This is a genomic window from Helicobacter pylori, assembly GCF_006439795.1.
GTDB classification, from domain to species: Bacteria; Campylobacterota; Campylobacteria; order Campylobacterales; family Helicobacteraceae; genus Helicobacter; species Helicobacter pylori_CR.
On record NZ_VEYL01000007.1, the window covers coordinates 1 to 57,671 of the forward strand.

Annotated in this window: 53 protein-coding genes and 7 tRNA genes (1 of these 60 running past the window's edge); 40 read left to right on the forward strand and 20 right to left on the reverse strand. The window is 39.7% G+C overall.

The window, feature by feature from the left end:
• Nucleotides 1–594: 594 nt before the first annotated feature.
• Nucleotides 595–825 carry an HP1242/YdcH family protein gene (locus FIM66_RS04090; RefSeq protein ID WP_000468320.1) on the reverse strand — a complete coding sequence of 77 codons (231 nt, stop codon included), beginning with the start codon at nucleotides 823–825 and terminating at the stop codon, nucleotides 595–597.
• A 119-nt stretch (nucleotides 826–944) separates the two neighbouring features.
• On the opposite strand from FIM66_RS04090, the gene alaS reads away from it, so the two are divergent.
• From alaS to FIM66_RS04110, 4 genes are all read left to right on the forward strand, one after another.
• Nucleotides 945–3,488: an alanine--tRNA ligase gene (gene alaS, locus FIM66_RS04095; protein ID WP_140600061.1), complete on the forward strand. Its 2,544-nt coding sequence runs from the start codon at nucleotides 945–947 to the stop codon at nucleotides 3,486–3,488.
• A gap of 1 nt (nucleotide 3,489) precedes the next feature.
• Nucleotides 3,490–4,053: a septum formation inhibitor Maf gene (gene maf / locus FIM66_RS04100; protein WP_140548108.1), complete on the forward strand. Its 564-nt coding sequence runs from the start codon at nucleotides 3,490–3,492 to the stop codon at nucleotides 4,051–4,053.
• Nucleotides 4,054–4,172: 119 nt separating this feature from the next.
• Entirely contained in the window at nucleotides 4,173–4,460 is a 288-nt protein-coding gene (locus FIM66_RS08140) for a hypothetical protein (protein ID WP_238699380.1), read from the forward strand.
• Nucleotides 4,461–4,792: 332 nt separating this feature from the next.
• Nucleotides 4,793–5,050, forward strand: coding sequence for a hypothetical protein (locus tag FIM66_RS04110; protein ID WP_140600063.1), 258 nt, complete (start codon nucleotides 4,793–4,795; stop codon nucleotides 5,048–5,050).
• Nucleotides 5,051–5,128: 78 nt separating this feature from the next.
• Here FIM66_RS04110 and FIM66_RS04115 read toward each other — a convergent pair whose 3' ends face one another.
• The 5 genes from FIM66_RS04115 to FIM66_RS04135 all read right to left on the reverse strand — a co-directional run bounded on the left by FIM66_RS04115 (nucleotide 5,129) and on the right by FIM66_RS04135 (nucleotide 10,204).
• Nucleotides 5,129–6,133: a formamidase gene (locus tag FIM66_RS04115; protein ID WP_000534759.1), complete on the reverse strand. Its 1,005-nt coding sequence runs from the start codon at nucleotides 6,131–6,133 to the stop codon at nucleotides 5,129–5,131.
• A gap of 166 nt (nucleotides 6,134–6,299) precedes the next feature.
• A complete protein-coding gene (carA, locus tag FIM66_RS04120; protein WP_140600064.1) occupies nucleotides 6,300–7,427 on the reverse strand; it encodes a glutamine-hydrolyzing carbamoyl-phosphate synthase small subunit in 1,128 nt (375 codons plus the stop codon).
• Nucleotides 7,427–7,978, reverse strand: coding sequence for a DUF507 family protein (locus FIM66_RS04125; protein ID WP_140600066.1), 552 nt, complete (start codon nucleotides 7,976–7,978; stop codon nucleotides 7,427–7,429). Before FIM66_RS04125 ends, carA begins: the two co-directional genes overlap by 1 nt.
• 78 nt (nucleotides 7,979–8,056) lie before the next feature.
• The gene (locus FIM66_RS04130) at nucleotides 8,057–9,304 is read right to left on the reverse strand and encodes a glycosyltransferase family 39 protein (RefSeq protein WP_140492128.1); all 1,248 of its coding nucleotides are present in this window, start codon (nucleotides 9,302–9,304) and stop codon (nucleotides 8,057–8,059) included.
• Between the two features lie 3 nt (nucleotides 9,305–9,307).
• Nucleotides 9,308–10,204 (reverse strand): DMT family transporter, encoded by an 897-nt coding sequence (locus FIM66_RS04135; RefSeq protein WP_140478781.1) that lies wholly within the window; start codon nucleotides 10,202–10,204, stop codon nucleotides 9,308–9,310.
• 370 nt (nucleotides 10,205–10,574) lie between these two features.
• On the opposite strand from FIM66_RS04135, the gene FIM66_RS04140 reads away from it, so the two are divergent.
• A complete protein-coding gene (locus FIM66_RS04140; protein WP_033742661.1) occupies nucleotides 10,575–11,036 on the forward strand; it encodes an HP1233 family protein in 462 nt (153 codons plus the stop codon).
• 94 nt (nucleotides 11,037–11,130) lie between these two features.
• Here FIM66_RS04140 and folP read toward each other — a convergent pair whose 3' ends face one another.
• From folP to FIM66_RS04170, 6 genes are all read right to left on the reverse strand, one after another.
• Nucleotides 11,131–12,273, reverse strand: a complete 1,143-nt coding sequence (gene folP, locus FIM66_RS04145) for a dihydropteroate synthase (RefSeq protein WP_140600068.1) — start codon at nucleotides 12,271–12,273, stop codon at nucleotides 11,131–11,133.
• The gene (locus tag FIM66_RS04150; protein WP_120894093.1) at nucleotides 12,270–12,926 is read right to left on the reverse strand and encodes a DNA polymerase III subunit delta'; all 657 of its coding nucleotides are present in this window, start codon (nucleotides 12,924–12,926) and stop codon (nucleotides 12,270–12,272) included. Before FIM66_RS04150 ends, folP begins: the two co-directional genes overlap by 4 nt.
• Nucleotides 12,923–13,465 (reverse strand): DNA replication regulator HobA, encoded by a 543-nt coding sequence (hobA, locus tag FIM66_RS04155; RefSeq protein ID WP_000788294.1) that lies wholly within the window; start codon nucleotides 13,463–13,465, stop codon nucleotides 12,923–12,925. Before hobA ends, FIM66_RS04150 begins: the two co-directional genes overlap by 4 nt.
• Nucleotides 13,462–14,679 carry an aspartate kinase gene (locus FIM66_RS04160; RefSeq protein ID WP_100964576.1) on the reverse strand — a complete coding sequence of 406 codons (1,218 nt, stop codon included), beginning with the start codon at nucleotides 14,677–14,679 and terminating at the stop codon, nucleotides 13,462–13,464. The genes hobA and FIM66_RS04160 overlap by 4 nt, the downstream gene beginning before the upstream one ends.
• Before the next feature lies 1 nt (nucleotide 14,680).
• A complete protein-coding gene (locus FIM66_RS04165; RefSeq protein WP_000902636.1) occupies nucleotides 14,681–15,148 on the reverse strand; it encodes an RNA pyrophosphohydrolase in 468 nt (155 codons plus the stop codon).
• 160 nt (nucleotides 15,149–15,308) lie between these two features.
• A complete protein-coding gene (locus tag FIM66_RS04170) occupies nucleotides 15,309–15,599 on the reverse strand; it encodes a c-type cytochrome (RefSeq protein WP_140600069.1) in 291 nt (96 codons plus the stop codon).
• Nucleotides 15,600–15,693: 94 nt separating this feature from the next.
• Between FIM66_RS04170 and hemW the strand changes: the two genes are divergently transcribed.
• On the forward strand, nucleotides 15,694–16,731 hold the full coding sequence (hemW, locus tag FIM66_RS04175) for a radical SAM family heme chaperone HemW (protein ID WP_194149252.1): 1,038 nt from the start codon (nucleotides 15,694–15,696) through the stop codon (nucleotides 16,729–16,731).
• A gap of 50 nt (nucleotides 16,732–16,781) precedes the next feature.
• Here hemW and crcB read toward each other — a convergent pair whose 3' ends face one another.
• The 3 genes from crcB to FIM66_RS04190 are packed head-to-tail and all read right to left on the reverse strand — an operon-like array spanning nucleotide 16,782 to nucleotide 18,245.
• Entirely contained in the window at nucleotides 16,782–17,174 is a 393-nt protein-coding gene (crcB, locus tag FIM66_RS04180) for a fluoride efflux transporter CrcB (RefSeq protein WP_140490627.1), read from the reverse strand.
• A gap of 46 nt (nucleotides 17,175–17,220) precedes the next feature.
• Nucleotides 17,221–17,901: a uroporphyrinogen-III synthase gene (locus tag FIM66_RS04185; protein WP_140490629.1), complete on the reverse strand. Its 681-nt coding sequence runs from the start codon at nucleotides 17,899–17,901 to the stop codon at nucleotides 17,221–17,223.
• A 2-nt stretch (nucleotides 17,902–17,903) separates the two neighbouring features.
• Nucleotides 17,904–18,245, reverse strand: coding sequence for a rhodanese-like domain-containing protein (locus tag FIM66_RS04190; RefSeq protein ID WP_140478771.1), 342 nt, complete (start codon nucleotides 18,243–18,245; stop codon nucleotides 17,904–17,906).
• A gap of 71 nt (nucleotides 18,246–18,316) precedes the next feature.
• On the opposite strand from FIM66_RS04190, the gene FIM66_RS04195 reads away from it, so the two are divergent.
• From FIM66_RS04195 to FIM66_RS04235, 8 genes are all read left to right on the forward strand, one after another.
• A complete protein-coding gene (locus tag FIM66_RS04195) occupies nucleotides 18,317–21,157 on the forward strand; it encodes an FAD-binding and (Fe-S)-binding domain-containing protein (protein ID WP_194149251.1) in 2,841 nt (946 codons plus the stop codon).
• 40 nt (nucleotides 21,158–21,197) lie between these two features.
• Nucleotides 21,198–21,902: a di-trans,poly-cis-decaprenylcistransferase gene (locus tag FIM66_RS04200; RefSeq protein ID WP_140490633.1), complete on the forward strand. Its 705-nt coding sequence runs from the start codon at nucleotides 21,198–21,200 to the stop codon at nucleotides 21,900–21,902.
• Nucleotides 21,896–22,582, forward strand: coding sequence for an ABC transporter ATP-binding protein (locus FIM66_RS04205; RefSeq protein WP_000959595.1), 687 nt, complete (start codon nucleotides 21,896–21,898; stop codon nucleotides 22,580–22,582). Before FIM66_RS04200 ends, FIM66_RS04205 begins: the two co-directional genes overlap by 7 nt.
• A 312-nt stretch (nucleotides 22,583–22,894) precedes the next feature.
• Nucleotides 22,895–24,169 (forward strand): phosphoribosylamine--glycine ligase, encoded by a 1,275-nt coding sequence (gene purD / locus FIM66_RS04215; RefSeq protein ID WP_140600075.1) that lies wholly within the window; start codon nucleotides 22,895–22,897, stop codon nucleotides 24,167–24,169.
• 48 nt (nucleotides 24,170–24,217) lie between these two features.
• Nucleotides 24,218–24,697, forward strand: coding sequence for an RDD family protein (locus tag FIM66_RS04220; RefSeq protein ID WP_140600077.1), 480 nt, complete (start codon nucleotides 24,218–24,220; stop codon nucleotides 24,695–24,697).
• Between the two features lie 2 nt (nucleotides 24,698–24,699).
• Nucleotides 24,700–26,961, forward strand: a complete 2,262-nt coding sequence (locus FIM66_RS04225) for an LPS-assembly protein LptD (RefSeq protein WP_000641078.1) — start codon at nucleotides 24,700–24,702, stop codon at nucleotides 26,959–26,961.
• 13 nt (nucleotides 26,962–26,974) lie between these two features.
• Complete coding sequence (locus FIM66_RS04230; protein ID WP_194146527.1) at nucleotides 26,975–27,679, forward strand: phosphoribosyltransferase; 705 nt, start codon at nucleotides 26,975–26,977, stop codon at nucleotides 27,677–27,679.
• Nucleotides 27,680–27,681: 2 nt separating this feature from the next.
• Nucleotides 27,682–29,748, forward strand: coding sequence for a polyribonucleotide nucleotidyltransferase (locus tag FIM66_RS04235; RefSeq protein WP_140600079.1), 2,067 nt, complete (start codon nucleotides 27,682–27,684; stop codon nucleotides 29,746–29,748).
• A gap of 79 nt (nucleotides 29,749–29,827) precedes the next feature.
• Here FIM66_RS04235 and FIM66_RS04240 read toward each other — a convergent pair whose 3' ends face one another.
• Complete coding sequence (locus FIM66_RS04240) at nucleotides 29,828–30,910, reverse strand: hypothetical protein (RefSeq protein WP_120927788.1); 1,083 nt, start codon at nucleotides 30,908–30,910, stop codon at nucleotides 29,828–29,830.
• A 261-nt stretch (nucleotides 30,911–31,171) separates the two neighbouring features.
• On the opposite strand from FIM66_RS04240, the gene FIM66_RS04245 reads away from it, so the two are divergent.
• The 5 genes from FIM66_RS04245 to FIM66_RS04265 all read left to right on the forward strand — a co-directional run bounded on the left by FIM66_RS04245 (nucleotide 31,172) and on the right by FIM66_RS04265 (nucleotide 33,099).
• Entirely contained in the window at nucleotides 31,172–31,489 is a 318-nt protein-coding gene (locus FIM66_RS04245) for a F0F1 ATP synthase subunit C (protein ID WP_000669961.1), read from the forward strand.
• A gap of 69 nt (nucleotides 31,490–31,558) precedes the next feature.
• Nucleotides 31,559–31,645: transfer RNA gene (locus FIM66_RS04250), tRNA-Leu, on the forward strand.
• A 52-nt stretch (nucleotides 31,646–31,697) separates the two neighbouring features.
• Nucleotides 31,698–31,784, forward strand: a tRNA-Leu gene (locus FIM66_RS04255).
• A 303-nt stretch (nucleotides 31,785–32,087) separates the two neighbouring features.
• A complete protein-coding gene (gene cysE / locus FIM66_RS04260; RefSeq protein WP_000886360.1) occupies nucleotides 32,088–32,603 on the forward strand; it encodes a serine O-acetyltransferase in 516 nt (171 codons plus the stop codon).
• A gap of 316 nt (nucleotides 32,604–32,919) precedes the next feature.
• Nucleotides 32,920–33,099 carry an IceA2 protein gene (locus FIM66_RS04265; RefSeq protein ID WP_121294477.1) on the forward strand — a complete coding sequence of 60 codons (180 nt, stop codon included), beginning with the start codon at nucleotides 32,920–32,922 and terminating at the stop codon, nucleotides 33,097–33,099.
• A 39-nt stretch (nucleotides 33,100–33,138) separates the two neighbouring features.
• Here FIM66_RS04265 and FIM66_RS08025 read toward each other — a convergent pair whose 3' ends face one another.
• Nucleotides 33,139–33,279: a hypothetical protein gene (locus FIM66_RS08025; RefSeq protein WP_162972850.1), complete on the reverse strand. Its 141-nt coding sequence runs from the start codon at nucleotides 33,277–33,279 to the stop codon at nucleotides 33,139–33,141.
• A gap of 145 nt (nucleotides 33,280–33,424) precedes the next feature.
• Between FIM66_RS08025 and FIM66_RS04270 the strand changes: the two genes are divergently transcribed.
• Nucleotides 33,425–34,414 (forward strand): DNA adenine methylase, encoded by a 990-nt coding sequence (locus FIM66_RS04270; RefSeq protein WP_140463520.1) that lies wholly within the window; start codon nucleotides 33,425–33,427, stop codon nucleotides 34,412–34,414.
• A gap of 201 nt (nucleotides 34,415–34,615) precedes the next feature.
• A complete protein-coding gene (locus tag FIM66_RS04275) occupies nucleotides 34,616–35,284 on the forward strand; it encodes an HAD family hydrolase (protein WP_140478755.1) in 669 nt (222 codons plus the stop codon).
• 8 nt (nucleotides 35,285–35,292) lie between these two features.
• Here FIM66_RS04275 and FIM66_RS04280 read toward each other — a convergent pair whose 3' ends face one another.
• Entirely contained in the window at nucleotides 35,293–37,029 is a 1,737-nt protein-coding gene (locus FIM66_RS04280) for an ABC transporter ATP-binding protein/permease (protein ID WP_140478753.1), read from the reverse strand.
• Between the two features lie 191 nt (nucleotides 37,030–37,220).
• Between FIM66_RS04280 and FIM66_RS04285 the strand changes: the two genes are divergently transcribed.
• The 17 genes from FIM66_RS04285 (at nucleotide 37,221) to fusA (ending at nucleotide 54,298) form a co-directional block, all read left to right on the forward strand.
• Nucleotides 37,221–37,296, forward strand: a tRNA-Thr gene (locus FIM66_RS04285).
• A 27-nt stretch (nucleotides 37,297–37,323) separates the two neighbouring features.
• Nucleotides 37,324–37,408: transfer RNA gene (locus FIM66_RS04290), tRNA-Tyr, on the forward strand.
• 15 nt (nucleotides 37,409–37,423) lie between these two features.
• Nucleotides 37,424–37,500 (forward strand) — tRNA-Gly (locus FIM66_RS04295).
• A gap of 30 nt (nucleotides 37,501–37,530) precedes the next feature.
• Nucleotides 37,531–37,605: transfer RNA gene (locus FIM66_RS04300), tRNA-Thr, on the forward strand.
• Nucleotides 37,606–37,732: 127 nt separating this feature from the next.
• Complete coding sequence (gene tuf / locus FIM66_RS04305; protein WP_001040584.1) at nucleotides 37,733–38,932, forward strand: elongation factor Tu; 1,200 nt, start codon at nucleotides 37,733–37,735, stop codon at nucleotides 38,930–38,932.
• Nucleotides 38,933–38,965: 33 nt separating this feature from the next.
• The gene (gene rpmG / locus FIM66_RS04310) at nucleotides 38,966–39,124 is read left to right on the forward strand and encodes a 50S ribosomal protein L33 (protein ID WP_000865159.1); all 159 of its coding nucleotides are present in this window, start codon (nucleotides 38,966–38,968) and stop codon (nucleotides 39,122–39,124) included.
• Nucleotides 39,125–39,163: 39 nt separating this feature from the next.
• Nucleotides 39,164–39,239, forward strand: a tRNA-Trp gene (locus tag FIM66_RS04315).
• Between the two features lie 141 nt (nucleotides 39,240–39,380).
• Nucleotides 39,381–39,560, forward strand: coding sequence for a preprotein translocase subunit SecE (gene secE / locus FIM66_RS04320; RefSeq protein ID WP_000362125.1), 180 nt, complete (start codon nucleotides 39,381–39,383; stop codon nucleotides 39,558–39,560).
• Between the two features lie 29 nt (nucleotides 39,561–39,589).
• Nucleotides 39,590–40,117, forward strand: coding sequence for a transcription termination/antitermination protein NusG (nusG, locus tag FIM66_RS04325; RefSeq protein WP_001846772.1), 528 nt, complete (start codon nucleotides 39,590–39,592; stop codon nucleotides 40,115–40,117).
• Nucleotides 40,118–40,133: 16 nt separating this feature from the next.
• Nucleotides 40,134–40,559 carry a 50S ribosomal protein L11 gene (rplK, locus tag FIM66_RS04330; RefSeq protein WP_001085997.1) on the forward strand — a complete coding sequence of 142 codons (426 nt, stop codon included), beginning with the start codon at nucleotides 40,134–40,136 and terminating at the stop codon, nucleotides 40,557–40,559.
• A 44-nt stretch (nucleotides 40,560–40,603) separates the two neighbouring features.
• Entirely contained in the window at nucleotides 40,604–41,308 is a 705-nt protein-coding gene (rplA, locus tag FIM66_RS04335; RefSeq protein WP_108583988.1) for a 50S ribosomal protein L1, read from the forward strand.
• Nucleotides 41,309–41,418: 110 nt separating this feature from the next.
• On the forward strand, nucleotides 41,419–41,913 hold the full coding sequence (gene rplJ, locus FIM66_RS04340; RefSeq protein ID WP_140478751.1) for a 50S ribosomal protein L10: 495 nt from the start codon (nucleotides 41,419–41,421) through the stop codon (nucleotides 41,911–41,913).
• Between the two features lie 44 nt (nucleotides 41,914–41,957).
• Entirely contained in the window at nucleotides 41,958–42,335 is a 378-nt protein-coding gene (gene rplL / locus FIM66_RS04345) for a 50S ribosomal protein L7/L12 (protein ID WP_001018228.1), read from the forward strand.
• Between the two features lie 222 nt (nucleotides 42,336–42,557).
• A complete protein-coding gene (locus tag FIM66_RS04355; protein ID WP_140600080.1) occupies nucleotides 42,558–51,230 on the forward strand; it encodes a DNA-directed RNA polymerase subunit beta/beta' in 8,673 nt (2,890 codons plus the stop codon).
• 87 nt (nucleotides 51,231–51,317) lie between these two features.
• The gene (gene rpsL, locus FIM66_RS04360; RefSeq protein ID WP_001142321.1) at nucleotides 51,318–51,725 is read left to right on the forward strand and encodes a 30S ribosomal protein S12; all 408 of its coding nucleotides are present in this window, start codon (nucleotides 51,318–51,320) and stop codon (nucleotides 51,723–51,725) included.
• Nucleotides 51,726–51,740: 15 nt separating this feature from the next.
• Nucleotides 51,741–52,208: a 30S ribosomal protein S7 gene (gene rpsG / locus FIM66_RS04365; protein ID WP_001254364.1), complete on the forward strand. Its 468-nt coding sequence runs from the start codon at nucleotides 51,741–51,743 to the stop codon at nucleotides 52,206–52,208.
• A gap of 11 nt (nucleotides 52,209–52,219) precedes the next feature.
• Complete coding sequence (fusA, locus tag FIM66_RS04370; protein ID WP_140600082.1) at nucleotides 52,220–54,298, forward strand: elongation factor G; 2,079 nt, start codon at nucleotides 52,220–52,222, stop codon at nucleotides 54,296–54,298.
• Between the two features lie 526 nt (nucleotides 54,299–54,824).
• Here the strand turns inward: fusA and FIM66_RS04375 are convergent.
• The gene (locus FIM66_RS04375) at nucleotides 54,825–55,814 is read right to left on the reverse strand and encodes an aldo/keto reductase (protein WP_140548084.1); all 990 of its coding nucleotides are present in this window, start codon (nucleotides 55,812–55,814) and stop codon (nucleotides 54,825–54,827) included.
• Nucleotides 55,815–56,029: 215 nt separating this feature from the next.
• Between FIM66_RS04375 and FIM66_RS04385 the strand changes: the two genes are divergently transcribed.
• Complete coding sequence (locus FIM66_RS04385; protein WP_000744170.1) at nucleotides 56,030–56,248, forward strand: hypothetical protein; 219 nt, start codon at nucleotides 56,030–56,032, stop codon at nucleotides 56,246–56,248.
• Nucleotides 56,249–56,438: 190 nt separating this feature from the next.
• On the opposite strand, the gene waaF is transcribed toward FIM66_RS04385, so the two are convergent.
• On the reverse strand, nucleotides 56,439–57,488 hold the full coding sequence (gene waaF, locus FIM66_RS04390; RefSeq protein ID WP_140600085.1) for a lipopolysaccharide heptosyltransferase II: 1,050 nt from the start codon (nucleotides 57,486–57,488) through the stop codon (nucleotides 56,439–56,441).
• Between the two features lie 61 nt (nucleotides 57,489–57,549).
• Between waaF and hisS the strand changes: the two genes are divergently transcribed.
• On the forward strand, nucleotides 57,550–57,671 hold the beginning of the coding sequence (gene hisS, locus FIM66_RS04395) for a histidine--tRNA ligase (RefSeq protein WP_140548083.1). It continues 1,207 nt past the right edge of the window; the window shows 122 of its 1,329 coding nt (coding positions 1–122); it begins with the start codon at nucleotides 57,550–57,552; the stop codon falls past the right edge of the window.

Sequence of the window (57,671 nt, forward strand, 5' to 3'; positions counted from 1 at the left end):
ACTCCCTTTTTTAACCCTCTTTTTTTAGGGGGGTTTCTTTTTTGAACCCTTTGTTTTTTAATGGGTTTCTTTTTAAAGGGATTTCTTTTTTAAAACTTTCTTTTTTAAACCCTTTTTTTGGGGGGGGTTTGATTTTTTTGCCAATCCCCACTGCTTTCGCTTTTTAATCTTTAAGTTTTATTTTTGGGGGGGTTTGATGAAAAATCCTTTTTAGCGTTTTTTATATTAGTTAGTGGGAAACTTGGCGTTAATTCAAGCGGTAATCTCTTAAAAAAGCGCTTCTTTAGGGGGATTTAGTTGGAGATTAAAAGGGAGAGAATGGTTTCAAATACTTCCTATCTCTTTAAGAGAATAAAATAAAACTTTAAGAAAATGAGTTTTACGATAAAATGAGAGCTAGAACGATAAAACAAAGCTTTAAAACCCCATTTTCAAAAATGTAAAGAATATTAAAATTAATAAAGTTTATGGTGGGAATAAAGCTGAAAGCAACCTACCGCTTTAATCAAAATCAAAGCGTCAAGTCTAACCAAGCGTTAAAGCGAAAACGCTTTTAAAAGCGTTTTAGCGTGTTTTCACCAAGATGGCTAAACCTTAAACATGATCGGATTTTTGCTTTTCTCTATACTCTATGATCATGCCGTGGATTTCATCTTTTAATTTTAATTTTTGTTTTTTCATGTGGCTGATTTCAGCGTCGCTAGCGTTTTGTTGTTCAGCGGTTTTGATGTCATCATCAAGTTGGTTGTGTTTCTCAAAAATCTTATCAAAATGCGGGTTATTCGCTTTTAACACGCTGATTTCGTCTCTAAATTCATGGAACATGGTTTTCTCCTTTAATTTTGGATGTTTAAAGTATAATAAACTATCTTTTTAAAAAAACAACTTAAAAGAGCTATAAAATAGCCTTAAAATGCGCGATAAAACGACAAAAAGGAATACCCATGGACATTCGCAACGAATTTTTACAATTTTTTCAAAATAAGGGGCATGCCGTTTATCCTAGCATGCCTTTAGTGCCTAATGACGCTACCTTGCTTTTTACCAATGCCGGCATGGTGCAATTTAAAGATATTTTTACCGGGATGGTGCCGCGCCCTAGCATTCCTAGAGCGACAAGCTCGCAATTGTGCATGCGTGCAGGCGGCAAGCATAACGATTTAGAAAATGTCGGTTACACCGCAAGACACCACACGCTTTTTGAAATGCTAGGGAATTTCTCTTTTGGGGATTATTTCAAAGAAGAAGCGATTTTGTTTGCGTGGGAATTTGTAACCAAAAATTTAGGGTTTAAGCCTAAAGATTTATACATCAGCGTGCATGAAAAAGACGATGAAGCCGTTAAGCTATGGGAAAAGTTTGTGCCTGTTGATAGGATTAAAAAAATGGGCGATAAAGATAATTTCTGGCAAATGGGCGATAGCGGGCCTTGCGGGCCTTGCAGTGAAATCTATATTGATCAAGGCGAAAAACACTTCAAGGGGAGCGAGGATTATTTTGGGGGCGAGGGCGATAGGTTTTTAGAAATTTGGAATCTGGTGTTCATGCAATACGAACGCTCTAATGATGGCGTTTTATCCCCCTTGCCAAAGCCTAGTATTGATACGGGCATGGGATTAGAAAGGGTGCAAGCGCTATTAGAACATAAGCTCAATAATTTTGATTCTTCATTATTTGCGCCCTTAATGGAAGAAATCAGCGAGCTTACAAGCCTAGATTATGCGAGCGAGTTCCAACCAAGCTTTAGGGTAGTAGCCGATCACGCCAGGGCGGTAGCGTTCTTGCTCGCTCAAGGGGTGCATTTCAATAAGGAGGGCCGTGGCTATGTTTTAAGGCGCATTTTAAGGCGGGCCTTAAGGCATGGGTATTTAATGGGCTTGAAAGAAGCGTTTTTATACAAAGTCGTGGGCGTGGTATGCGAGCAATTTGCTAACACGCATGCGTATTTGAAAGAATCTAAAGAAATGGTAATGAAAGAATGTTTTGAAGAAGAAGAGCACTTTTTAGAGACTTTGGAATCGGGCATGGAATTGTTTAATTTGTCTTTAAAACATTTGAATGAAAATAAAATCTTTGATGGCAAGATCGCTTTCAAGCTTTATGACACTTTTGGTTTCCCTTTGGATTTAACAAACGACATGCTAAGAAGTCATGGGGCGTGCGTGGATATGCAAGGCTTTGAAAATTGCATGCAAGAGCAAGTGAAACGCTCTAAAGCTTCATGGAAAGGCAAACAAAATAACGCTGATTTTAGCGCTATTTTAAACTCTTATGCGCCAAATGTTTTTGTGGGGTATGAAACGACAGAATGTTTGGCTAAAGCCTTAGGGTTTTTTGATAGCGATTTTAAAGAAATAACAGACGCAAAGCCTAACCAAGAAGTCTGGGTCTTGTTAGAAAAAACCCCTTTTTATGCGGAAGGTGGGGGGGCTATAGGCGATAGGGGTGCGCTTTTAAAAGATAATGAAAAAGCGGCTTTGGTGCTAGATACAAAAAACTTTTTTGGGCTTAATTTTTCGCTCCTTGAAATCAAAAAAGCGCTAAAAAAAGGCGAACAAGTGATCGCGCAAGTGAGCGATGAGCGCTTAGAAATCGCTAAACACCATAGCGCGACGCATTTATTGCAAAGCGCTTTAAGAGAAGTTTTAGGCTCGCATGTGAGTCAAGCGGGGAGTTTAGTGGAATCCAAGCGATTGCGCTTTGATTTCTCGCATGCTAAAGCGCTCAATGATGAAGAGCTAGAAAAAGTAGAAGATTTAGTCAACGCTCAAATTTTCAAGCACCTAAATAGCCAGGTGGAGCATATGCCTTTAAATCAGGCCAAAGATAAGGGAGCGTTAGCGTTATTTAGTGAAAAATACGCTGAAAATGTGCGGGTGGTGAGCTTTAAAGAAGCGTCCATTGAATTGTGTGGGGGCATTCATGTGGAAAATACCGGGCTTATTGGGGGGTTTAGGATTGTAAAAGAAAGCGGGGTGAGTAGTGGGGTCAGACGCATTGAAGCGGTGTGCGGGAAAGCCTTTTACCAACTGGCTAAAGAAGAAAATAAAGAGCTTAAAAACGCTAAGATTATATTAAAAAATAACGATGTCATAGCCGGCATTAACAAGCTTAAAGAGAGCGTGAAAAACAGCCAAAAAGCCCCCGTTTCTATGGATTTGCCGATTGAAAAAATCCATGGCGTGAGTTTGGTGGTGGGCGTAGTGGAACAAGGCGACATTAAAGAAATGATTGACCGATTGAAAAGTAAGCATGAAAAATTGCTCGCTATGGTGTTTAAAAAAGAAAACGAGCGCATCACTCTCGCATGCGGGGTGAAAAACGCGCCCATAAAAGCGAATGTGTGGGCTAATGAAGTGGCGCAAATTTTAGGGGGCAAAGGGGGCGGAAGAGATGATTTTGCGAGCGCTGGAGGCAAGGATATTGAAAATTTGCAAGCGGCGCTCAATTTAGCGAAAAATACCGCTCTTAAAGCTTTAGAGGGATAGCATGGAGCTTATTTTAGGCTCTCAATCCAGTGCTAGGGCGAATCTTTTAAAAGAGCATGGGATTAAGTTTGAACAAAAAGCGCTCTATTTTGATGAAGAAAGCCTAAAAACCACAGACCCTAGGGAGTTTGTCTATTTGGCGTGCAAGGGGAAATTGGAAAAAGCTAAAGAATTACTTGCGAATAATTGCGTTATTGTGGTGGCTGATAGCGTGGTGAGCGTGGGTAATCGCATGCAACGAAAAGCTCAAAACAAGCGAGAAGCCCTTGAATTTTTAAAACTCCAAAATGGCAATGAAATAGAGGTTTTAACCTGCTCTGCATTGATTTCTCCTAAACTAGAATGGTTGGATCTATCGGTTTTTAGAGCGCGTTTAAAGGCGTTTGATCCTAGCGAGATAGAAAAATATTTAGAGAGCGGATTGTGGCAAGAAAGCGCGGGCTGCGTGCGGTTAGAAGACTTTCATAAGCCCTATATTAAAAGCTCAAGCAAGAATTTAAGCGTGGGGTTGGGGCTGAATGTGGAAGGCTTGTTAGGGGCACTAAAATTGGGGGCTAAACTTTAAATATTATAAACGCTATCCTTTTATTTTAAAACACTTAATAATATGATTTTCTAGCCAATCACCCTTGACAAACAAAAAAACGATACACTCCAACATTTGATGTTTAAAGGGTTTGTCGCATGGCGCATTTTATTTTTTCTGTTGCGGTGGTGCTTTTATGGTTGGTTGCGTGGGGCATATATCTCTTTTCTAGGAAGAGCTTAAAAAGAGAGATGGAAGAGATAGAAAATTCTGATCCCAATCAAAACAATCCTCTCATTACTGCTGCTATGGGTATTGGAGGAGCGGCTATTAGTATTTTTTCCCAGATACCAAACCAATCGTTGATGGCGTCAAGCCGTTGGCTGAGAAAGGTTTGCAAGAGGCGTTTAGAAAAGACAAGCTCACAGAGGGGCAAAAATTTTTAATCTCTGGCTTCAGATTCTTGTCGTTATTTTTCATTGTTGTTGCAGCCATGATAGGTTTGTGTCTCATTTGGAGTTTCAATGGGTGGTCTTTTTGGAAAGTAACAGGTTCGTTTCTTTTTTATGTGGTTGTTTGTTCCGCCTCAATATTTCCAAGTATACCTATTAACGGTATATTAGATGACCGATAATTGGTTCATGATAAAAAGCAATGTTTCTAGGCTTATCCCTAAAAGATAAACATTAAAAACACTCTATCTAACTGATAACTCCCCTTGACAAACAAAAAAACGATATACTCTAGCATTTGATGTTTAAGGAGTTGTCATGGGGTCTTGGTTTCGTATTCTTTTATCAATCTTGATGGTGGTTTTGGGATTAGTGCTTGTTGCCATGCTCTTAAATTGGCATGTTTAGCGGGAATGATCTATTGTGGCTATGGCATTATTACAGATTTTAACGCTCTATCAGCCGCAATGTGGTGGTGGTCTTTATCAAAAATAACATGGTTTTGCATAGGCTATGCGCTTTCTTGGTCGCTCGCGCTTATTATGGGTTTTCTTACATGCTCTGTGATAGAATACTATTCGTAAAAATTGATTGAAAAAATTAAAATAGGGGAGAAACCAAAACCTTTAAAAACAGGTTCTAGCAAAATACAAGGTTAGGGGTTATTTCCCAAAACGCCCACCGGTGGTAGGATAGCCATAAATAGAGCCGTCTTTGATTTTCATGTGATCTTCCCAAGGCAATTTGTATTTACCGGCCGCTAAGTCTTTGATGTAGGTTAAACCTGCGTCATGTTCTCCGCCCGGTTTAGCCACATACCCTCTATGGCCTAGGTTGTAAATGTTGTTTTCTAAGCCCCAGCTTAAGCGAGCGTTGTCTGCCATTTTAGGATAGATCTCTCCGGTTACAATCTCCCAAGGGTTGCGATGCCCTTGAACAAGAGTCGTGCCGTCAAAGTTACAGATTTGCCCCTCACCAAAGTAGTAAAAGACATTATCATAGCCGGCTAAATTCACGCTCACGGTATACATCAAATTGTGCCATGCGTTGGAGCGGTTGGTCAAAATCCATTGATCATTGACTTGAGTGCTATAGCCTGAAATGCGGATATACACATTGCACCCTTTATAGGCCGCTTCTCTGGCGAGCTCTGGAATCATGCCGTCATGGCAAATGCACACGGCTAATTTTGATCCGCCCGGACCCTCGCACACAGGCATTCCTAAATCCCCAGGATACCATGGTTCAATGGGATTCCATGGGAATAGCTTGCGGTATTTTAAAATGATTTTACCTTGCGGATCAATGATGATGGCGGTGTTGTAGGGGTTTTTGTTAGAATCAGGATTGCGTTCCATGATTGAAAAAACACCATAAACTTTCGCCTCTTTACACGCTTGAGCGTAAGCTTCCGTCTCTTTACCCGGGACATCTAGTAAAAACTCTTCGCTAAGCCACTTAGCGGTATTCAAACCTTGCGTGCTATACTCAGGGAAAATGATAAGCTCCACTCCTGGATACCCCGCTTTAGTCGCATGCAAGGTTCTAATAATGCTTTCAATGTTGTGATCAATATCCTTACGGCTGTTGACAATTGGCACAGGAAACTGAATGGCTGCCACTAAAAACCCTTCAATAGGTTTGCCCATACTACCGATACTTCCCATAATAACTCCTTCTAAAAGTTTTGTCGCAATAACAATAGTAATTATTGCGAGAGAATATTATTGCAAGAGAACTAATTTAGAGTAAATGCGAGATTTTTTGATAAAAAGATTTAAATCTATTTTTAAAGCACTTTTCAACCTCTATGGGTGCTGTTTTTAAAAACCTCTAAAAATCCTTTAACAATTCCACAAATTCTTTAAAAATATAGTGGCTCTCTTTGGGGCCGGGGCTGCTTTCTGGGTGGTGTTGGACAGAAATAATGGGAGCGTTTTTATAGTGCACGCCCTCAATGGTGTTGTCAAAAAGGTTGCGGTGCGTGATGATAGCGATTTCTTCAATTTCTTCAGGGACGCAATAGTTGTGGTTTTGCGCGGTGATTTCAACGGCGTTTGTTTTTAGGTTTTTAACGGGGTGGTTGCTCCCATGATGGCCAAATTTGAGTTTGTAAGTAGGGTAGCCTTGTGCGATAGAGAGCAATTGATGCCCTAAGCAAATGCCAAACATGGGGATTTTAGCGTTAATGAGTTGCTTGATTTCTCCAATTTCTTGTTGCAAGCTTAAAGGATCGCCTGGCCCGTTAGAGAGGAAAATCCCGCTGATTTCTTTTTTTTCATAGGCTTTAATCAGCTCGTTAGCTTTAGTGTGGTGCGGGTAAATAAGGGCTTTTAACCCCATATTTTGAAGCTCGTTTAAAATATTGCCTTTAGCCCCAAAGTCCAGCACTGCGATAATTTTATGAGAGGTTTTTTCATCAAAAGGCTTGTAATCTAGGGTTTTGAAATCAAAAGTAGCGCGCTGGTGCGTGGTGATTTTTGGCGTAGAAACGCTAGACACTAGGGGGGATTGGGAAATTCTAGGGGCGTTTTTTAAAATTTCTTCAAGCTTGTTTTTGTCATGCTCTATCGTGGAAGCGACCATCATCAAGCACCCATGATGGCGTAAGGTTTTGATCAAACTCCTGGTATCAACGCCACAAATCCCTAAAACGCCACGCTCTTTCAAATAAGCGCTCAAGCTAAAATCCGCCCTTGAATTAGAAAAAAATTCGTTGTAATGGCGCGCTAAAATCCCTGCGCATGAGAAAGAGGACTCATCATCTTTAGAATTAGCGCCCACAACCCCAATTTCAGGCATGCTAAAAACCACGAATTGCCCCTTATAGCTAGGGTCGCTAATGACTTCTTGATAGCCGCTCATAGAAGTGTTAAAAACAAGCTCGCCTGCTTGCGTGCCGCTAGCCCCAAAACTTTGCGCTTGCAAAAAAAGCCCGTTTTCTAAATAGAGAGAGACCATTATAAAAAGCCTTTACGCCTTAATTCTTCTTCATAGAGCCTTTCAAACACAAGCTCGTATTCATCGCTCCCAACGGGTAATTTGCGTTTGTAATGTTTGATTTTTTCATGCACTTCATTTTCAATGCTTTCATACGCTTTAGAATAGGTGTCAATGGATTTGTAAATCAAATTCCTTATCAAATTCTCTGATACGCTAAACATGATCAAATCCTCATCTAAGATTTTATTCAAAATCTGGTGCGACAAATCGTTGCACCTTTCTTCCCAAAACAAATGAAAACCCTCTTTTTGAGCGATCTGTCTTTTAATCATCCAAAAAAGCTGCCTTTCATCCATCCGCATGAATTCTATCTCATCGGTGTTTTCTTCTAAAAGCTCTCTGGCTTGCTCATCTATGGCGTTTTCTTTTTTAACGCTTTTTTCCAAAATCCTCTCTATCAATTCACACAATAATTCTCTAGGGGCTTTTAATTCTAATAGTTTTGAGTGGATAAAGTCATTGGCAATCTTATGGCTTATATGGTTTATATGGGTTAGTTTGAGTCTCATGATTTTTCTCGCATATTTTATTTATTTTTGGAGTGTATTTTATCATTCTTTAGATAAAACGCTTTTTAAAGAATTAATTTAATGGCGCACCAAACTATAGGATTGTAGAATTTTATCAGCGTAGATGATTGTAATATCAGGGCGTTTTTTAGAAATTTTAGCGTTAATCAGTCTTAACCTCCCCCCTTCTTTAATGCCATAAAATTGAAGCCTTAAAGCGAGTTGTTTATCGTTAGTGCGGATTTGATGGACACCCCTTAATTGCAAGGCTGTAGCGACTTCTTTGGCTAAGAAATGCCGGTTTAATAATTTTTCATTAGCGCCAGAAATTTTACTCCCCCATAAAAAAAGCGTTTCAGTGAGCATTAAAAGATACAAACTGAAAACGCGCAAATAATATTGCCCCCTAAATTCCTTCAAACGCACCCTAAGGCTATTTAAAACGCTTTTAACAAACAAAGGTAAACCAATTAACGCTAAGGGGGCGAAAGTTCTTAAATCTATCTCTTGGCGCATGCTCAAAAGCAAAGGGAAAAGCCAGCCGCTCGCGCTCATAAAGGCTAGTAGTGATGGCTTTTTATCCAAAAGGGCTTTATAGAGCGTATAAGGGTAGTAGAGGAACAATAAGGGCGAATATAAAAGCATGAGTTCTAAGCATGTGTCTATAAAATACCCGCTAGGCAAGCCCTTATTGAAACTCCCGCTAAAAAGAGCGGTATTCACAATTAAAACCACCAAAGCAAAGATCGCGCTCTTAAAATAGCGTTTTCTTAAAGCGTAGGCAAAAACCCCTAGCAAAAGCGGGATGAACGCGCCGTCTAAAAACGCGCAAGCGCTAAGGGTTAAATAAGGGATTTTTTGGGTTTTGATATACAAATAGCTAACCAAAAGCCCAAGGCTTAACACCAGCACGCTTTTAGCCAATAAAATCGCAAAGAGATTCACCCCAGGCAATAAAGCGTAAGTCAATACCACATAAAGGGCGTCTTTAGGCTTTTTTAAAATCTTTCGCCCTATCAAATAAAATAAAAACATGTTAATGATGTGAGCGATCAAAAAAGGCAATCTTAAAGCCAAATCGTTTTGGCCTAAAATAGCAACACTTTTTTGAGCGATTTGAACAAACCATGCGCTGCTATAAAAAAAATCCTTCGCTTCATTGTAGCTGATAGAAATTTCTTCACTCATCAACAGCCCCAAAGCCAGGACTAAAAAAACCATGATAATAAAGACTAAATCGCTTAAATCAAAGCTTCTTGTTTTTTTCTCTGGATAAATAAAGTAGCGGAAATATAACAGAGCACTTTGTAAGGGGCTTAGCTGCATGGCTTAAATTTTTTTTAATTCTTTTAAAAGAGCGGGCAAGGCAATGAGTAAGCCTGAACATAAAATCAAAGCCACCCCCAAAGAGCTTTTAAGATCCAAAAATTTATCGCCCAAATACAGCCCAAACAACAGCCCCCAAACAATGCGGGTGTATTCAACAGGGGCAATGATCCCAGCAGGAGCGTTCATGTAAGCATAAGTTAAGAAATACTGCCCTAAAGTCCCGCTAATCCCTATTAAAGAAATCCACAAAATGTCTTCTTTTCTAGGGATATGAATGCCTGTGGATAAAAAAGGAATATCAATGAACATGCCCGCTAATCCAAGAAGGCTCATGCCAAAGGCGAACGCTAAAATCACGGCTTGCTTGTCATAATATTCTCTCAAATCCCTTAAAGTGATATACGCCAAAGACACAAAGATCCCGCTCAATAAGCCCATAAGAATTTCAACCGGCCCCACATTTTCCACGCTAGGATCGGAGATCAGCACCACCCCCACTAGCCCAATGCATGCAGAAATTAACGCGCTTCTTTTGAGTTTTTCTTTCAAAAGAAAAGGGGAAAGAAGCACCGTATAAATAGGTGCGCATTGCGAAAAAGCCGTCGCTGTAGCGAGCGAAATTTTTTCAATATTATAAAAAAACGCTAGCATGGCTAAGCCCCCCACAACGACCCTAAAAGCGAGTTTTTTAAAACCGCCTTGTTTGTAACTCTTTAAGCGGTAGGGTTTGAAAGGATAAATAAGCAAGAGTAAAAGCGTCATGGTAATGGAGCGGTAAAACACATTCTCCATAGGGGAAAAATAATCCGCTGTGATTTTAACAAACGCACTCATGATCCCAAAGCATAAATTCGCCAAGAGTATCATTGAAACGCCAAATAAAATGGTATTACGCATGCTTTTTGCTCATTAGATTAAAGATTTTTAGGGTAGTTTAACCTAAAATCTCTAATTAAGACTTAAAGTTTTTAAGCTCTAAAAGCATAAAAGTTGCATTGATTGGTAAAATCATGCTATAACAATGTTCTAGGAGTTTTACCTTTTGTTTTGTCTAGAATCATTCTAGAAGCTTCAGCATTTCAAACTCCTTATAGAAATATGAAAACATAAAAACACGAATCCTTTTTGAAAATAAACTCCTAGACCCTTTTTAAAGGGTTTGAACGCCACCATTAGAAAACTCTTTTAAGCTTTTTAAATTTTTTAGTCTCATTAGGGAATGGATTTTGCTTAATATCAGCGTAAAATCCAATTTTAGGAAATTCGCATGGCTGTTTCTTCTATCAATCAGTTTGATTCTAACCTCTATGGGCTTTTAAACGCTAAAAGCGCTCCTAAAGAAGACCTAGCTCCTATTGAAAGCGCAGAAAAAGTAGAACGAGAAAAAAAGGACGCTCCAACAGAAAACCTCCCCTTTAACCCTGACAAGCGAGAGACTTACGGCTTTTTGGTTTTAGAATTGATGAGCGATAGAGAATATGAGGCTTTTTTAAGGGCTACGGCCGGAATGGATGAGAGCCAAAAACGCCTTGCCGCTCAGTCGCTCTATAGTTTGACGGATTTTTATAATGGGAAATTCTCTAAAGAAGTGGAAAACGCCCCCAAGCAACCGGTGAATGGCTTGCACAAAAAAGCCCTACAAACCTTTAACGCCACCAACCACAACGATTTTTTGCAACGCTATCAAAACGCTTACAACAACCCTTCAACCATGGATGTGATCCTTTAAAGATTAGGGTTAATCAAGGATTGATCATCAAAAACGCTTTTTAGCGTTTTGATGATAACCAACGCCCAATGGGATCAAAGCTAAAAATTTCGGTTTAATCCGTTTCTTCCAAACTCTTAAACACCTTGATGAGATCGATATGCTCATCAATGTCATGCGCTCTTAAAACGCTCGCTCCGTTTTGCAACGCCATTAAATGCAAACTCAAAGTGCCGGCGAGCCGGTCTTGAACTTCACGCCCGGTGATAAGCCCGATCGTGTTTTTACGACTCGCTCCTACCAATAAGGGTTTTTTGAATTTGAGAAAATGGCTTAAATGCTTGATTAAGGCTAAATTATGCTCTTTTAATTTAGCGAATCCAAACCCTATATCTAAAATAATATCTTGAAGCGCGTATTTTTCTAAAACCTCTAGTTTTTCCTTAAAGAAGCGATCCATTTCATCAAATAAATTGTGGTAAAAAACATTTTCTTGCATGTCTTTGGGGGTTTTTTGAGTATGCATTAAAATGCAAGTGGGCTTGTAATCTCTTGCGACTTCTAGCATTTCAATGCTATTAAAACCGCTCACATCATTAAGGATGGAAAAACAATGCTCCAAAGCCATTTGGGCGGTTGTGGCATGGTAGGTGTCTATGCTGAATTGGGCGCATTGGTAGAGTTTTTGGGATTTAATCTCTAGTAAAATTTCTTTTAAGCGATCCTGCTCTGTTTTTGGATCAATGATTTCACTCTCTGGTCTTGAACTGGCCGCGCCTATATCAATGAGCGTGATACCCTTTTCTAGCCATTGATAGATTTCTTCAAGCGCTTTTTTGCTACTAAACCGGCTCTTTTCATAGAAACTATCCGGCGTGAGATTCAAGATTGCCATGATCTGTGGGGTGTTAGGCTTAGGGGCTTTGAGGTGGCTTTTTAATTCTTGTGCTAAATGTTTAAGCCCAAAGGGTTGGGAGTGGCACTTAACAATCAGGCGTTCTAATTGGTTAGCGCTCGCAATCAGCACCCCATCATAAAAAGGCTCTTTGGCTAAAATACAATCTCTTGGCGTGGCAAAATCGCCCCCAACGCTTATGGCCTCTTGCTTTAAAATGAGCGCAGCGCTTAAGGGCAGGTGTTGGATTTCAAAAACAAAGCTAACGCCTTTTTGGCGCATATGGTTTTGCGCGATCTTTTCTGGACCTATTTTTTGTAGAGTGCTTTTGAGCGTATCAGGGTTAAGGCGTTTTACAATCATGGCGTTTTCTTTTTGGATAAAAGGCTTAAAAGCAGGGGTAAAAGATTGTAGCTGAGCTTGTAATAAGAGCTGTTAGCCTTGATCGCTAAGTCAAAGGCTTGCAATTCTTGCTCGTTTAAACAGATTTGGTGTCTGTGAATACTCTCTAATAAGCTTTCAATCCTTTCCCTCTGATTTTCTCTGGAATCAAAGTTTTCTTTGTCTAAATTTTTTAAAAACGCATAGATGTCTTTCAAATCCAACCTGGATAAATCCAAATCTAAAGGTTTTAGGGGGATTTTTTGGCGTTTGTCTTCTTTGATTAGGCGGGATTTAATGGTGGCTAACACATGGTTTGGGCTTTTAGCGAACATGATAAAACAAACATTATTCGGGGGTTCTTCTAAGATTTTTAAAAGCGCGTTTTGGGCTTCTATACCATAACTAGGAGCGGCGATTAAAAAAGCGTTCAATTCGCTGTGTTTTAAGTGAGCCTTTGAAATGACTTCTTTGGCATGCTCAATTTTAAAATCCTTGTTAAAAGTTTTGATCACCTTTTTGTCTTTTTCAATAATCTCCGTGTAGAATTTAATGTGGTGTTCAAAAAGGCTTGCGGTCTCTTCTAGGCTCTCTTCAAGATTGTCCGTATAAATAAGGCGGTTGGAGTTTTTCACAAAGTAACCTTATTGTATAGCACGCTAAAAAGCGCGTTTTCAAAGAGTTTGAAGAGCTGCAATAATTTATAATCTAGCAAACTATCATGCTCTTTTAAAAGCAAGCAATCTTCTTTAAGCTCTTCAAAAAGCCATAAAAAACTAGGGATTTTACTCAATAATAAGGTTTTCAAGCCTTCATTTTCAATTTTCCCAACATGCCAAAACATAGGGTTTTGATAAGTCATCTCTATGGTGGCTAGAGAGAGATTCGCATCGTTTTTAGGATAGAAAGAAGAAGCGTTAAAATCAATGACTGACAATAAGGGGCGCTCTTTTAAATCTTTAGGGTTTAAGTTAGAAAGAATGTAGTTTAAAAACCAGTGCCTAGAAGAATCCGTGCTCACCAACAGCGATCCGCCATTAAGCACATGCGAGATGGTTTGCGCGATGAGTTTGGCATAGCTTGATCGCTCTAATTCCAGCCACCCGCTTTGCTGAGCGATAAATTCCCCCTGATCGCGTACAAATTCCTTGATCCAGTCGTAGAAATTTTTCATTGATCCAATTGATACACCGCATGCAAAGTTCTAACCGCTAATTCAGCGTATTTAATGTCAATCAAAACCGAAATTTTAATCTCGCTTGTGGAAATCATCATGATATTAATGTTGTCTTTGGCTAGGGCTTTAAAAGCGATGCTCGCTACCCCAGAATGCGACTTCATGCCCACGCCCACTATGGAAACTTTAGCGATATTTTCATCATAATCAATGGAATCCATTTGCGCTAAAAAAGGCTTTAAGGCTTGCTTGGTTTCTTCTATCTGGGTTTTAACGATCGTAAAATCCAAATCGGTTTTGCCGTCTCTGCCGATCGTTTGGACTATCATATCCACATTAATGCGGTACTCCGCTAAAGCGCCAAAGATTTCAGCGGCAATGCCTGGCCGATCTTCCACGCCCTCCATGCTCACACGAGCCTGATTTTTATCCAATGCGATCCCACTCACTATAGGGGTTTCCATGCGTTCTCCTTTAAAGTCTTTTTCAGCCACAATGAGCGTGCCTTCGCTATGGTTAAACGAATTGCGAGTCACTAACTTCACACTGAGTTTTTTAGCTAATTCTACTGAGCGGTTTAATAAAACTTTAGCCCCCATAGAAGCCAATTCAAGCATTTCATCATAGCTGATTTGCGTGATTTTTTGAGCCTTTTCTTCAATGCGCGGATCAGTGGTATAAACGCCATCCACATCCGTATAGATTTCACACAGATCCGCTTTTAAAGCCCCGGCCAAAGCGACCGCGCTCAAATCGCTCCCCCCACGCCCTAAAGTCGTTGTTTCGCCTTGAATATCAGCGCCTTGAAACCCAGCGATCACCACAATGTAGTTTTTTTCTAAAAGCTCTGTGATGCGTTTAGTGTCAATGGATTGGATCACGGCGTTTTGAAAATGCGAACTGGTTAAAATGCCCGCTTCTTTCCCGCTCAAGGAAATGGCTCTATGCCCATACCTTTCTAACGCCATGCTCAAAGCCGCGCTTGAAATCCATTCCCCCACGCTTACAATCCTGTCCATTTCCCGCTTGTTAGGGTTATGGCTAAAATTCTTGCCAAATTCTAAAAGCCTGTCGGTTTCGCCGCTCATCGCAGAAACCACCACCACGACTTGATGCCCTAATTTAACGCTTTCTAAAACCCTTTGGGCGACATTGTGGATCCTTTCTATGCTGCCCATGCTCGTGCCGCCGTATTTTTGAACGATTAACACCCTATAAATACCCCTCTCTTTTGAAATAAGCAATGACTTGGCGGTACACCTGACGCTTAAAGGGGACGATTTTTTTAAGCAAATCCTTAAGATGGATGAATTGATAGGCTCTAAATTCTGGCGTGTGTTTGTTCAAATCAATGTTGTTAGCATGCTTTAGGCGCACTAAAAAATAGCGTTGCTTTTGCCCGTCAAACGCATAGAATTTATGCTCCATATTGCTTGGGAAATCATAGGCGATCCATCTGGGGTATTGCGCTAAAATCTCTATTTCATTCGTGCCAATTTCTTCTAATAATTCCCTATAAAGCGCTTCTAAAGGGGTTTCGCCCTCATCAATGCCCCCTTGGGGGAACTGCCACGCCCCTTCAATATCTATGCGCTCAGCGATAAAAATTTCGCATGTATTAGGGTAGTCTGGCGACACAATGATAGCCGCAACGTTAGGACGATATTTTTTATGTAGCATAGGTCTTTATTTTAGCTCTTTCTTGTTTGATTAAGATGGTATTATAGTGTATGCTGGCTTTAAGTAGGGTTAAGAATGCCATTAAAATCAAAAATTAAGAAAAAAGGGCTTGAAACCCATTTTGATAGCACCCAAACAGTGCTATTAAAACTGAGAGAGTTTATTTGAGAGTGGGGATGTATTTGGCTAAAGCTTTGATGTCTTCATCGCTCAATTTTTTAGCCTGTGCGGTCATGATAGGATTCTTATTAACACCATTTTTAAAATCCATAAGATCTTTTTCAATTTCCGCTTCACTCATCATGTTGACGATTTTGCTTTTGCCTAAAGCTTTCTTTTCAAACTTGACCCCATGGCAAGTGGCACAACTTTTTGCAAGAGCTTTAACATCTGTTGCCATTAAAGCGTTTGCGAACGCTAAAACGCCTAAAGCCATAATAACCTTTTTCATCGTTTGTCTCCTCTACTTATCAAAATGATCTTAAAATGATACAATTACAAGTTTAAGTTTTGCTTAAAATGAAGTGAAAATGAGAGAAATAAATATGATTTTATACATTCATATCCCTTTTTGTGAAAATAAATGCGGTTATTGCGCTTTCAATTCCTATGAAAATAAGCATGGGCTAAAAGAAGAATACACTCAAGCGTTATGCCTGGATTTAAAGCATGCGTTAAGTCAAACTGATGAACCAATTGAAAGCGTTTTTATTGGCGGCGGCACGCCTAACACTTTAAGCGTGAAGTCTTTTGAAAGGATTTTTGAAAGCATCCATCACAATGCGCGCTTGAGCTTGGATTGTGAGATCACCACTGAAGCTAACCCTGAATTGATTTCTAAAGCTTGGTGTCAAGGCTTAAAAGATTTAGGGATCAACCGCTTGAGTTTGGGGGTGCAAAGTTTTAGGGAAGATAAATTATTGTTTTTAGAGCGCCAACATTCCAAAAATATCGCTCCTGTGATAGAAACCATTTTAAAAAGCGGGATTGAAAATATCAGCATTGATTTGATTTATAACACCCCATTAGACAATGAAAACTCTTTAAAAGAAGAACTAAAACTCGCCAAAGAACTCCCTATCAACCACTTGAGCGCTTATGCTTTGAGTATTGAAAAAAACACGAATTTAGAAAAAAACGCCAAAAAACCCTCATGCGCTAATTTTGACAATGTAATCAAAGAGGTTTTAGAGAGCTTTTCTTTCAAGCAATACGAAGTGTCTAATTACGCTAGAGATTATCAAGTCAAACACAACTTAGCTTACTGGGGGGCTAAAGATTATTTAGGGTGTGGGGCTGGGGCTGTAGGCTGTGTGGCGAATGAGCGCTTTTATGCGAAAAAACTCATAGAAAATTACATCAAAGACCCCCTAAAACGCCAAGTTGAGACGCTTAATAAACAAGACAAACGCTTAGAAAAGCTGTTTTTAGGCTTGAGGTGCATGCTTGGGGTTGAGCTTAGCTTGCTAGATGAAAATAAAGTAAAGTTTTTGGTTGAAGAGAATAAGGCTTTCATTAAAAATAACCGATTGATAGCGAGCGATTTTTTCATGGCTGATGAAATGGCTTTGTGGCTGTTGTGATTGTAGGCTCTGCTTTAATCAAGCGTTAATGAAACGCCAGAAAGCGTTTTTTAATTAACGCCTATAAAATTTTTAGCCAAAAACCACCCGATAGCCACCCCAATAAGCCCTAAAAGGTTAGTGCCTAAGACATAAGAAATGGCTTCAAGGTATTGGGATTTTTGCAAGAGTTTTAAAGTGTCTAGCCCATAAGAAGAAAAGGTCGTAAAACCCCCTAAAACCCCGGTAACAAAGAAAATCCCAAAATCATCGCCAAAAACTTTTTTGACAGCCAAATGCCCCATAAAGCCGATGACAAAACACCCTATGATATTCACGCTAAAAGTCCCTAAAGGAAAACTTTCAAACATTAAAAATTTACTGGGCATCATTTTGCCCACAAAATACCTTAGCGAACTCCCTATAGCCCCCCCTAAAGCGGCCCATAAAAAGACAAAATTCATGCATCATCCTTTAAAAAATAACTGAGAACATTATAATGAGATGTTTTTAACATTCCTTAACCCTCAAACTTAAAGCCAGTTCTAAACACGCTTCTAAGGAGGGCTTTTTAGCGCTATAGCTTTGAATGCCTTGCTCTTGCAAATAAAGAGCGGTCGTGTTGCCAATGCTTATAGCGGTGTAATTTTCTAAAAATTCAAAATAGTGCAAAAAGGCTTTTGCATGGCTTATAGCGGTAAAAATAAGAACGCTTTTTTCTTTGGGTTTTAGGGCGTTTTGTTCGCTTAAAGTCAAATGTTTGAGCTTGTTTTCATAAACAACGGCTTGTTGGAAATCAATGCCATGCTCTAAAAGAATGGTGTCTAAAGAAGAAGCAATTTCTTTTGCCCTGAGATACAAAACGCTTTTTTTTTCCAATAAAGGAATGATTTCTTGAACGAACTCTTTGCCATGGGCTTTTTCCCCTATAAAGGCGACTTTAAAATGGTGATCTTGTAAAGTTTTTGCGGTGGGTTCGCTCAAAGCGTAAGCAGGAATGTTTTGTAAAATTTGGAGTTTGGGGCTGTTTTTTAGAGTTTCTAGCAAGGAAAACACCGCATTTTTAGAAGTGAAAATGAGAGCGTTAAAAGGGGTTGGATCTAATTCTAAGGGATAGTAGCAAAATTCATTTAAAATGAGAGTCTTATAAGGGGCGATTCTTTGAGAATGCACCCATACAATCTCCCTCATGCCTAGTTTTTTTTACCGCTAGTGTCATCATAGACCATTCTAAAGCCGTATTTTTCAAAATCATAGACATTGCCCTCTAAATAATAGGGCGTATAGCCTAATTCATGCATGCTTTTAGCCGCGTCTAAAGCCCTGCGACCAGCCCTGCAATGGAGCAACACTTTTTGATCTTTGTGTTGGGATAAAAAATCAGCGAGCTTTTCTTGGTCATTGACGCTAATGAGCGTAGCGTTAGGCAAATGCAATTCCTCATATTCGTCCAATTCGCGCACATCTACCACGATAAAATCATTGAAATTCACTTCTTCTAAACTGATTGCATAATCTTCAAAATCTTCAAGCATGTTTATCCTTAGTTTTTAAAGTAAGGTTATGTTACAATGATTTGATAAATAGGAATGTTTAAGGAGTGTGTGTGGAAGAAAATTATCATGCTTTTTTTACAGAAGCGAGCGGGTTTTTAAACGAGCGGATCTTTAAGGATTATTTACGCCGTTTGGCTTATGGCATTGATGCGTCATGTTATCGTTATATCCCTAAAATAGTCGTTTGGGTGAAGGATGAAGAAGAAGTTCAAAAGCTTTGTGTTTTAGCCAAAAAGCATGGCGTTTCATTGACTTTTAGAGCGGCTGGGAGTTCCTTATCAGGGCAGGCGAGCTGTGATGGGGTGCTAGTGGTGGTGGCGCATTTTTTCAAAGACGCTCACATTTTAGACAACACTCAAAGCATTCAGCTTTCATGCGGAGTCATAGGAAGCCATGCGAACGCTTTATTAAAACCTTACCATAAAAAAATAGGCCCGGATCCCGCTACGATAAACACCGCTATGATAGGGGGGATTGTCGCTAATAACGCTAGCGGGATGTGTTGTGGGGTGGAGCAAAACAGCTACAAAACCCTAAAATCCTTAAGAGTCATTTTAGCTGATGGCACTCTTTTAGACACAGCCAATCAAGAGAGCGTTGAGAGTTTCAAAAACGCGCATAAAGATTTGATTGAAGGGGTTTTGAATTTAAGAAAAGAGATCTTAAAAGATGAAGAATTGCATGCTTTAATTAAGAAAAAATACGAGATCAAAAACACCACCGGCTATAGCTTAAACGCTCTCATTGATTTTGAAGATCCGATTGAAATCATCAGCCATTTATTCATAGGCTCTGAGGGGACTTTAGGCTTTATTTCAAGCGTGGGATTAGAATGCGTGAAAGACTACGCTTATAAAACTTGCGCGTTATTGTTTTATGAAAATTTAGAGCAATGCGCCAAAGCCGCTCAAATTTTAGCCGCCTTAAAAGCCAAACAACCTGAAATGATTTCTTCAGCAGAGCTTATGGATTATGCGTCCTTAAAAAGCGTGAAAAATTTAGAGGGCATGCCTAGCGTGATTTTAGAAGTCAAAGAGCCTAACGCATGCTTACTCATTCAAAGCGAAAGCGATGATCCTTTAATTTTAGAAAACAACATGCAAACGATTTTAAACGCCTTGAACGCGATACCGGTCGTTTTAGATTCTCAAATCAGCAGCGATCCTAACATTTATCAATCGTGGTGGAAGATTAGAAAAGGCATTTTCCCTATCGCAGCGTCAAAAAGAAAAAGCCAAAGCTCTGTGATCATTGAAGACGTGTGCTTCAGCAAAGAGGATTTTGTAGAGGGGGCAAAAGCGATTGAAGGGCTTTTAAAAAAACATGGCTTTAAGGATAATGGCATTATTTTTGGGCATGCGTTAAGCGGGAATTTGCACTTTGTCGTTACGCCGATTTTAGAAAATGAAACCGAAAGAAAGGCGTTTGAAAATTTGGTTTCTGAGATGTTTTTAATGGTGAGCAAAAGCTCTGGCTCTATTAAAGCCGAACATGGCACAGGCAGGATGGTAGCCCCTTTTGTGGAAATGGAGTGGGGAGAAAAAGCCTATAAAATCCACAAACAAATCAAAGAATTGTTTGATCCTAAAGGCATTTTAAACCCTGATGTGATCATCACAAACGATAAAGAAATCCACACTAAAAATTTAAAGAGCATTTACCCTATTGAAGAGCATCTGGACATGTGCATGGAATGCGGATTCTGTGAAAGGATTTGCCCTAGCAAAGATTTATCTTTAACGCCACGACAACGAATCGTTATCCACAGAGAGATAGAATACTTAAAAGAAAGAGTAAGTCATGGTCATAATGAAGATCAAGTTTTATTAGATGAGCTTTTAAAAGAGTCTGAATATTTAGTGCACGCCACTTGCGCGGTGTGCCATATGTGTTCTATGCTATGCCCTTTAGAAATTGATACCGGAAGAATCGCCCTAAATTATTATCAAAAAAACCCTAAAGGCGAAAAGATCGCTTCAAAGATCCTTAATCACATGCAAGCAACCACAAGTGCGGCTCGTTTTTCTTTAAAAAGCGCTCGCTTGGTTCAAAATCTCATAGGTTCTCACAATTTAGTGAGCCTGACCAAAGGGATTAAAAAATTCATCAAGCCCTTCCCTAAAGCTTTTGATTACATGCCCAAAAACAACGCCTATCCTTTAGAGAATAAAACGCTTAAGAGCGAAGAAAAAGTCATTTATTTCAGCACTTGCATCAACCGCTCGTTTGCTCCATCAACCAAAATGGCGGATAAAAGAAGCATTCAAGAAGTGTTTGAATCCTTATGCCAAAAAGCCAAAGTTTCGGTAATGTATCCTAATGGATTGGATGCGCTTTGTTGCGGGAAAGCCTTTATCAATTACACCGACTTAACCAAGCAGAACAACGAAAAAAACCATGCGATTTTTTTACAATTAAGCGATGAGGGAAAAATACCGATCGTCTTAGACCATAGCGCATGTTCGACGCATTTTTTCAAGCAAATGAAAGCTTATAAGGATTTGAAAGTCTATGATTTGAGCGTCTATATTGAAGAAATTCTAAGCCCTAAATTAAGATTCAACCCCATTAACGAAGACATAGGGTTATACACGATGTGCACTTTAAAGTTAGAAAATAAAGAAGAGTTGTTGTTTAATTTAGCTAAAAAATGCACTTTAGGCGAGATTGTTATCCATAAAGAGACGGGTTGTTGTGGCTTTGCGGGGAATAAGGGCTTTTTTACCCCTGAATTGAACGAGAGCGCTTTAAACGGCTTTCAAGCGTTTTACCAATCCTATGATCTTAAAAGGGGCTTTTCCACTTCTAGCACTTGCGAGATCGGTTTGAGTGAAAAAACCCGATTTTCTTGGCAGCACATCGCTTATTTAGTGGATGCTTGCACGCTTTAAATGGTGTATAATTCAAGAATTTCTTTAAAGGGTAAAGGCATTGGATAACACTCTCAAACATCTTGCCATTATTATGGATGGTAATGGCAGGTGGGCTAAATTAAAGAATAAAGCTAGGGCTTATGGGCATAAAAAGGGCGTAAAAACCCTTAAAGACATTACGATCTGGTGCGCTAATCATAAGCTAGAATGCTTGACTTTATACGCTTTTTCTACAGAAAATTGGAAACGCCCTAAAAGTGAAGTGGATTTTTTAATGAAAATGCTTAAAAAATACCTTAAAGATGAGCGATCCACTTATTTGGATAATAACATACGCTTTAAAGCGATAGGGGATTTAGAGGGCTTTTCTAAAGAATTGAGAGACACGATCTTACAGCTTGAAAACGATACCAGGCATTTTAAGGATTTTACGCAAGTTTTAGCCCTTAATTACGGATCTAAAAACGAGCTTTCAAGAGCCTTTAAAAGCTTGCTAGAAAGCCCGCCTAGCAATATAAGCCTTTTAGAAAGCTTAGAAGATGAAATTTCTAATCGCTTAGACACGCACGATTTGCCGGAAGTGGATTTATTGTTACGAACAGGAGGGGAAATGCGCTTGTCTAATTTTTTATTGTGGCAGTCCAGCTATGCGGAATTGTTCTTCACGCCGATTTTATGGCCTGATTTCACCCCTAAAGATTTAGAAAATATCATTAGCGATTTTTACAAAAGAGTGCGCAAATTCGGGGAATTAAAATGCTAGTAGAAATAGAGAATTTGACTAAAACTTATGGGAGTTTAAAAGCGTTAGACAATATCAATTTAAAACTACCCAAACAGCAATTCATAGGGCTTTTAGGCCCTAATGGGGCGGGTAAAACCACTCTGTTAAAAATTTTAGCCGGATTGAATTTGAACTATCAAGGGGAAGTGAAAATTTTAAATCAAAAGATCGGCATAGAGACTAAAAAAAGCGTGGCGTTTTTAAGCGATGGCGATTTTTTAGACCCTAAATTAACGCCTTTAAAAGCGATCGCTTTTTATAAGGATTTTTTTAGCGATTTTGATGAATCAAAAGCCCTAAATTTGCTAAAACGCTTCAGCGTGCCTTTAAAAAGAGAGTTCAAAGCCCTTTCAAAAGGCATGAGGGAAAAATTACAGCTGATTTTAACCCTATCACGAAACGCTTCTTTGTATCTTTTTGATGAGCCGGTGGCTGGGATTGACCCTATTGCAAGAGAAGAGATTTTTGAGTTAATCGCTAAGGAGTTTAGCCAAAACGCAAGCTTATTAGTCTCTACGCATTTGGTGGTGGATGTGGAAAAGTATTTAGACAGCGCGATTTTTTTAAAAGAAGCCAAAGTAGTGGCTTTTGGGGGTGTGGGAGAATTGAAAAAAGGGTATAGCAGTTTGGAAGCAGCGTATAAAGAAAGGCTGAAATAAATCAGTCAGTTTCTCTTAAAACGCCTAAACGCCAATTAAAACTATCACAGATTGCTGGAATATTTTTGCATGGAATTTCTTTAAAATTTAAGTATAATTGTAAGCATCGCCTGGGTGATTTGCGTTTCTTATTGATGGCAAGTTCGTTGAAAAAATAAGTTAGGCTAAGGTAGTGGTTTTTGTGTGATGGCATTTTTTAAATCTGCCCCTAAGAAAATCCTCCTAGCCTTATTAGTGTAGGTTTGTTGAACTTATGCGCATGTAAAAGTAGCGGTCATCTGGGTTTAAAAACAACCACATTTTAGGAAAGACATGAAAGATAACAACAACTATAATGTTTTAATTGTGGGGAATAAGGGGCGGGAGTATGCTTTGGCTCAAAGGCTTCAGCAAGATGAGCGAGTGAATGCTTTGTATTTTTGTTTGGGTAATGGTGGCACTCAAGATTTAGGCGAAAATCTGGAATGCGAACATTACGAGCATATCGTGGAATTAGCCCTGAAAAAACAGATCCATTTAGCCATCATTTCAGAAGAAGAGCTTTTGGTTTTAGGACTTACAGAAATGCTAGAAAAAGCGGGGATTTTAGTGTTTGGGGCTTCTAAAGAAGCGGCTAAGTTAGAGGCTTCTAAAAGCTATATGAAAGCTTTTGTTAAAGAGTGCGGCATCAAGAGCGCGTCTTACTTTGAAACAAACGATTTAAAAGAAGCTCTCAATCACATTCAAAACGCTTCTTTCCCCTTAGTGATTAAAGCGTTGAATAAAAACACAAGCATTGTCCATCAAGAAGAAGAAGCGATAAAAATCCTTGAAGACGCTTTCAAACAAAGCAATGAGCCTGTGATCATAGAGCCTTTTTTAGAGGGGTTTGAGCTTTCAGTTACAGCACTCATAGCCAATGATGATTTTATCTTGTTGCCCTTTTGCCAAAACTACAAACGCTTATTAGAGGGGGATAACGGGGTCAATACAGGAGGTATGGGGGCCATCGCTCCTGCAAACTTTTTCTCTAATGAATTAGAAGAGAAAATAAAAAATCATATCTTTAAACCCACTTTAGAGAAACTTCAGGCTAATAACACGCTTTTTAAAGGGGTTTTACTCGCTGAAATTGTAATCATAGAAGAAAAGGGCGTTTTAGAGCCGTATTTATTGGATTTTAGCGTGCGTTTTAAAGATATTGAATGCCAGACGATTTTACCCCTTTTAGAAAGCTCGCTATTAGATTTGTGTTTGGCTACAGCCAAAGGGGAATTACATTCTCTTGAATTGGTGTTTTCTAAAGAATTTGTGATGAGTGTGGCGCTTGTTTCTAGGAATTACCCCGCTAGCTCTTCGCCCAAACAAACCCTTTATATTGATCCGGTTGATGAAAAAAAGGGTCATTTGATTTTAGGGGAGGTGGAGCAAGATAATGGCGTGTTTGAAAGCAGTGGGGGGAGGGTGATCTTTGCCATTGGCAGAGGAAAATCCTTATTAGAAGCCAGAAACCATGCTTATGAAATCGCTCAAAAGGTGCATTTTGAAGGCATGTTTTATCGCAAGGATATTGGTTTTAAGGTGTTAGATTTGAAAGAATATTCTTAAAGGTTAAAGTTTAAGACAAACCAAAGAGTTTGTCTTGTTTGTTTTTGAATGCGCTCTCCAAATTTAGAAAAAGAAGAAACCGAAATCATAGAAACACTTCTTATGCGTGAAAAAATGCGTTTATGCCCCTTGTATTGGCGCATCTTAGCGTTTTTAACCGATGGTTTGTTAGTGGCGTTTTTATTGAGCGATCTTTTAGGCGCGTGCGATTTCTTGCATTCTTTATACTGGCTGACTAACCCCATTTATCACAGCGTGTTTGTCATAGTGAGTTTTATCGTCTTGTATGGCGTTTATGAAATCTTTTTTGTGTGTTTGTGCAAGATGAGTTTGGCTAAACTGGTTTTTAGGATTAAAATCATTGATATTTATTTAGCAGATTGCCCCAGTAGGGCTATTTTATTGAAGCGTTTAGGGTTAAAGATCGTGGTTTTTCTATGCCCCTTTTTATGGTTTGGGGTGTTTAAAAATCCCTATCATAGGGCGTGGCATGAAGAAAAAAGCAAAAATCTTTTGGTGTTGTTTTAATCATGATTTATTGGTTGTATTTGGCGGTCTTTTTTTTGTTGAGCGCATTAGAGGCTAAAGAAATCGCTATGCAACGATTTGACAAACAAAACCATAAGATTTTTGAAATCCTTGCGGATAAAGTGAGCGCTAAAGACAATGTGATAACCGCTTCAGGGAATGCGATCTTATTAAACTATGATGTGTATATTTTAGCGGACAAGGTGCGTTATGATACCAAGACTAAAGAAGCGTTATTAGAGGGGAATATCAAGGTTTATAGGGGCGAGGGTTTGCTCGTTAAAACCGATTACGTGAAATTGAGCTTGAATGAAAAATATGAAATCATTTTCCCCTTTTATGTCCAAGACAGCGTGAGCGGGATTTGGGTGAGCGCGGATATTGCTAGCGGGAAGGATCAAAAATATAAGGTTAAAAACATGAGCGCTTCAGGGTGCAGCATTGATAACCCCATTTGGCATGTCAATGCGACTTCAGGCTCATTCAACATGCAAAAATCGCATTTGTCTATGTGGAATCCTAAGATCTATGTCGGTGATATTCCTGTATTGTATTTGCCCTATATTTTCATGTCCACTAGCAACAAACGCACCACCGGGTTTTTATATCCTGAGTTTGGCACTTCCAACTTAGACGGCTTTATTTATTTGCAACCCTTTTATTTAGCCCCCAAAAACTCATGGGATATGACCTTTACCCCACAAATCCGCTATAAAAGGGGTTTTGGCTTGAATTTTGAAGCACGCTACATTAACTCTAAAAACGACAGGTTTTTATTCAATGCGCGCTATTTTAGGAATTACACCCAATACGTCAAACGCTATGATTTGAGAAATCAAAATATCTACGGGTTTGAATTTTTAAGCTCTAGCAGGGACACTTTACAAAAATATTTTCATCTTAAGTCTAATATTGACAACGGGCATTACATTGACTTTTTATACATGAATGATTTGGACTATGTGCGTTTTGAAAAGGTTAATAAGCGCATCACAGACGCCACGCACATGTCTAGGGCGAATTACTATTTGCAAACAGAAAACAATTATTATGGCTTGAATATCAAGTATTTTTTAAACCTGAATAAAATCAACAATAACCGCACTTTCCAATCTGTCCCTAATTTGCAATACCATAAATATTTAAATTCTTTGTATTTTAGGAATTTATTGTATTCGGTGGATTATCAGTTTAGAAACACCGCAAGAGAGATTGGTTATGGCTATGTGCAAAACGCTTTGAATGTGCCGGTGGGCTTGCAATTTTCTTTGTTTAAAAAGTATTTATCTTTAGGGCTTTGGAATGATCTCCAACTATCTAATGTGGCTTTAATGCAATCTAAAAATTCCTTCGTGCCTACGATCCCTAATGAATCAAGGGAATTTGGGAATTTTGTGTCTTCAAATTTTTCCATGTATGTCAATACGGATTTAGCCAGAGAATACAACAAACTTTTCCACACGATCCAACTAGAAGCGATTTTCAACATCCCTTATTACACCTTTAAAAACGGCTTATTTTCTCAAAACATGTATGCTTTAAGCGCGCAAGCTTTAAACAGCTACACTTCGCCTTTATTGAGAGATTATGATTATCAAGGGCGTTTGTATGACTCCGTGTGGAATCCTAGCAGCATTTTACCTAGCAATGCGAGCAACAAGACGGTGGATTTAACCCTAACGCAATACCTTTATGGCTTAGGGGGGCAAGAGTTATTGTATTTTAAAATATCGCAACTCATCAATCTTGACGATAAAGTTTCGCCCTTTAGAATGCCACTAGAGAGCAAGATCGGGTTTTCGCCCTTAACAGGATTGAATATTTTTGGGAATGTCTTTTATTCGTTTTATCAAAACCGCTTAGAAGAAATCTCTGTGAACGCCAATTACCAACGCAAGTTTTTAAGCTTTAACCTCTCTTATTTTTTAAGAAACAATTTTAGCAGTGGGATTAATAGCATTGTAGAAAATCCTGCGGATTATTTAAAGGCGGGTTTTAGCAACGACTTTGGCTATTTTTCCATGAGCGCGGATGTGGGTTATGATATTAGAAACAATGTGGTTTTAAATTGGAATGTGGGGATTTATAAAAAAATCCGTTGTTTTGGGATTGGCTTTCAATTCGTCAATCAAAGACGCCCTATCCTCACCGGCGATCCCAACCAACCTATAAGAGTGTTTGAAAATAACTATGTTAAGCTAGAATTAGACTTTTCACCGATCACTAAAACCAATGTAACTTACCGCTCTTTACAGCGTAAGTAAAAAAGGAATAGATTTGAATACGGACTTTAGCCATATCACCGATATAGAGGGCATGCGTTTTATCAATGAAGAAGACGCTTTAAACAAATTGATTAATGAAATCCACACGCGCCACATTGATTTAAAAGATTCCATCATGCTCGCTTTGAGTTTTAACGCTCTGTATTTAGCTCACGCCTTAGCGCAAAAATTTGGAGCGACTTATGATATACTTTTTTTAGAACCTATCCTAGCCCCTTTAAACTCAAAATGTGAAATCGCTTTAGTGAGTGAAAGCATGGATATTGTGATGAATGAAAGTTTAATCAATTCCTTTGACATCGCTTTAGACTATGTTTATGGGGAAGCCAAGCGGGCTTATGAAGAAGACATTTTGTCTCATATCTATCAGTATCGCAAAGGCAATGCGATCAAAAGCTTGAAAGATAAAAATATTTTTATCGTAGATAGGGGGATTGAGACCGGGTTTAGAGCAGGGTTAGGCGTGCAAACTTGTTTGAAAAAAGAATGCCAAGACATTTACATTTTAACCCCCATTCTCGCGCAAAATGTCGCTCAAGGCTTAGAAAGTTTGTGCGATGGGGTGATTAGCGTGTACCGCCCTGAATGTTTTGTCTCTGTGGAACATCATTATAAAGAACTCAAGCGATTAAGCAATGAAGAAATTGAAAAATACTTGGGCGCTAACAACGTGCCTAATTTAAAAAAGGAACATTAAATATGGATTTTATCACCATCAATTCCAGTAACAAAACCGAAGAATTTGCTCTCAAACAAGTGGCCAAACAAGCCACCAGCTCTCTTTTATACCGATTAGGAAAAACCATCATTTTAGCGAGCGTGTGCGTAGAAAGAGAGCCTGTGAGTGAAGATTTTTTGCCTTTAGTGGTGCAGTTTTTAGAAAAATCTTATGCAGCCGGTAAGATTCCTGGCGGTTTTGTTAAAAGAGAAGGCAGGGCGCAAGATTTTGAAATCTTAACTTCTAGGCTCATAGATAGGACTTTACGCCCTTTATTCCCTAAAGATTACCGCTACCCTACCCAAATCACTTTAATGGTTTTAAGCCATGATATTGAAAACGATTTGCAAGTTTCTGCTTTAAACGCCGCTTCAGCCGCCCTCTTTTTGGCCCATATCGCTCCTATTAAAAGCGTGAGCGCTTGCAGGATCGCTAGGGTGGATAACGGATTTATCATTAACCCTAACACAAGCCTTTTGAATCAATCCAATTTGGATTTGTTCGTGTCTGGAACGAAAGAGAGTTTGAACATGATAGAAATGCGCTCTTTGGGGCAAAAATTAAACGCTTTAGAAGAGCCTTTAATGCTAGAAGCTTTAGAATCGGCTCAAAAAAGTTTGAAAGAAACTTGCACGCTTTATGAAGAGGCTTTCACGCCCCACCAAAACGAGCTGCTTTTTAAAGAGAGCCAAGGAATAATTTTTAATGAAAGGCTGTTAGATTTATTAAAAAATCAGTATTTTGATGAAATCATCAAAGGCATTGAAAGTTCTGCTTTGAGCGAGCGAGAAAATGTTTTCAATGAAATTGCTAAAAAAATCAGCGAAGCCCACTCAGAATTCAGTTTAGAAGAGATTGAATTGTCTTTAGAAAAAGTGAAAAAAACTGAGATAAGGCGCATGATTATTCAAGATAAGATCCGCCCGGATAAGCGTGCGTTAGAAGAAGTGCGACCCATTGTGATAGAGAGCGATTTGCTCCCTATGGCGCATAGCTCCATTTTATTCACTAGGGGGCAAACGCAGAGCTTAGTGGTAGGGGTTTTGGGCACGGATAATGACGCTCAAACCCATGAGAGTTTGGAACATAAAACCCCTATCAAAGAGCGCTTCATGTTTCATTATAATTTCCCTCCTTTTTGCGTGGGCGAAGCGAGTTCTATTGGCGCGACTTCAAGGCGTGAATTAGGGCATGGGAATTTGGCTAAAAGGGCCTTAGAAACGAGCATTAAAAATAAAGAGCAGGTGATACGATTGGTTTCTGAGATTTTAGAAAGCAATGGTTCAAGCTCAATGGCGAGCGTGTGCGCAGGGTCTTTAGCCCTTTATGCAAGCGGTGTGGGAATTTATGATTTAGTCGCTGGGGTGGCTATGGGCATGGTGAGCGAGGGGAAAGATCACGCTATTTTAAGCGATATTAGCGGCTTAGAAGACGCCGAAGGCGATATGGATTTTAAGATTGCCGGGAATTTAGAAGGCATTACGGCTATGCAAATGGATACCAAAATGAGCGGTATTAGATTAGAGGTTTTATACCAAGCCTTGCTCCAAGCCAAAGAAGCACGGAAACATATTTTAAAAATCATGCATGAAGCGAAAGAAAAGATTGTGATCAATTTTTCCCATTTGCCCACGACTGAAATTTTTAATGTTGCGCCCGATAAAATTGTAGAAATTATCGGTCAAGGGGGGCGTGTGATTAAAGAGATAGTGGAAAAGTTTGAGGTTAAAATTGATTTGAATAAACCGAGCGGTGAAGTGAAAATCATGGGGAATAAAGAGCGCGTTTTAAAAACTAAGGAATTTATTTTAAACTATTTGCATTCTTTAGATCAAGAATTGGAGCAATACGCTATTGATGAGGTGCTAGAAGCTCAAGTGAAAAGAATCGTGGATTTTGGGGCGTTTTTAAGCTTGCCTAAGGGGGGCGAAGGCTTGTTAAGAAAACAACACATGGACAGGTGTCAAGTGGTTTTAAAAGAAGGCGATAGCATCAGGTGTAGGGTGATTAGCTTCAATAAGGGTAAAATCGCTTTGGATTTGGCTTAATCCATCTCTTAAATTATCCATAGTCCTATGTAAAACCAATCTAATACATAGGACTTGGCTAAAATATATACACTCTTTTTTATTCCTCTTCGTGGGTGATAACAATATTTTGAAGGTATTGTTTAGGGGCTTCAATTAAATTAAAGAGGGCGTCGCTATCCCTTTTTATATCAAAATAACTTAAAATATTACTTTTGATATATTCTATATCTGCATTTTCGTTGTTTAACCTATTGATTTCATTTAGTTGATTAGGATGGTATCGTGCCGACCCATAATACCACCCATAAAATGGTATAATGCTTTGTTGAGATTGGCAATTATCGTCTTGGATAGAATTTAATTTTCTTCCCAAATTCTTTGTTGTTTGATTGAAGCTATCAAAAGCTTCTTCAACTTTAGCTTTTAAAAATTTCATGCTCTCATTATCAATGAGTCCTGCAACAACATATTCTAAAACCAACGCAAAACCATAATGAGAAAGAGCGTATCTCGCACAAATGTAGTTACCACTTACATCATTAAAGTTCTTTAATATTAGCCCTTGATTTATTTGGGATATAAAATTATAAAAAATTTCATCTAACTCAATGCGTATTCTTTGTAGACTGGTGCATGTTGATTGTCTAAAAACATCACTTTTAGAAGTTTGAGAAATATCCTTATAAACTTCTTGGAGAAATTTGGTTTTAGCTTTTAAAGCATTAATTTGTTGGGTAACAAAGATGTTTTGTTGTGTGAGTAAGCTTTGATTTTCATTAAAAAGACGATTAGTTTCGGCATATGCTTCATAATAGATTTCCGCTAGTTTATAGTTAAGAATAGGGGCAATATGGTTCATAGTTTCTATAGCAATATTATTCGCTATCTCAAAGCCTATATGACTCCCAAACCCTTTTTCTCCTTTTAGCATAGACGAATACTGTCCGTTACTAGTATACCGCATTAATTTGTCTGGAGAAACACTTGTTTTGTAGTAGACACGCCCATCTTGATTCATAGCGTTACCTATTGCATAGTATAACTCATTTGATTTAATTAAAATCATGCGTTGATAATTGCTATCAAGTGTTTGTTTTCTTGGTAAAGTCGGCAGAATTTTTATTTCACTGCCCCAAACCCTTTCAAATAGTGTAAGTTCTTTATTGTTATCTTTTGGCATTGTGATCCTTTATTGTATCTAATTTATTGACCATGCCATTATACTACTAATGGATTGTTTTAAGTTTTTAAGGATAATTTATTGCTTAAATTAAATTTGTTTTTAAAAACTTCCTTATTTCTAATAATTTAATAAAAACTTATCATTTTAAAAGCGTTTTTAAGCTAATTTATATTAAAATAAGCCCTTGCTTGTATTTTTGAAAGTAGAGGAACGATTCGAAATGAAAATCAAGCCCAATTTTTGAAACGGAGTGCGAAAATGAAATTTTTAGCGTTATTTTTTCTGGCTTTAGCGGGCGTTGCTTTCGCTCATGATGGTGGAATGGGTGGGATGGATATGATTAAATCTTATTCTATCTTAGGGGCGATGATTGGTTTAGGGATTGCCGCTTTTGGTGGGGCGATCGGTATGGGGAATGCGGCTGCAGCGACCATTACAGGCACAGCGAGAAACCCAGGAGTGGGCGGTAAATTGCTCACAACCATGTTCGTGGCCATGGCGATGATTGAAGCGCAAGTGATTTATACTCTAGTGTTTGCTATTATCGCTATTTATAGTAACCCATTCTTAAGTTAAGGGTTTTTGATGGGCTAAATTATTGCTTAAAAAGCATGATTTAGCTATAATATTTGTTTTAAATTTTTAGCACTGGTGGTGGAATTGGTAGACACGCCATCTTGAGGGGGTGGTGGGAGCAATCTCGTGCGAGTTCGAGTCTCGCCCAGTGCACCATTAAGTTTCTTTAAGGAATAAGTGGGTATAATCTCACTCTTTGTTCTATAACGCCGAAGTGGTGGAATTGGTAGACACGCTAGACTCAAAATCTGGTGGGAGCAATCCCGTGTCGGTTCGAGTCCGACCTTCGGCACCATTAATAGTTAATAGCAATCTTTTTCAATCTGCTTTTTATTTTTTCGTTTAAAATAGTTTTATCCCAAATAAATACCAAATTAATGTGGATTAGTGGGTTTTTTAAGCCTTTTTAAAGGGTTGTTTAAGAGAATTTAAAGGATTAAAAGAGAGAGCGTTTTACTCTATTGATTTTACTCCATTAAAAGGAGTGTGAGTTTAGGTATAATGGCAAGAAAAATTTGCATCAAGTTTTATTGGAATGGATGAGAAAAATCTGCTCAAGTCATGTTGATCCAAATATATTTTAACCGGAGACTCTGTCATGCTAGATCTGTCTTATAGCCTGGAGCGTGTCTTGCAAGAAGACCCGGCAGCTAGGAATAAGTGGGAGGTGCTCTTGCTTTATCCGGGCATTCATGCGCTGCTTTGTTACCGCCTAGCGCATGCGTTGCACAAGCGGAGGTTTTACTTCATTGCTCGCACGCTTTCTCAGTTGGCGCGTTTTATCACTGGGATAGAAATCCACCCGGGCGCTAAGATTGGGAGAGGGCTTTTTATTGATCATGGCATGGGTGTGGTGATTGGCGAGACCACAGAGATTGGAGATGATGTTACCATTTATCATGGCGTAACTCTAGGGGGCACGGGCAAGTTCAAGGGCAAGCGCCACCCTACTTTAGGCAATCGTGTGGTAGTGGGGGCAGGGGCTAAGGTCTTGGGCGCGATTTGTGTGGGCGATGATGTGAGGATTGGGGCTAATGCGGTGGTGCTTTCAGATTTACCCACGGGTTCTACGGCTGTAGGCGCTAAAGCTAAAACCATCACAAAGGATCGTTAATTTTAGACAAGCGGTTGGAGTTTGCGCCATGCGGGTTATTTTGAGATAAATTGATTTAATGAGACTGATTTTATAAGAGTTAAGCGGGTTTGTTGTTAAGCTATTCTTTAGGGATTTTGTGATAAAATACTTAAATACTTAAATACTTAAATACTTAAATACTTAAATACTTAAATACTTAAATACTTAAATACTTAAATACTTAAATACTTAAATACTTAAATACTTAAATAAGGTTTATCTGTTAGTTAGGCTATAGACTAGACTAGTAGTTTGATGTTGGGTATATCACAATTTATATTTTAGGAGATTTATAATGGCGGTTGTAATTAAAGTCGTTAATGGCAAAATACAGGAATTTGAGAATGGTAATTATAAGAGAACTTATGGTAGTAACGCTATTAATGTGCAAGTTTCAGGTGGTGTAGTGGCTGTAACCACATCAAAGGGTAAAGTGGAAGAATATAAGAATGGTAGTCATAAAAGAACCTACTAGAAAATAGGGTAATAGCGACAAAAGCTTTGGTGCATTCAGCTAGTGGGGGATGTCGCTGTTTTTCTGGCGGTATTTTAATGAGCAGTTGCGATAGAAAAAGTCTTTATTGGCAATAGAGGGGTTGTTTCGTTGTTTTAATGAAGCGATTGGTAGAGCGTGCGGTATTAAAAAAACGATCATTGTTTCACATAAGATTGATTAGTTGGTTTTAAGATTATTTTAATCGTGGGGGTTAGGACTTATTCATAATCAAGTTATGTTACAATATATAAAATTTAACTTTAATATAGCTATACCATTTAAAGAAGCATACAAACACAGATCAATGAACTACATCGGCTCTAAATACAAGCTCATTCCCTTTATTAAGGAAAATATCCATGCGGTTGCGGGCCATGATCTCTCTGGTGCGATTTTTTGCGATCTGTTCGCTGGGACGGGCATTGTGGGGCGCGCGTTTAAAAAAGCCGTTAATAAGGTTATTTCTAATGATTTGGAATATTATAGCTTTGTTTTGAATCAAAATTATATCGGCAACATTCAAGAAATCCCTAATCAAGAAGAGCTTATTAATGGGCTTAATAGCGTTGCTTTAAAAAAGGGTTTTATCCATTCGCATTATTCTTTGGGGGGGAGTTCAAGGCAGTATTTTAGCGAAACAAACGCTCAAAAAATTGATGCGGTGCGTTTAAAAATTGAAGAGCTTAAACTTTCTCAAAACATTGATAATTGCGCGTATTATTTTTTGCTCGCATCGCTATTAGAGAGCGCGGACAAGGTGGCTAACACCGCTTCAGTTTATGGGGCTTTTTTAAAACGCCTTAAAAAAAGCGCTCAAAAAGAACTCATCTTAAAAGGCGCTCATTTTGATTTGAGTTTAAACGCTAATGAAGTGTATCAGCAGGATTCTAATGATTTGATTGGAAAGATTTCAGGGGATATTTTGTATTTAGACCCTCCTTACAATGCAAGGCAATACGGGGCGAATTACCATTTGTTAAACACGATAGCCGCTTATACGCCCTTTGCTCCAAAAGGCAAAACCGGCTTGCCCAGTTACCAGAAATCCTCTTTTTGCTCTCGCGCTCAAATCTTAAACGCTTTTGAAAACTTGATCAAAAAAGCGCGATTCAAATATATTTTTTTAAGCTATAACAATGAAGGGCTTATGAGTGAGACAGAGATTAAAAATATCTTAAAAAAATACGGCGCTTACTCTTTAGTTACTAAAACTTACATGCGTTTTAAAGCGGATAACAAACGTGCCCATAAAGCCGCGCACACCAAAGAGTGTTTGCATATTCTTATCAAATAAGAGTCAAAATAAACCAACCTTTAAAAACGAGCTTTAAGTTAAAAAATCTAAAGAGCGTTAGAGTTTTTAAATAAGGCTTTAGCGGGCGGTATTTGATTAAAACCAATCCAAGATACTCCAATAATGATAAAAATAATCGCTTAAATACCGCTTAAATAAGGTAAAATGAAACCAAAATAAGCCTATAAAAAAGGGGAAATCATGGCGCTTGAAGTGGTTCTATGGGATTTTGATGGCGTGATTTTTGACAGCATGCATTTAAAAAATGAAGGGTTTAAGGCGTTGTTTCAAAAGCATGGCAACAAGAATCAAGAGGATTTGAAACAATTTGAAGTTTATCACTATCAAAGTGGGGGGATTTCAAGGAATGAAAAAATCCAATATTTTTATAATGAGATTTTAAAAACCCCTATCGCTCAAGAAAAAGTGGATAAATTAGCCCTAGAATTTGGTGCTATCATAGAGCAGAAGCTTTTTGATAGGGGGCATTTGAATAGCGAAGTGATGGCGTTTATTGATAAGTATTATAAAAACTATATTTTCCATATCGCTTCAGCGGCTTTGCATAGCGAATTGCAAGTGTTGTGCGAGTTTTTAGGGATCATTAAGTATTTTAAGAGCGTTGAAGGGAGTCCGCCTAATAAACCCAAGATCATCGCCAATATCATTCAAAAATATGCCTATAACCCAAGCCACATGCTAATGATAGGCGATAGCGTCAATGACTATGAAAGCGCTAAGGCTAATGAAGTGGCGTTTTTGGGTTACAACAGCAAGGTTTTGAAAAATTTAGTGGGTCAAAACGGCTATCAAGGGAAGTATTTAGAGAGCTTTAAAGGGTTTGATTTGCAAAATTTTATAAAAGAGTAAAGCCAACTTTAGCCAAGATTGTCTTTGTGTTGGCTCATATCAATGATGACTTCACAGCGTTCAATCGTGCTTAAGCGGTGGGCGATAACAATCAGAGTTTTATTTTTAGCGATTTGATAGATTTCGTCCATGATTTTACTCTCGGTTTCATTGTCTAGGGCCGAAGTGGCTTCATCTAAAACCAAAATCTCAGGGTTATCGTATAAGGCTCTTGCAATGCCTATGCGCTGTTTTTGACCGCCGCTAAGCTTAGCACCCCCTTCGCCCACTTGGGTTTTAAGGCCCTCATGCTCGCATAAAAAATCATAAATATGAGCCATTTTGCACACCTTAATCAAGCGTTTTTCATCTATGGTGCTCCCAAAAGCGATATTATCCCCCACAGTGCCATCAAAAAGGTAAATATTTTGGGGGATATAGCCTATTTTTTTACGCCATGAGCGCCTGTTTTCGTTGGTTAAAAGGGTGTTATCAATAAAAATTTCCCCACTTTTAGGGTAGGTAAGCCCCATAATAATATCCGCTAGCGTGGATTTCCCGCACCCGCTATGACCTATGAGAGCGACTTTTTGACCTTTTTGAATGGTGAGATTAAAATTCTTTAAAACCGGGTGTTTTGACTTATAAGCGAATGAGATGTTTTGGAGAGTGATTTTTTTATTAAAGTCTAAAGGGACTAAATCCTCTTCAACGATGGTTTTAGTAAGGCTTTTAAAAACAATGTTGGTCGCAAGTTGGTTGTAAGCGATTTCATTGTAGTAGTTGATCACTCCAGTCACAGAAGGGAGTATGCGATAAAGCGCTAGAGCATACATAGAAATGGTAGGGAGCACCATTTTAGCTTCGCCGTATTTGAATAGAATGTAAGCGACCGCTAAAATCAACAAGCTAAAGCCCACCGTTTCTATTGAATACCTGGGGACTACTTGCAAAGTAGAATAAATAATCTCGGTGTCATGGGCTTTACGGCTATTTTCTCCAAAAAGCTTGTGGGCTTCTTCGTGGTTGTCTTTGAGTTTAGTGATTTTGAAATTGCTGAAAAATTTTGAAAAAACCTTAAGCGTTTGCGCTTTGGATTTGGCAGCCATCTCACCCTTTTTCTTGATGAGAACGGTGACTTTTTTGACAATAAGAAAAATTTGTAAGGCGAGGATCATAGTAAAAACGAGCGTTATTTTCCAGTTAGTTAATATGAGCGTGGAATAGAAAAAAACGATCACAGTTATTTCAGTGAGTAAGCTTAAGAATGCGTTAAAGCTCATAAACATGCTCTCTGCTTTATTGTTGATAATATCTCTTAAAGAATCTAAGTTGTGGTTAAGGTGGGAGAGGTAGTTGCTTTTAATGTGCTGTAAAAAAAGTTGTTGCTTGATTTGATAAGCTTTCTTATTGGAAAAACGCCCTTTCAAATAAGTGAAAGACACCCCATAAAACATCCTGAACAAATAAATCCCCACCAAGCAAAAACTAAAGAAATACATAAGACGAACGGGAGATGAAAAATGGAAAAAATCATAGACCATTTTCCAATCTTTATCGTCTAAAGCCCTACTGGGATCGGAAGCGAGAGTGATAAAAGGCATTAGGAGGGTTAGGGACATCACTTCCACAAAAGAAGAAAAAACAGCCATCAACACAAGCAGGAAAAAAACCATTTTTTCCTTGAAAGTGATGAGCATGTAGATTTGCTTTAAAGAGCGCAAAAAGTATTTTAAAGTAGAAATTTTATGTTTTTTTCTTGCCATAATTTAAGTGTCCATAAATTCTTTTATATGTAATGAGCTTTGAGCTGTGTTAAGCTAAATTGAGCTAGATTATAGCTAAAATTTTAACCATGCTCTGTGCCATACGAATAATTTAGCTTTCTGTCATCCTTTCTTGACAAGTCAAGTATAAAACTGCTATAATCCCAAGTCTTTAATTTGTTTAATTTGTTGCTGGCTTAGCTCAGTTGGTAGAGCAGCTGCCTTGTAAGCAGCAGGTCGGGGGTTCAAGTCCCTTAGCCAGCTCCAGTTGAAATGTTATTTTGTAAAGTTTTTGGTGAGATACTCAAGTGGCCAACGAGGGCAGACTGTAAATCTGCTGACTATGTCTTCCGTGGTTCGAATCCACGTCTCACCACCATTTTGTTTTATAGATGCGGGAATAGCTCAGTTGGCTAGAGCATCAGCCTTCCAAGCTGAGGGTCGCGGGTTCGAGTCCCGTTTCCCGCTCCATTTTTAGGATAACATTTTAGTTTTTGAGACGCCTATATAGCTCAGAGGCAGAGCACTTCCTTGGTAAGGAAGAGGTCGGCGGTTCAATTCCGCTTATAGGCTCCAGTTTATAATCTCTTGAATGGCGATAAGACAAAAATGTCTTAAATTTTGTGGTAGCATTTAGGAATACTTAGGATTTTGTTTAGTATAATTTCAAAATCCATTTCAATAAAATTAAGGAGAAATACAAATGGCAAAAGAAAAGTTTAACAGAACTAAGCCGCATGTTAATATTGGAACCATTGGGCATGTAGACCATGGCAAAACGACTTTGAGTGCAGCGATTTCAGCGGTGCTTTCTTTGAAAGGTCTTGCAGAAATGAAAGACTATGATAATATTGATAACGCCCCTGAAGAAAAAGAAAGAGGGATCACTATCGCTACTTCTCACATTGAATATGAGACTGAAAACAGACACTATGCGCATGTGGATTGCCCAGGACACGCTGACTATGTAAAAAACATGATCACCGGTGCGGCACAAATGGACGGAGCGATTTTGGTTGTTTCTGCAGCTGATGGTCCTATGCCTCAAACCAGAGAGCATATCTTATTGTCTCGTCAAGTAGGCGTGCCTCACATCGTTGTTTTCTTAAATAAACAAGACATGGTAGATGACCAAGAATTGTTGGAACTTGTAGAAATGGAAGTACGCGAGTTGTTGAGCACGTATGAATTCCCTGGCGATGACACTCCTATCATAGCGGGTTCAGCTTTGAGAGCTTTAGAAGAAGCAAAGGCTGGCAATGTGGGTGAATGGGGTGAAAAAGTGCTTAAGCTCATGGCTGAAGTGGATGCCTATATCCCTACTCCAGAAAGAGACACTGAAAAAACTTTCTTGATGCCGGTTGAAGATGTGTTCTCTATTGCGGGTAGAGGGACTGTGGTTACAGGTAGGATTGAAAGAGGCGTGGTGAAAGTAGGCGATGAAGTGGAAATCGTTGGTATCAGAGCTACACAAAAAACGACTGTAACCGGTGTGGAAATGTTTAGAAAAGAGTTAGAAAAAGGTGAAGCCGGCGATAATGTGGGCGTGCTTTTGAGAGGAACTAAAAAAGAAGAAGTAGAGCGCGGTATGGTTCTATGCAAACCAGGTTCTATCACTCCGCACAAGAAATTTGAGGGAGAAATTTATGTCCTTTCTAAAGAAGAAGGCGGGAGACACACTCCATTCTTTACCAACTACCGCCCGCAATTCTATGTGCGCACGACTGATGTGACTGGCTCTATCACCCTTCCTGAAGGCGTAGAAATGGTTATGCCTGGCGATAATGTTAAAATCACTGTAGAGTTGATTAGCCCTGTTGCGTTAGAGTTGGGAACCAAATTCGCGATTCGTGAAGGCGGTAGGACTGTTGGTGCTGGTGTTGTGAGCAATATTATTGAATAATATTAGCAAAAAGAGTTACCATAAAGGGTCATTATGAAAGTTAAAATAGGGTTGAAGTGTTCTGATTGTGAAGACATCAATTACAGCACAACCAAGAACGCTAAAACTAACACTGAAAAACTGGAGCTTAAGAAGTTCTGCCCAAGGGAAAATAAGCACACTCTTCATAAAGAAATCAAATTGAAGAGCTAGCTCTTTCTTTTGTATTGTGATTGAAAAGGAGGGGAGGTTAGGTCAGTAGCTCCAATGGTAGAGCGTCGGTCTCCAAAACCGGTTGTTGGGGGTTCGAGTCCCTCCTGGCCTGCCATCTACTAATTTATCTATCAAATTTGTGTTTCAATTGGATTGTTTTTAAATTTTTTAATTTTAGTTTAAGCTATTTTGGATAGAATTGAAAATTCTTTTAATGTATAAATATATTAAGTTTGAGTGAGGGCGAAAAGAAACTATGGATAAATGGCTCATGCAATATAAATTAGCTAGAGAAGAGCTTTCTAAAGTGATATTTCCTATTAAGGAGCAGATACGCAACGCGCTTGTTTCTGTTTTGGTGGTAGTGAGTGCTATCACGCTGTTTTTAGCTTTGTTGGATTTTTCTCTGGGGGCTTTTGTCTCTAGTGTTCTATAGGTTGGTAGCTTTAAATAAGGAGAATAATGATGGATTGGTATGCCATACAAACTTATTCAGGGAGCGAGCAGTCCGTTAAGAAAGCGATTGAGAATCTGGCGAACGACCATAATATAAGAGATAGGATACAAGAGATCATTGTGCCTACTGAAGATATTATAGAGGTTTCTAAAAAAAGCAAGACAAAAGTAACGGAACGAAGCCTTTATCCTGGGTATGTTTTTATTAAGGTGGATTTAGATACGGTTTTGTGGCACAAGATACAATCTTTGCCAAGAGTGAGTCGTTTTATTGGAGAAAACAAAAAGCCAACCCCATTGAGTGAAGCGGATATTGGGCATATTTTAGAAAAAATGAATAACCGAGCAGCCCCCAAGCCAAAAATCTTTTTTGAGCAAGGCGAAGTGGTGCGTGTGGTGGAAGGCCCTTTTGCAAACTTTACCGCTACGGTGGAAGAGTATGATGTGGAACACCGCAAGCTCAAGCTCAATGTTTCTATTTTTGGTAGGAACACTCCAATAGAGATTTTGCATTCGCAAGTGGAAAAAATTATATAACTTTTAAGGAGAAAACATGGCTAAAAAAGTAGTCGGAGAAATCAAACTTCAAATCCCTGCCGGTAAGGCAAACCCTTCACCTCCAGTAGGGCCAGCGTTGGGTCAAAGAGGGGTTAATATCATGGAATTTTGTAAGGCTTTTAATGAGAGAACTAAAGACATGGGGAGTTTTAATATCCCGGTGATTATCACGGTTTATCAAGATAAGAGTTTCACCTTTATCACTAAAAAGCCTCCGGTAACCGATTTGATCAAAAAAGCTTCTGGGGTTGAAAAAGGTTCTGACAACCCGCTTAAGAATAAGATTGCAAAGCTCACCCACAAGCAAGTGGAAGAGATCGCACAATTGAAAATGGAAGATTTAAACACAAGCACCATGGAAGCGGCCAAAAAAATCGTTATGGGCAGCGCTAGGAGCATGGGCGTAGAAGTTGTGGATTAATTGGGTTTTGTTGGAATTGAAAGAAATTTTTAAGGATTAGAATCGTGGCAAAAAAAGTATTTAAAAGATTGGAAAAACTTTTTTCTAAAATTCAAAACGATAAAGCGTATGGCGTAGAGCAAGGCGTAGAGGTGGTTAAATCTCTCGCTTCAGCCAAATTTGATGAAACCGTGGAAGTAGCGTTAAGACTAGGGGTTGATCCAAGGCATGCGGATCAAATGGTGCGCGGTGCGGTGGTGCTTCCTCATGGAACAGGGAAAAAAGTAAGAGTGGCTGTTTTTGCAAAAGATATCAAGCAAGATGAAGCCAAGAACGCTGGGGCTGATGTCGTTGGCGGAGACGATTTGGCTGAAGAAATCAAAAACGGCCGTATTGATTTTGACATGGTGATTGCAACGCCTGATATGATGGCGGTTGTCGGTAAAGTGGGTAGGATTTTAGGCCCTAAGGGTTTGATGCCAAACCCTAAAACCGGAACCGTTACGATGGATATTGCTAAAGCGGTTACTAACGCTAAAAGCGGTCAAGTGAATTTCAGGGTGGATAAAAAGGGCAATGTTCATGCCCCTATTGGCAAAGCGAGTTTTCCTGAAGAAAAAATCAAAGAAAACATGCTTGAGTTGGTTAAAACGATCAACCGCCTAAAACCCAATAGTGCGAAAGGCAAATATATTAGAAACGCCGCTCTTTCGCTCACCATGTCCCCTTCAGTGAGTTTGGACGCACAAGAATTGATGGATATTAAATAGCGTTAGGGGAGTTTTTAATCTTAGGCTGAAGATCGTAAGAGCTAAAAAGCTTAAAATTTCTTTTTTAAAAAGATAATCTTGCAGAGGTCTAGTCTAGAAAGGAGGAAAAGATGCAAAAACAACATCAAAGGCAGCATAAAGTAGAGCTAGTCGCTAACTTAAAATCGCAATTTGTAGATGCCAAAGCCCTTTTAATTTGCGATTATAAGGGTCTTAGCGTGAGAAAGTTGGAAGCTTTAAGGAATAAGGCTCGCATTCAAGGCATTAAAGTGCAAGTGATTAAGAATACTCTTGCTCATATTGCCATGAAAGAGACCGGCTATTCTGATTTGGATTTGAAAGAAACCAATGTGTTTTTGTGGGGCGGTGATCAAATCGCTCTCTCTAAACTCGTGTTTGATTTCCAAAAAGAGCATAAAGATCACTTTGTGTTGAAAGCGGGCTTGTTTGATAAAGAAAGCGTTAGCGTAGCTCATGTGGAAGCGGTTTCAAAACTCCCAAGTAAAGAAGAGCTTATGGGAATGTTGCTTTCTGTTTGGACGGCTCCGGTGCGTTATTTTGTGACCGGTTTAGACAATTTGCGTAAAGCGAAAGAAGAAAACTAAGAGCCTATGATGGCTTTAATTAAAAAAATTTGAAGGATTGGATTATGGCAATTTCAAAAGAAGAAGTGTTAGAGTATATTGGTTCATTGAGCGTTTTAGAGCTTTCTGAATTGGTTAAAATGTTTGAGGAAAAATTTGGCGTGAGCGCGACTCCAACGGTCGTAGCGGGTGCGGCTGTAGCTGGCGGTGCAGCGGCTGAGAGTGAAGAAAAAACCGAATTTAATGTGATCTTAGCGGATAGCGGTGCTGAAAAAATTAAGGTGATTAAAGTGGTTCGTGAAATTACCGGACTTGGCCTGAAAGAAGCTAAAGACGCTACCGAAAAAACCCCTCATGTGCTTAAAGAGGGCGTGAATAAAGAAGAAGCTGAAACCATCAAGAAGAAACTTGAAGAAGTGGGCGCTAAGGTTGAAGTCAAGTAAGACTTAAAACAGGAAGGCCTTTGCGCCTTTCTCTGATCTAGTGTGGCAGATGATTTTGCTCTATGATTTTGTTTGTGAGCGTGTGGCCTAAAGTGGTTAGTATTGCAGGTGGGTTTTTGGTATTTTTATCATGGATGGTTCTAAAGTTTAAAGATCCTTTTGCAATGCTTACTTGAATTAATGCATTAAATAACTCAAAATTTTTGATCAAAGGCTTGAAATATGTCAAAAAAAATTCCCCTAAAAAACCGCTTGAGAGCTGATTTTACAAAAACCCCAACAGATTTAGAAGTCCCTAATTTATTATTATTACAACGAGACAGCTATGATTCTTTCTTGTATTCTAAAGATGGCAAAGAGAGCGGGATTGAAAAGGTTTTTAAATCCATTTTCCCTATCCAAGATGAGCATAACCGCATCACTTTAGAATACGCGGGTTGCGAATTTGGCAAGTCTAAATACACTGTTAGAGAAGCGATGGAGAGAGGCATTACCTACTCTATCCCGCTTAAAATTAAAGTGCGCTTGATCTTGTGGGAAAAAGATACCAAAAGTGGCGAAAAGAACGGCATTAAGGACATTAAAGAACAAAGCATTTTCATTCGTGAGATCCCTTTGATGACAGAACGCACTTCATTCATTATCAATGGGGTGGAGCGCGTGGTGGTCAATCAACTCCACAGAAGCCCCGGTGTGATTTTCAAAGAAGAAGAGTCCAGCACTTCTTTAAACAAGCTCATTTACACAGGGCAAATCATCCCTGATAGGGGTTCGTGGTTGTATTTTGAATACGATTCTAAAGATGTTTTATATGCTCGTATCAATAAACGCCGTAAAGTGCCTGTTACCATTTTATTCAGGGCAATGGATTATCAAAAACAAGACATCATCAAAATGTTCTACCCGCTTGTTAAAGTGCGTTATGAAAACGATAAATATTTGATCCCATTTGCCTCATTAGACGCCAATCAAAGAATGGAATTTGACTTGAAAGATCCTCAAGGCAAGGTTATTCTTTTAGCAGGAAAAAAGCTCACTTCAAGAAAGATTAAAGAGCTTAAAGAAAACCATTTGGAATGGGTGGAATACCCTATGGATATTTTACTCAATCGTCATTTGGCTGAACCTGTTATGGTAGGGAAAGAAGTCTTATTGGACATGCTCACTCAGCTAGATAAAAACAAATTAGAAAAAATCCACGATTTAGGCGTGCAAGAATTTGTGATCATCAACGATCTAGCTTTAGGGCATGACGCTTCCATTATCCATTCTTTTTTGGCCGATTATGAGTCTTTGAAATTGCTCAAGCAAACTGAAAAAATTGATGATGAAAACGCTCTAGCGGCGATTCGTATCCATAAGGTTATGAAACCAGGCGATCCTGTTACGACTGAAGTGGCTAAGCAATTTGTCAAAAAACTTTTCTTTGATCCTGAACGCTATGATTTGACCATGGTAGGGCGCATGAAAATGAATCACAAGTTAGGCTTGCATGTACCTGATTACATTACGACTTTAACGCATGAAGATATTATCACCACCGTTAAATATCTTATGAAGATCAAAAACAATCAGGGCAAGATTGATGACAGAGACCACTTGGGCAATCGTAGGATCAGGGCGGTAGGGGAATTACTGGCTAATGAATTGCATTCAGGCTTAGTGAAAATGCAAAAGACTATTAAAGACAAGCTCACTACCATGAGCGGGGCTTTTGATTCGCTCATGCCCCATGACTTGGTCAATTCTAAAATGATCACAAGCACCATCATGGAATTTTTCATGGGTGGCCAGCTCTCGCAATTTATGGATCAAACTAACCCTTTGAGTGAGGTTACGCACAAGCGCCGCCTTTCAGCGCTCGGTGAAGGGGGGTTGGTGAAAGACAGGGTAGGGTTTGAAGCTAGGGATGTGCACCCCACGCATTATGGCCGAATTTGTCCCATTGAGACCCCAGAAGGTCAAAATATTGGTCTGATCAACACCCTTTCCACTTTCACGAGGGTGAATGATTTAGGATTTATTGAAGCCCCTTATAAAAAGGTTGTGGATGGCAAAGTGGTGGGCGAGACGATTTATTTGACCGCTATTCAAGAAGACAGCCACATCATCGCTCCTGCAAGCACCCCCATTGATGAAGAGGGTAATATTTTGGGCGATTTGATTGAAACGCGCGTGGAAGGCGAGATTGTTTTAAACGAAAAAAGCAAAGTAACCTTAATGGATTTAAGCTCTAGCATGCTAGTAGGGGTCGCCGCATCGCTCATTCCTTTCTTAGAACATGATGACGCCAACCGCGCCTTAATGGGGACTAACATGCAGCGCCAAGCGGTGCCCTTATTAAGAAGCGACGCTCCCATTGTAGGCACAGGGATTGAAAAAATTATCGCTAGGGATTCTTGGGGAGCGATCAAAGCCAATCGCGCAGGCGTTGTAGAAAAAATTGATTCTAAAAATATTTATATTTTAGGCGAAGGCAAAGAAGAAGCCTATATTGATGCGTATTCTTTGCAAAAAAACTTACGCACCAACCAAAACACCAGCTTCAATCAAGTCCCTATCGTTAAGGTGGGCGATAAAGTGGAAGCCGGGCAAATCATCGCTGATGGCCCTAGCATGGACAGGGGCGAGTTAGCGTTAGGGAAAAATGTGCACGTGGCGTTCATGCCTTGGAATGGCTATAACTTTGAAGACGCCATCGTGGTGAGTGAGCGCATCACTAAAGACGATGTTTTCACTTCCACCCACATTTATGAAAAAGAAGTGGACGCTAGGGAGCTTAAGCATGGCGTGGAAGAATTTACCGCTGATATTCCTGATGTGAAAGAAGAAGCGCTCGCTCATCTTGATGAAAGCGGGATCGTTAAAGTCGGTACTTATGTGAGCGCTGGCATGATTTTGGTGGGCAAAACTTCTCCTAAAGGCGAGATTAAAAGCACGCCTGAAGAGCGGCTTTTAAGGGCTATTTTTGGGGATAAAGCTGGGCATGTGGTCAATAAGAGTTTGTATTGCCCCCCCAGTTTGGAAGGCACGGTGATTGACGTGAAAGTCTTCACTAAAAAAGGCTATGAGAAGGATGCGCGGGTTTTGAGCGCGTATGAAGAAGAAAAAGCCAAGCTTGATATGGAGCATTTTGACCGCTTGACCATGCTCAATAGAGAAGAATTGTTGCGCGTTAGTTCGCTCCTTTCTCAAGCGATTTTAGAAGAGCCTTTCAGCCATAACGGCAAGGATTATAAAGAGGGCGATCGAATCCCTAAAGAAGAAATCGCTTCAATCAACCGCTTCACTTTGGCTAGTTTAGTCAAAAAGTATTCTAAAGAAGTGCAAAACCACTATGAAATCACTAAAAACAATTTCTTAGAGCAAAAGAAAGTTTTGGGCGAAGAGCATGAAGAAAAGCTCTCTATTTTAGAAAAAGATGATATTTTGCCTAATGGCGTGATCAAAAAAGTCAAGCTCTATATCGCTACAAAACGAAAGCTTAAAGTGGGCGATAAAATGGCAGGAAGGCATGGGAATAAAGGGATTGTGTCTAATGTCGTGCCGGTTGCGGATATGCCTTATACCGCTGATGGCGAGCCTGTGGATATTGTCTTAAACCCTTTAGGCGTGCCAAGCCGCATGAACATCGGGCAGATTTTAGAAATGCATTTAGGCTTAGTGGGGAAAGAGTTTGGGAAACAAATCGCTAGCATGCTAGAGGATAAAACCAGAGATTTTGCCAAAGAATTGCGCGCTAAAATGCTAGAAATCGCTAACGCTATTAATGAAAAAGACCCCTTGACAATCCATGTCCTTGAAAATTGCTCTGATGAAGAGCTTTTGGAATACGCTAAAGATTGGAGCAAGGGCGTTAAGATGGCTATCCCTGTGTTTGAAGGCATCTCGCAAGAAAAATTTTACAAGCTGTTTGAATTAGCCAAGATCGCTATGGATGGCAAAATGGATCTGTATGACGGGCGCACAGGCGAGAAGATGAGAGAGCGCGTGAATGTGGGCTATATGTATATGATCAAACTCCACCACTTAGTGGATGAAAAAGTCCATGCCAGAAGCACAGGCCCTTATAGCTTAGTAACGCACCAGCCTGTTGGGGGTAAAGCGCTCTTTGGAGGTCAAAGGTTTGGGGAAATGGAAGTGTGGGCGTTAGAAGCTTATGGCGCAGCGCACACTCTCAAAGAAATGCTTACCATTAAATCCGATGATATTAGAGGCAGAGAGAACGCTTATAGGGCTATCGCTAAAGGTGAGCAAGTGGGCGAGAGTGAAATCCCTGAGACTTTCTATGTTTTGACTAAAGAATTGCAATCGCTCGCTTTGGATATTAATATTTTTGGGGACGATGTGGATGAGGATGGAGCGCCTAAACCCATTGTCATTAAAGAAGATGACAGGCCTAAAGACTTTAGTTCTTTCCAGCTCACTCTAGCCAGCCCTGAAAAAATCCATTCTTGGAGTTATGGGGAAGTTAAAAAGCCAGAAACGATCAATTATCGCACATTAAAACCTGAACGGGACGGCTTGTTTTGCATGAAAATCTTTGGCCCTACTAAAGATTATGAGTGCTTGTGCGGTAAATACAAAAAACCTCGCTTCAAAGACATTGGCACATGCGAAAAATGCGGCGTGGCGATCACGCACTCCAAAGTCAGGCGTTTTAGAATGGGGCATATTGAATTGGCCACTCCTGTAGCGCATATCTGGTATGTCAATTCCTTGCCTAGCCGTATCGGCACGCTTTTAGGTGTTAAGATGAAAGATTTAGAGCGCGTGTTGTATTATGAAGCTTATATCGTTAAAGAACCAGGCGAAGCTGCTTATGACAATGAAGGCACTAAGCTTGTGATGAAATACGATATTTTGAATGAAGAGCAGTATCAAAATATCTCACGAAGATACGAAGACAGAGGCTTTGTAGCACAAATGGGCGGCGAAGCGATCAAGGATTTGTTAGAAGAAATTGATCTGATCACCTTGTTGCAGAGTTTGAAAGAAGAAGTGAAAGACACCAATTCCGATGCGAAAAAGAAAAAACTCATTAAGCGTTTGAAAGTGGTAGAAAGCTTTTTAAATTCTGGTAACAGGCCTGAATGGATGATGCTCACGGTTTTACCGGTATTGCCACCGGATTTAAGGCCTTTAGTCGCGCTAGATGGCGGGAAGTTTGCGGTCAGCGATGTGAATGAATTGTATCGTCGTGTCATCAATCGTAACCAACGCTTGAAACGCCTAATGGAGCTTGGGGCGCCAGAAATCATTGTGCGCAACGAAAAAAGGATGTTGCAAGAAGCCGTGGATGTGCTTTTTGATAACGGCCGCAGCACCAATGCGGTTAAAGGGGCTAACAAACGCCCTTTAAAATCGCTCAGCGAAATCATTAAAGGCAAGCAAGGGCGTTTCAGGCAAAACCTTTTAGGTAAGCGCGTGGATTTTTCAGGCAGAAGCGTGATTGTGGTTGGGCCTAACCTTAAAATGGATGAATGTGGGTTGCCTAAAAACATGGCGTTAGAACTCTTCAAACCGCATTTGTTATCCAAGCTTGAAGAGAGAGGCTATGCCACTACGCTCAAACAAGCTAAACGCATGATTGAACAAAAAAGCAATGAAGTGTGGGAGTGCTTGCAAGAAATCACAGAGGGGTATCCGGTGCTACTCAACCGCGCTCCTACCTTGCACAAGCAATCCATTCAAGCGTTCCATCCAAAGCTGATTGATGGCAAAGCGATCCAATTACACCCATTAGTGTGTTCAGCGTTCAACGCCGATTTTGACGGGGATCAAATGGCGGTTCATGTGCCTTTAAGCCAGGAAGCGATCGCTGAATGCAAGGTGCTGATGTTAAGCTCTATGAATATCCTTTTGCCCGCTAGCGGTAAAGCCGTAGCCATTCCTAGCCAGGATATGGTTTTAGGGCTTTATTATCTTTCTTTAGAAAAGAGCGGGGTCAAGGGCGAGCATAAACTTTTTTCTAGCGTGAATGAAATCATCACCGCTATTGACACGAAAGAATTAGATATCCACGCAAAGATTAGGGTTTTGGATCAAGGGAATATTATCGCTACGAGCGCGGGGCGCATGATCATCAAGTCCATTTTGCCTGATTTTATCCCTACGGATTTGTGGAACAGACCCATGAAGAAAAAAGATATTGGCGTGCTTGTGGATTATGTGCATAAAGTCGGCGGTATCGGCATTACTGCAACCTTTTTGGATAATTTAAAAACGCTTGGCTTTAGGTATGCGACTAAGGCTGGTATTTCTATCTCTATGGAAGATATTATCACGCCAAAAGACAAGCAAAAAATGGTGGAAAAAGCCAAAGTAGAGGTTAAAAAAATCCAACAACAATACGATCAAGGGTTGCTCACTGACCAAGAGCGTTACAATAAAATCATTGACACTTGGACTGAAGTCAATGACAAAATGAGTAAAGAAATGATGACCGCTATCGCGCAAGATAAAGAGGGCTTTAACTCTATTTATATGATGGCTGATAGCGGCGCAAGGGGTAGCGCGGCGCAAATCCGTCAGCTTTCAGCGATGAGGGGTCTTATGACAAAGCCGGACGGCAGCATCATTGAAACGCCCATTATTTCTAACTTTAAAGAGGGGTTGAATGTCTTAGAATACTTTAACTCCACGCATGGCGCTAGAAAGGGCTTAGCGGATACAGCGCTAAAAACAGCCAATGCGGGGTATTTGACAAGAAAGCTCATTGATGTTTCGCAAAATGTCAAGGTGGTGTCTGATGATTGCGGCACGCATGAAGGGATTGAAATCACGGATATTGCGGTGGGGAGTGAATTGATTGAACCTTTAGAAGAGCGTATTTTTGGGCGCGTTTTATTAGAAGATGTGATCGATCCCATTACGAATGAAATCTTGCTTTATGCGGACACTTTGATTGATGAAGAGGGTGCTAAAAAGGTGGTTGAAGCCGGGATTAAATCCATTACGATCCGCACCCCAGTAACTTGTAAAGCGCCAAAGGGCGTGTGTGCGAAATGCTATGGCTTGAATTTAGGCGAAGGCAAGATGAGCTATCCAGGTGAAGCGGTGGGCGTGGTAGCCGCGCAATCTATTGGGGAGCCTGGAACGCAGCTCACTTTAAGGACTTTCCATGTGGGCGGGACAGCGAGCAGGAGTCAGGATGAGCGCGAAATCGTGGCGAGCAAAGAAGGTTTTGTGCGTTTTTACAACCTTAGGACTTACACGAATAAGGAGGGTAAAAACATTATCGCTAACCGCCGTAACGCTTCTATTTTAGTGGTAGAGCCTAAGATTAAAGTGCCTTTTGATGGGGAATTACGCATTGAAACGGTCTATGAAGAAGTCGTTGTGAGCGTGAAAAATAGCGATCAAGAAGCTAAATTTGTTTTAAGGAGAAGCGATATTGTCAAGCCAAGCGAATTAGCCGGCGTTGGCGGTAAGATTGAGGGGAAAGTGTATTTGCCTTATGCTAGTGGGCATAAGGTGCATAAGGGGGGAAGTATCGCTGATATTATCCAAGAGGGCTGGAATGTGCCTAATCGCATCCCTTATGCGAGTGAATTGCTAGTCAAGGATAACGACCCTATTGCGCAAGATGTGTATGCCAAAGAAAAAGGCGTGATCAAATACTATGTTTTAGAGGCTAACCATTTGGAGCGCACCCATGGGATCAAGAAGGGCGATATGGTGAGTGAAAAAGGCTTGTTTGCGGTGATAGCTGATGATAATGGTAGGGAAGCCGCTCGCCATTATATCGCTAGGGGTTCTGAGATCTTAATTGATGATAATAGTGAAGTGAGCGCTAATAGCGTGATCTCTAAACCCACGACTAACACTTTCAAAACGATTGCCACATGGGATCCTTACAACACCCCTATCATTGCGGACTTTAAAGGTAAGGTGAGTTTTGTGGATGTTATCGCAGGGGTTACGGTCGCTGAAAAAGAAGACGAAAATACCGGTATTACTAGTTTGGTGGTGAATGATTACATTCCAAGTGGATACAAACCAAGCTTGTTTTTAGAAGGGGCTAATGGCGAAGAAGCGCGTTATTTCCTAGAGCCAAAAACTTCTATCGCCATTAGCGATGGCTCTAGCGTGGAGCAGGCTGAAGTGTTAGCGAAAATCCCTAAAGCGACCGTTAAATCTAGGGATATTACTGGGGGTCTCCCAAGGGTTTCTGAACTCTTTGAAGCGAGAAAATCCAAGCCTAAAGATGTGGCGATCCTTTCTGAAGTTGATGGGATAGTGAGTTTTGGCAAACCCATTCGCAATAAAGAACACATTATCGTAACCTCTAAAGATGGCCGTTCCATGGATTATTTTGTGGATAAAGGCAAGCAAATTTTAGTGCATGCCGATGAATTTGTGCATGCGGGAGAAGCGATGACGGACGGAGTGGTTTCAAGCCATGATATTTTAAGGATCAGTGGCGAAAAAGAGCTTTATAAATACATTGTGAGCGAAGTCCAACAAGTGTATCGCAGGCAAGGGGTAAGCATTGCAGACAAGCACATTGAAATCATTGTCTCTCAAATGCTAAGGCAAGTGCGCATCTTAGACAGCGGGGATAGCAAGTTTATTGAAGGGGATTTAGTCAGTAAAAAACTCTTCAAAGAAGAAAACGCTCGTGTGATCGCTTTAAAAGGCGAGCCAGCGATTGCTGAACCGGTGCTTTTAGGGATCACTAGAGCGGCTATTGGGAGCGATAGCATCATCTCAGCGGCCTCTTTCCAAGAAACGACTAAAGTTTTAACAGAAGCCAGTATCGCTATGAAAAAAGACTTTTTAGAAGATTTGAAAGAGAATGTGGTGTTGGGGAGGATGATCCCTGTGGGAACAGGCATGTATAAGAATAAGAAAATCGTGCTAAGAACGCTTGAAGATGGCCCTAAATTTTGACAAAAAAATCGGTTAAGATTTTTAAAAGAAAAATTAGGGTAAAATGGGGGAACTTTTAGTTTTAAATTTTTAGAATAAGGAAAAATAGTGCCTACTATCAATCAGTTGATTAGAAAAGAAAGGAAAAAGGTGGTTAAAAAAACGAAATCACCTGCATTAGTGGAATGCCCTCAAAGAAGAGGGGTTTGTACTAGGGTTTATACGACTACTCCTAAAAAGCCTAACTCGGCTTTAAGAAAGGTCGCTAAGGTCCGTTTGACCAGTAAATTTGAAGTGATCAGTTATATCCCTGGTGAAGGGCATAACTTGCAAGAACACTCCATTGTGTTAGTGCGCGGGGGTAGGGTTAAGGATTTACCCGGTGTGAAATACCATATTGTCCGTGGTGCTTTAGACACTGCAGGGGTCAATAAAAGAACGGTTTCACGCTCTAAATACGGGACTAAAAAAGCTAAAGCAACCGACAAGAAAGCAACAGACAACAAGAAAAAATAAGAGGAAAACAAAAACATGAGAAGAAGAAAAGCACCCGTTAGGGAGGTTTTGGGCGATCCTGTTTATGGGAACAAAGTGGTTACTAAGTTTATCAATAAGATGATGTATGACGGCAAGAAAAGCGTAGCGGAAAAAATCATCTACAAAGCTTTTAATAAGATTGAAGAAAAAAGCGGTGAAAAAGGGATTGAAGTGTTTGAAAAAGCCCTAGAAAGAGTGCGTCCTTTAGTGGAAGTGCGCAGCAGAAGAGTGGGCGGAGCTACCTATCAAGTGCCGGTGGAAGTGAGGGCTAGCCGCCAGCAGTCGCTATCTATCCGTTGGATTTTAGAAGCGACCAGAAAACGCAATGAAAGGATGATGGTGGATAGACTGGCTAACGAGCTTATGGATGCGGCTAACGATAAGGGTGCGGCTTTTAAGAAAAAAGAAGATGTGCATAAAATGGCAGAAGCGAATAAAGCGTTCGCGCACTACCGCTGGTAATTGGAGTTAGAATGGCTAGAAAAACCCCATTAAACAGAATCAGAAATATCGGTATCGCCGCTCACATTGATGCCGGGAAAACCACCACTTCTGAAAGGATTTTATTCTATACAGGCGTGAGCCATAAGATTGGCGAAGTGCATGACGGCGCGGCGACAATGGACTGGATGGAGCAAGAAAAAGAAAGAGGGATCACTATCACTTCTGCGGCAACGACTTGCTTTTGGAAAGATCACCAAATCAATTTGATTGACACCCCAGGGCATGTGGATTTCACTATTGAAGTGGAACGATCCATGCGCGTGCTAGATGGCGCAGTTTCGGTGTTTTGCTCGGTTGGGGGCGTGCAGCCTCAAAGCGAGACCGTGTGGCGTCAAGCGAACAAATACGGCGTGCCTAGGATTGTTTTTGTCAATAAAATGGATAGGATTGGGGCGAATTTCTATAATGTAGAAAACCAGATCAAGCAACGCTTGAAAGCTAATCCTGTGCCTATTAATATCCCTATTGGGGCTGAAGACACTTTCATTGGCGTGATTGATTTAGTCCAAATGAAAGCGATTGTTTGGAATAATGAAACCATGGGAGCCAAATACGATGTGGAAGAAATCCCTAGCGATTTGTTAGAAAAGGCTAAAGAATACCGAGAAAAGCTTGTAGAAGCCGTAGCTGAGCAAGATGAAGCCTTAATGGAAAAGTATTTGAGCGGTGAGGAATTAAGCGTTGAAGAAATCAAAAAGGGCATTAAAACAGGTTGTTTGAACATGAGCCTTGTCCCCATGCTTTGTGGTTCTTCTTTTAAAAATAAGGGCGTGCAGACTCTATTAGATGCGGTGATTGACTACTTGCCAGCACCCACAGAGGTTGTGGATATTAAGGGGATTGATCCAAAGAGCGAAGAAGAAGTTTTTGTGAAATCCAGCGACGATGGCGAGTTTGCCGGTTTGGCGTTTAAAATCATGACGGATCCTTTTGTGGGCCAACTCACTTTTGTGCGCGTGTATCGCGGTAAGCTAGAGTCCGGTAGCTATGTGTATAACTCCACCAAAGACAAAAAAGAGCGCGTGGGGAGACTGCTTAAAATGCACTCTAATAAGAGAGAAGACATTAAAGAAGTTTATGCGGGTGAGATTTGCGCATTCGTGGGTTTGAAAGACACGCTGACTGGGGACACGCTTTGCGATGAAAAGAATGCCGTCGTTTTAGAGAGAATGGAATTTCCTGAGCCAGTCATTCACATTGCTGTGGAGCCTAAAACGAAAGCAGACCAGGAAAAAATGGGCGTAGCGTTAGGCAAGCTCGCTGAAGAAGATCCAAGCTTTAGAGTGATGACTCAAGAAGAAACCGGGCAAACCCTCATTGGCGGTATGGGTGAATTGCACCTAGAAATCATCGTGGATAGATTGAAGAGAGAATTTAAGGTGGAAGCTGAAATCGGTCAGCCGCAAGTCGCCTTTAGAGAGACTATCCGCTCAAGCGTGAGCAAAGAGCATAAATACGCTAAGCAAAGCGGTGGTCGTGGGCAATACGGGCATGTGTTTATCAAGCTTGAACCTAAAGAGCCTGGTAGTGGGTATGAATTTGTGAATGAAATTTCTGGCGGTGTGATCCCTAAAGAATATATCCCTGCGGTGGATAAGGGTATCCAAGAAGCGATGCAAAATGGCGTTTTGGCAGGCTATCCGGTGGTGGATTTTAAAGTTACCCTTTATGATGGGAGCTACCATGATGTGGATTCTTCAGAAATGGCGTTTAAAATCGCTGGATCTATGGCATTTAAAGAAGCGAGCCGCGCGGCTAACCCGGTTTTATTAGAGCCTATGATGAAAGTGGAAGTGGAAGTCCCTGAAGAATACATGGGTGATGTGATTGGCGATTTAAACAGAAGAAGAGGGCAAATCAATTCTATGGACGATAGATTAGGCTTGAAGATCGTGAATGCCTTTGTGCCGTTGGTGGAAATGTTTGGTTATTCTACGGATTTACGATCAGCTACCCAAGGGCGTGGGACTTACTCTATGGAGTTTGACCATTATGGCGAAGTGCCTAGCAATATCGCTAAGGAAATCGTGGAAAAACGCAAAGGCTGATTTTGTAATAACGCTCTCTTGTGAGAGGGCGTTGTTGTAAGCGCTATCTAAATTCTTTCTCTTTTGAATTAAAAAGACTTTTTGAGTGGGTTTGTTCTCCCTTTAGCTATCTTTTTTCATTTTTAGTTTGCTTATGAAATTGATTTTTCGCTCTATTCTTGTCAAACAGGAGTAACTAATATTTTTTAATTTTTTAAAAAATGGGGTTTTGGTTGCTTCGTTTAATCGTTTTAGATTTTATTTCATGGTGGAATTCGTTTTCTTAAGGGGTTATGGGGTGCTTTGTAGCAATGCTCTTTAAAAATCCCCTAATTCATAGACCGCCTTACAAGAAATTCCGCTTGACTAACGACAAGCTCTTTTGTATTCAATCTTAAAAAACGCTTTTTGGTATTTTTCAAATTTTTATAATCAATTTTTTATTAAAACAAAGCCTTGTTAAAATGCCTTAAAAAGTTTGTCAGGGGGATAAAAACACACTGACCTCTTTTAAAAGAGCCAATGCAATTATAAATACCCAATACTTTTATTGATTCACCATTTCATTGATTCTCTCAGGGTAGCGGGCCCCTTCTATTTTGATTGCAGTCAATTCTTTTTGGAAAATCTCCAATTCTTTTTGACTCCAAGAAACCTGCAAAGCCCCTATATTTTCTATGAGCCTGGATTCTTTGGTGGTGCCAAAGAGAGGGACAATGATTTTTTGCGTGTGCAAAATCCATGAGAGAGCCAGTTGGGCTGGTGTAACGCCTTTAGCGTGTGCATGATCTTGGATTAATTCCACCAAGGCGTAATTTTTGGCTAGATTTTCTTGATTAAACCTAGGACAAACGCTTCTAAAATCCTCACTAGCGAAGGTGGCATTTTTTTCAAATTTCGCGCCTAAAAACCCCTTGCCCAAAGGCGAAAAAGCGACAAATCCAATTTTTTCTTTTTCTAAAAAACCTAAAATCTCTTTTTCAGGTTCGCGCCACCACAAGGAATATTCGCTCTGCAACGCGCTTAAAGGGCAAATTTGATGGGCTTTTTGGATGCTAGATAACCCTGCCTCACTCATCCCCCAAGCTTTAATTTTTCCTTCTTTAATAAGAGCTTGCATAACTTCTGCCACTTCTTCTATGGGCGTGTTAGTATCCATACGGTGTTGGTAGTATAAATCAATGCATTCTACTTTTAAGCGTTTCAAACTCCCTTCAATAGCACTCTTAATGCGGTTAGGACTGGAGTCTAAAAACATGGTTGCGTATTTGTCATTAGGATCTGCGTAGTAAATCCCAAACTTGCTCGCTACCACAACCTTGTCTTTAAAAGGCTTGATCGCTTCGCCTAAAAGCTTTTCATTAGCTTCCCCATAAGCCTCTGCAGTGTCAAAAAAGTTAATACCCAATTCCAAAGCCTTATGGATAAGTTTAACCATCTGCTTTTTATCATGGACTTCCCCATACCCATAAGTCATGCCCATGCACCCTAGAGCTAATGCACCCACTTTTAAAGGGCCTAAATAACGCTGTTGCATACAAACTCCTTGATTTCATATTGTTTTTTATATAACCGTAATCTTAATTTTTGTCAAACTTTCTAAAACCAAAGATAATTTATCAAGTTTTTTGTATTGTAGTTTTTTTAAGGTAGCAAAACCACCAAACCAATCAAAAATTTGATTGGTTTCTATTCGTTTACTTTTGAGAAATATAATTCTCTCGCTTTTAAGATCATCACAAGGAGTTTCGTATGAAAAAGCAAATCTTGACAGGTGTTTTATTATCAGTTTTGGCAGTGAGTTCCGCATACGCTCACAAAGATAAAAAAGACGCCAAAAAACCTGAGTTAAGCTCTCAATTAGTGGCTCACAAAGATAAAAAAGACGCCAAAAAACCTGAGTTAAGCTCTCAATTAGTGGCTCACAAAGATAAAAAAGACGCCAAAAAACCTAAAAACTCAGTGGCCTAATGGCTTTGACTCTAAAAAAGCGTTTTTAAAAACGCTTTTTTGGATACTATCCTGTAATTTCCTACCATTTTTTAAAACCCTTGATGGGATTTATCGTTCTTCTCACGCTTTCAAAAGTAAAGTTTAAATCTTTTATATACTAGAATTTTGTCAATACGGCTGTGTTTTTTAAAAAGCACATAAAAGGCGTTTAAGGCTCTTTTAAAAGAGTGTGAGCGGCTTGAAGGACTTCAAGGGGCGTGATAGATCGCATGCACAAATGGTTTTTTTCATTCTTTAAAGGGCAAACTCGTTTTTTGCAAGGTGCACAGCTTAAATGGTGGTTTAATACGATCGTTTTTTGAGCTTTATAGGGGCGAGTCTCTTTTTCATCAGTGGGGCCAAAAAGAGCGATTAAGGGGGTTTGCGTGCTAGCAGCCACATGCATAGGACCGCTATCGTTAGTGATGAATAAATCTAAAATAGCGATGCGTTGTATCAATTCTTCAATGCTGGTTTTCCCGCACAGATTGTAAGCGTTATGGAATAATAAGGGGTTTTTTAATAAGCCTTTAGTGAGTTTTAAAATCTCTTCAGAAACGATAGTATCTTCTTTAGCCCCAAAAAAATAAATTTCATGCCCTTTTTCCAACAAAACAGCCGCAACTTCAGCGTAATAAGAAGCCGGCCATCTTTTAGCGCTCCCATAGCTTGCGCTAGGGTTAAAGCCGATTTTTTTAGGGGTGTTTGGGGTGTGAATGGGGAGGTTAAAGGCTAATTTTAAGGGTAAAACGCTTTTTTGATCTAATTCTTTTTTTAAAAATTGCGAAAACAAAAAGCAATACTTTTCCACTTGATGATACTCTTTAGGGGCAGCAGTTATCGCATGGCTGAGAAACAAAGAACGGAAAAATTGAGCAAAACCGATGCGAATAGGCGTTTTTGTCGCATAGAGCAAAAAAGCGGAATAAAAATGGTTGTTTAATGCGATCGCTATATCGCAACGCCCTATTTTTTGAGCGAGTTTGTAAGTGGCTAACAGCCTGAAAAAAGATTTTTTGGTGTCGTCTATGAAAACGGCTTCTATTTTTTCATCTTTTTTGAAAAGTTCGCAAGTAATGGCTGAACCCACTAAGATAAAATGCGCGTTAGGGTAGTGGTGTTTAAGGGTGTAAAAAAGCGAGCTTGCCATCACCCCATCGCCTAACCAATTAGGCAAACGCAATAAAATACGCATGCGTTTGGGCGCATTTACGCTCATCAATAGCCCTTTTTTAAAGATTTTAAGCTAAAATTTTAACATACAAATACAAGGAAATGGAATGATTACCCCTAAAGTGTTGAGCGGGTTTAAAGACCGCTTGCCTAAAGATGCGATACAAAAAGCCCAATTGCTCGCGAAAGTTTCAGTCGTGTTTCAAAGTTTTGGTTTTGTGCCGATTGA

Coding starts and splice junctions, on each gene's coding strand:
- FIM66_RS04225 (WP_000641078.1), top strand. CDS start 24,700: ATGATTTATTGGTTGTATTTGGCGGTCTTTTTTTTGTTGAGCGCATTA.
- FIM66_RS04270 (WP_140463520.1), top strand. CDS start 33,425: ATGAACTACATCGGCTCTAAATACAAGCTCATTCCCTTTATTAAGGAA.
- FIM66_RS08025 (WP_162972850.1), bottom strand. CDS start 33,279: ATGATCGTTTTTTTAATACCGCACGCTCTACCAATCGCTTCATTAAAA.
- FIM66_RS04265 (WP_121294477.1), top strand. CDS start 32,920: ATGGCGGTTGTAATTAAAGTCGTTAATGGCAAAATACAGGAATTTGAG.
- rpsG (WP_001254364.1), top strand. CDS start 51,741: ATGAGAAGAAGAAAAGCACCCGTTAGGGAGGTTTTGGGCGATCCTGTT.
- FIM66_RS04190 (WP_140478771.1), bottom strand. CDS start 18,245: ATGCTTGAAGATTTTGAAGATTATGCAATCAGTTTAGAAGAAGTGAAT.
- FIM66_RS04385 (WP_000744170.1), top strand. CDS start 56,030: ATGAAAAAGCAAATCTTGACAGGTGTTTTATTATCAGTTTTGGCAGTG.
- FIM66_RS04135 (WP_140478781.1), bottom strand. CDS start 10,204: ATGCGTAATACCATTTTATTTGGCGTTTCAATGATACTCTTGGCGAAT.
- FIM66_RS04205 (WP_000959595.1), top strand. CDS start 21,896: ATGCTAGTAGAAATAGAGAATTTGACTAAAACTTATGGGAGTTTAAAA.
- carA (WP_140600064.1), bottom strand. CDS start 7,427: ATGGTCTCTCTCTATTTAGAAAACGGGCTTTTTTTGCAAGCGCAAAGT.
- FIM66_RS04165 (WP_000902636.1), bottom strand. CDS start 15,148: ATGCTACATAAAAAATATCGTCCTAACGTTGCGGCTATCATTGTGTCG.
- FIM66_RS04375 (WP_140548084.1), bottom strand. CDS start 55,814: ATGCAACAGCGTTATTTAGGCCCTTTAAAAGTGGGTGCATTAGCTCTA.
- FIM66_RS04185 (WP_140490629.1), bottom strand. CDS start 17,901: ATGAGGGAGATTGTATGGGTGCATTCTCAAAGAATCGCCCCTTATAAG.
- hemW (WP_194149252.1), top strand. CDS start 15,694: ATGATTTTATACATTCATATCCCTTTTTGTGAAAATAAATGCGGTTAT.
- FIM66_RS04220 (WP_140600077.1), top strand. CDS start 24,218: ATGCGCTCTCCAAATTTAGAAAAAGAAGAAACCGAAATCATAGAAACA.
- FIM66_RS04130 (WP_140492128.1), bottom strand. CDS start 9,304: ATGCAGCTAAGCCCCTTACAAAGTGCTCTGTTATATTTCCGCTACTTT.
- rpmG (WP_000865159.1), top strand. CDS start 38,966: ATGAAAGTTAAAATAGGGTTGAAGTGTTCTGATTGTGAAGACATCAAT.
- rplJ (WP_140478751.1), top strand. CDS start 41,419: ATGCAAAAACAACATCAAAGGCAGCATAAAGTAGAGCTAGTCGCTAAC.
- cysE (WP_000886360.1), top strand. CDS start 32,088: ATGCTAGATCTGTCTTATAGCCTGGAGCGTGTCTTGCAAGAAGACCCG.
- purD (WP_140600075.1), top strand. CDS start 22,895: ATGAAAGATAACAACAACTATAATGTTTTAATTGTGGGGAATAAGGGG.
- alaS (WP_140600061.1), top strand. CDS start 945: ATGGACATTCGCAACGAATTTTTACAATTTTTTCAAAATAAGGGGCAT.
- waaF (WP_140600085.1), bottom strand. CDS start 57,488: ATGAGCGTAAATGCGCCCAAACGCATGCGTATTTTATTGCGTTTGCCT.
- FIM66_RS04170 (WP_140600069.1), bottom strand. CDS start 15,599: ATGAAAAAGGTTATTATGGCTTTAGGCGTTTTAGCGTTCGCAAACGCT.
- FIM66_RS04090 (WP_000468320.1), bottom strand. CDS start 825: ATGTTCCATGAATTTAGAGACGAAATCAGCGTGTTAAAAGCGAATAAC.
- tuf (WP_001040584.1), top strand. CDS start 37,733: ATGGCAAAAGAAAAGTTTAACAGAACTAAGCCGCATGTTAATATTGGA.
- FIM66_RS04245 (WP_000669961.1), top strand. CDS start 31,172: ATGAAATTTTTAGCGTTATTTTTTCTGGCTTTAGCGGGCGTTGCTTTC.
- maf (WP_140548108.1), top strand. CDS start 3,490: ATGGAGCTTATTTTAGGCTCTCAATCCAGTGCTAGGGCGAATCTTTTA.
- secE (WP_000362125.1), top strand. CDS start 39,381: ATGGATAAATGGCTCATGCAATATAAATTAGCTAGAGAAGAGCTTTCT.
- nusG (WP_001846772.1), top strand. CDS start 39,590: ATGGATTGGTATGCCATACAAACTTATTCAGGGAGCGAGCAGTCCGTT.
- crcB (WP_140490627.1), bottom strand. CDS start 17,174: ATGAATTTTGTCTTTTTATGGGCCGCTTTAGGGGGGGCTATAGGGAGT.
- FIM66_RS04240 (WP_120927788.1), bottom strand. CDS start 30,910: ATGCCAAAAGATAACAATAAAGAACTTACACTATTTGAAAGGGTTTGG.
- FIM66_RS08140 (WP_238699380.1), top strand. CDS start 4,173: ATGGCGCATTTTATTTTTTCTGTTGCGGTGGTGCTTTTATGGTTGGTT.
- hobA (WP_000788294.1), bottom strand. CDS start 13,465: ATGAAAAATTTCTACGACTGGATCAAGGAATTTGTACGCGATCAGGGG.
- fusA (WP_140600082.1), top strand. CDS start 52,220: ATGGCTAGAAAAACCCCATTAAACAGAATCAGAAATATCGGTATCGCC.
- FIM66_RS04275 (WP_140478755.1), top strand. CDS start 34,616: ATGGCGCTTGAAGTGGTTCTATGGGATTTTGATGGCGTGATTTTTGAC.
- FIM66_RS04125 (WP_140600066.1), bottom strand. CDS start 7,978: ATGAGACTCAAACTAACCCATATAAACCATATAAGCCATAAGATTGCC.
- FIM66_RS04140 (WP_033742661.1), top strand. CDS start 10,575: ATGGCTGTTTCTTCTATCAATCAGTTTGATTCTAACCTCTATGGGCTT.
- rplL (WP_001018228.1), top strand. CDS start 41,958: ATGGCAATTTCAAAAGAAGAAGTGTTAGAGTATATTGGTTCATTGAGC.
- rplK (WP_001085997.1), top strand. CDS start 40,134: ATGGCTAAAAAAGTAGTCGGAGAAATCAAACTTCAAATCCCTGCCGGT.
- FIM66_RS04280 (WP_140478753.1), bottom strand. CDS start 37,029: ATGGCAAGAAAAAAACATAAAATTTCTACTTTAAAATACTTTTTGCGC.
- folP (WP_140600068.1), bottom strand. CDS start 12,273: ATGATTGTAAAACGCCTTAACCCTGATACGCTCAAAAGCACTCTACAA.
- FIM66_RS04115 (WP_000534759.1), bottom strand. CDS start 6,133: ATGGGAAGTATCGGTAGTATGGGCAAACCTATTGAAGGGTTTTTAGTG.
- FIM66_RS04355 (WP_140600080.1), top strand. CDS start 42,558: ATGTCAAAAAAAATTCCCCTAAAAAACCGCTTGAGAGCTGATTTTACA.
- FIM66_RS04235 (WP_140600079.1), top strand. CDS start 27,682: ATGGATTTTATCACCATCAATTCCAGTAACAAAACCGAAGAATTTGCT.